Source organism: Sandarakinorhabdus sp. (assembly GCF_987265915.1).
The window spans coordinates 863,301-920,971 of the sequence record NZ_OZ503948.1 but is presented as its reverse complement, the minus strand read 5'-3'; the positions used below and the strand labels follow the sequence as shown (position 1 = coordinate 920,971).

The following is a 57,671-nucleotide window of genomic DNA, read 5'->3' as shown; positions in this document are numbered from 1 at the left end:
GGCGGCACGCCCAGCGCCAGCGCGATATCGCGCGCTGCCGCCTCGCGCATGCCGGCAAAATCCATTTCGGCCGGCGACAGGCTGAGCGCCTGCCAGTTGAGCCCACCTTCCAGCAGCATCGGCCGGCCAGCATTGGCTGCGCCGCTGAACGCGGCCTCCATTTCGCTGCGCAGCCGCTCATATTGCGCCGGGCTTAGCGTCGATCCATCACCAGGCTGGTACACGAGAGCGCCCGATGGCCGCGCCGCATTATCAAGCAGCGCCTGATTCCAGCGGTTGGCCGCATTGTGCACCGCCACCGCGCCCGCTGCGGGCGCCAGGCAACCGGCACCATGATGATCATCCAGAGGATGGAAGCTGCGGATATGCAGCAGGCCACCACCTGACCCTGCCGGATAGCGCCGCAGCGCCCCGCCGGCGCGGTAGACATGCGCCGCTGGCCAGCCGTTGGCGTCCACCTCTACGCTCACCCGTTCCGGGCGCAGCGCGTACAACGCGCCCGGCAGGCCATCATCGCCAACCGCCACATCGACATAGGCATTGCCGTGCAGCAGCAGATGCCCGGCCAGCGTTTCGATCAACCCCGGCCCGGACGCACCAAAGCCGCAGCTGGCCAGCAGCGCCAGCGCCGGATGGCCCGGCGGATTGCTGGTGATCGGCGCGCCGCCGGCCCCTTCGGCCACCAATCGAATGGCGCGCGACGCCACCGGATTGGCAAGAAATGCTGCACGCACCTGAGCAGCATAACCGCCGCCCGTGTCGCCAAGCGGTGTCGCCCACGCCGGGATTCGCGCTGCGGGCGGGCCACTCCCACGCGCATCGGCCTTGGTCCGCAAGAACGGCAATCGCATCCCACTAACCTTTCTGGTTCATAGTTGCCGCACACCGGGCACAATGACGCGTGGCCCCAGCATCAGCGCCGAAAGCGCCCAGACCGCCGCATCGGCGCGATCCGGGGACGGACCCGGCCCGGCGTAGCGGCCATCGTTCAGCAAACCGCACAGCTCGTCTTCCAGCGCCGGAAACACCCCGACATGCCACACCCGGCCTTCGCCATAGAGCGCAGCCACCGGCTCGGCCCGCGCCACCTTGCCCCGCGCAGCCCGCACCGCGAGCACCGGCAGGGTCGATTCCACCGATTTCAGCATCGCTGTCACCATGGTGCCGCCCTGGTTCACTTCCGCCACCACCTTGTCGGCCTGCCAGCGATCGGCCGCGGCCACCACGGCGCGGGCCCATTGGCCCGGCGCAACGGCCGAAACGCTCCGATCATCCAGCACATAGGCGTTGCCATCACTGCCCAGCGCCGCCACCACGATCCCGCAGGTGCCACCACCGGCGGGCGGATCGACACCAACCACCACCCGAACCAGTGCCGGCGGCGCCAGCACGCGGGCCCGATCGATCAGCGCCCGCGTCCACAGCGCGCCGTCCATATCCTCGACAATCTCGCCGGCCAGTTCTTGCCGCCCGGTCACCGTGCCACCAAAGCGCCGCTCCAGCCGCGCCAGAAACCCGCGCGGCAGGTTCGCCGCATTGTCTGCCGTCGCCCCGCGCGTTGTCACCACGCCGGGTTCCGCCAGCAGATTCTTCAGCCAGCCCAGCGGCAAGGGCGTTGTTGTCAGCAACATTTGCGGCGCTGCGCCCAACCGGGTCGCCATCCGCAAATTCATCACCGCATCCTCGCCGTGCAACCAGTGCGCGAATTCATCGCCCCAGGCATAATCGAACTGGCCGCCGCGCAAGGCATCCGGCTCCGCGCCGGAATAGAGCCGCGCCTCGCTGCCATTGCCCCAGATCAGCCGCTTGGTGCTCGGCTGCCAGATCAGATCCGCATCGAGCGGTACGCGAGCCAGAAGCCCGGATTCCCCCTCCACCATAACCGCGCGCGCCACATCCAGGCTGGGCGCCACCAGCGCAAAGCGCCGTGGCGCCGCCACCGCAAGCCCATGAATCCATTCGGCCCCCGCCATGGTCTTGCCGAACCCGCGCCCGGCCAGGATCACCCAGATCCCCCAATCGCCGGGCGGCGCCACTTGGGCGGGCCGCAACATCCCGGCGCCAGTCAATCCGGCTAGCAACGCAGCCTGGCCGTGCCGCGCCAGCAGGCGCCGGCGCTGCGCCAGAGTCTGCGCCCGAAATTGCTCCAGCAGCGATTCCGCTGCCGGGGTGGGTTCAACCATGACGCTGCGTGTCCCGTTTCGGTCGCCAGGCAGCCGCCAAGGCCCGCGCGCGGCACCGCACCCGGCACCCGCAGCGATCAATCACCCTTCATGTGCGCTGCTCCCTTGTCGGGAGGCTTGGCGACTATTGGCGCTTCACCGCACCCGGCCCCGCCAGCGCCCGCAATTCGGCGCGCACACGGGCCACACTGGCACTGTCAACGCTGGGTCTCTGCACCCGGGGATTGCCGGCATCGCGCCGCGCCATGATGGCCAGCGCCAGCTTGATGTCCACGCTGCCGTCCTGCGCCAGCAACCCGGCCAGCACCCGATGTTCCACCCGTTCCCAGGCAAAGCCGATCGCCGCCTGCCAATCCGCTGCGAAATCCGCGTCGGTGGCGCGCAGCTTGAACAATTGCAACAGGCCCAGCCCCGTCTCCGCCGCTGCCAGCGCCGGATCGCCGCTGCGCATCAGATGATCCAGAAACGCCTGCCGGGCCTTGCGGCTGTTCCGCCGCAAGCGCGGCGCGGCGACCACGGCCGGCGCCAACGCCGCAAGCCGCGCCACGGCGCTGCCGTTTCGGTCACAGGCATGCCCGCCCCGCCGCTCCGGCTGCCCGGCGCGCATCACGATATCCATTGCCATGTTGAGGCTCCCCGATCTGGCGCCGCCGCTTACAGGGCGATTCCGCAGGCATGCCGTTTCTCTAACCCAAAGCGTGACGCTAGTCAAGCACAATGTGCCTATTTGGTTATTTCTGGCTGTACGGCCGGAGCCAGCCTTATTGTCCCACCTTGCCGGCCGGCGGGGTCTTTGCAGGGGTCATGTGGGTCGAAAGATAATCCAGGATCGTCTGGAACTGCTCGTCAGTCATCTTCGCGCCTTGCCCGACCATCTGGCTGACGATCTGCGACCAGTCGTCGGCTGAACGGCGCTGCGCGAGCAGGTCGATACTGTGGCACTGGCTGCACGATGTGATGACCTGTTGCCGGCCCGGCGCGTCGGGCAGCTCCGTGCCATGGGCCCGCCCCAACGTGGCAAGGCCAAGGCTGGCGGCCATCACAAGCGGTCGAATCATGGGCATGGTCATTCTGAGGCAAAGCATCCGGGGATCAGTCGGTCGGCGGCGCGGCCGCCGAAGCTCGCGGCTCAAGGCGCAGCAGCAGGCCGTCGGTATCCTTGGGCCCGCGCAGGCGGCCCTCGGTCAGCACATAGAGATAACCGTCCGGCCCCTGCCGAATGTCCCGGAAGCGCACGTTCAATTCGCGCAGCATCACATCGCCCTGCCGCACAACGTCACCGCGGATCACCATCTGGGCGATCTTCTTCGATCCCGCGCCGGCAACCAGCAAGCTCCCTTTCAACCGCGGGAACTTGTCGCCGGTGTAGAACAGCATGTTTTCCGGGTTGAAGGTGGGGTTCCAGAAGAACAGGGGATTGTCCATGCCCTCGCGCACCCAAGGCTGATCCGAAACCAGGCTGCCGGAATAGTGGCGGCCAAGCGAGACCAGCGGCCAGCCATAATTGTGGCCAGGCAGGATGCGGTTGATCTCGTCGCCGCCGGACGGGCCAAATTCGCTGGCCCACATCTCGCCAGTGCGGGGATCCCAGGCAATGCCATAGACGTTGCGGTGGCCATAACTGTAGATTTCCGGCCTGGCCTTCGCATTGCCCACGAAGGGATTGTCGGGCGGGACGGAGCCATCATCGCGCACCCGCAGGATCTTGCCGATATGGCTCATCAGATTCTGCGCCTGCGGGCGGGCGCTCGATATGTCATTCGCGGTGGTACCATCGCGATCACCCACGCTGATGTACAGCATGCCATCCGGCCCGAAGACCATCCGCCCGCCATAGGTGCCGAGCGGGCTTTCCCAGGCATCGGTGACGATGATGTCCTTCACCGCCGTCAGCTTGCCGTTTTCATAGCGTCCGCGGGCGATGGCCAGCGTGGTGCCCCGCATCGGCTCCCGCGCCTTGGTATAGGCGATGTAGAGCAGCTTGTTCTTCGCAAAGTCGGGATGCAGCAACAGATCATGCAGGCCGCCAATCCCGACATTGTCGAATTCCGGCAGGCCAGACACCGGCACAGGATCGAGCACGCCGTTGGTGACCACCCGCAGCCGCCCGGTCCGTTCGGTGATCAGCATGGTCTTGCCATCGGGCAGGAACACCAGGCCATCGGGATGCGACAGCCCCTCGGCCAGCTTGACGACATGGATGCCCATGCCGCCCTCGCTGGTCAGATCGACCGGCTTGTCGACCGCAGCCCCGGTCAGCGCATTGGGCGGATAATTGCGCAGGATCTGCGCCGGGGTGAGCGGTGCAGTGACGCCGGGCGTTTCCACCGGTTGCGCCGAGGCAGCGATGGCAAATGTGGCCGCCGTCACGGCCAGCAGGGTCTTGATGTTCATATGCGCTTCCGACCTTCTCTGCCGCCTAATCGACCGCCAACGCCACGATCTCGGCGGGGTGATCCTTGCCGCCCACGCCCACGGCAATATACTGCTTGCCCTTGTGCATGTAGGTGATCGGCGGCGATGTCGTGCCGGCGCCCAGATCGATCTCGCGGACGATCTTGCCGGTTTTCTTGTCCAACGCGCGGAACATATTGCCGCCGCTGAACTTCGGCATGCTCAGCCCGACCATGTCGCCTTCGCCGATGAACAGGAACGACTTGGTGAGCAACGGTGCCGGCCGCCCCGCCTGGCCAAGTGGCGGCAGCTTGAGGCCCTTCAGCGCCGGATGATCGCGCGGGCCATTGCCGTTGGGCACCATCCACAGATGATCGCCGCTGTTCATGTCGATGGCGGTGATCCGGCCATAGGGCGGCTTGACCAGCGGCAGGCCCTGCGGCCCTTCCAGATAGAGACTGTCTTCGGGCGGGCGGCGATAATTGTCCCGGCCGATCCACGGCACGCTGACAGAAGGGACATAGATGATCCCGGTTTCCGGATCGAGCGCGGCCCCGTTCCAGTTGGCCCCGCCAACCCAGCCGGGCAGGTACAGCGTGCCCAGCTTGCCATCCGGCCCGCCGGCCACCGAAGGCGGCGTGTAAATGCGGCCATGGACGTAGCGATTGAGGATGGCCAGACCCTGCGCGTGCAGTTCCGGCGTGAAATCGATGATTGCCGTTTCGTCCATCCCATGCCGATCGAACGGCGCCGGCTTGACCGGAATGGGCTGGGTGGCGGCGGCCTTTTCGCCGGGCATGGTGGAGGCCGGCACCGGCGTTTCCACGATCGGGAACAGCGGCTCGCCGGTCGCCCGGTCAAAGGCGAAGACATAGGCCATCTTGGTCACCTGGATCGCCGCCTTGCGCAGCCGTCCATTCACCTTGATGTCGGCCAGCATCGGCGGGGTCGGCAGGTCATAATCCCACAGATCGTGATGTACGGTCTGATAATGCCAGACCTTGCGGCCGGTCTTCACATCAAGCGCGACCAGCGAATCGCCATAGAGATTGTCGCCCGGCCGCGCACCGCCATAATAGTCGTTCGTCGGCGCGCTCAGCGGCACATAGACGATGCCCAGCGTCTCGTCGGCCGAGAAAGCGGACCAGACCTTGGTCTTGCCGCCTTGTTTCCAGCTGTCATTCTCCCAGGTCTCCACGCCCGGCTCGCCGGCACGCGGGATGGTGTGGAACGTCCACAGCAATTTGCCGGTGCGCACGTCATAGCCGCGCACATCGCCGGGCAGCGACGCCTTGTTGATATCCGCCGTGCCGGTGGCCAGCGGCTGGCCGCCGACCACGATCACGTCACCCACCACGATCGGCGACGGCGCCGTCCAGGAAAAGGCGGTCTTGGGATCGGCACGCAGATCGACCCGGCCCTTGTCGCCAAATTCCGGCACAAAGGCGCCGTTCTTCGCGTCGACGATGTAGAGATAGGCGCCGCGCACGGTGACGATGCGGGCGACCCCGCCCTTGTTCCAGTAGGACAGCGCGCGGCTGGCGTTGGCGCGCGACGGGGTTTCGCCTTCGAAATTGCCCTGCCGCCACAGCAACTTGCCCGAAGCCGGGTCGCGCGCCTCCACCTGCCCCAGCTGGTTGCTGATATACATCACCCCATCGATCACCAGCGGGGCGTGGCGGAAATTGTTCGACAGCTGCAGGCCAGGCGTTTGCGCAACCACCGCCGGATCGATCGCCGGCGCGCGCCACACCACCTTCAGCCTGCCGATATTGCCGGCGTTGATCTGGCTGAGCGCCGAATATTTCGTGTCACCGATATCGCCGCCGAAATGCGGCCAATCGCCCGGCTGCGCGGCTTGCGCCACACTTGCCAGCCCAGCAATCGCCAGGGCCAGGGCCGATTTTCCGATCATCCACATGCGCGCCATATCCTGCCTCAATAGCCCACCGCATAGCCCATGCGGCGCGGATCGGAGCCGGCGATCCGCGTGCCCTCGGCCGATTTCAACACCGCCTGGATGCTGCCGATCGCATAGGGGCCAACCACTGCCACCTTGTGACCCATGGCCCGCAGACCGGCCACGCTCGCTTCGGGAAAGCGCGATTCAAGCTGCACGGTGATGGCAGCGCCGGGCGTGTAGAAGCCCGGATCGGGATCAAGCGCCAGCCGCGGCGCCTCGATGGCGGCCTGCACCGGCATGCCACGATCGACGATGTTGATCAGATGCTGAAACTGGGTCTGCCCAATCGTCTCACCGCCGGGCGTGCCAAACAGCATCTTGAACTGGCCGCGCTCCAGCACCACCGTCGGGCAATTGCCGAGCAATGGAATGCGCCCACCCTTCACGAAATTCGGATGATCGGGATAGGGCGCCGTCGAACCTTCACGCAGGCCATTGTTGCACAACATGCCGGTGTCGCCCATCACCACGCAGGCGCCAAAGCCGCCGCCCAATGTGGTGGTGACGCCCACGGCATTGCCTTCGCTGTCGGTGATCGAGATGTTGGTGGTATCGCCGTCGGCGTGGCTCGGCCCGGCCGGCGGGCGATTGGGCAGTTTTGCACCGCCGATGTCCGCACCCGCAGGAAATGGAATCGCCCGCGCTGGATCGATCAGCCGGCGGCGCTGGTTGGCAAATTCCTTGGAAATCAGCGTCGCCACCGGGGCGGGGGCCGAAGCCGGATCGCAGGCATAGCGATACACGTCTGCCTTGGTGATCTTGATGCATTCGGCGATCAGGTGCAGCGCCTGCGGGCTGTCCGGCGGCAGCGCGCCAATATCGAAGCCTTCCAGCAGATTGAGCTGTTCGCAGGTTTCGAGGCCGGTGCGCGAGGTGAGCGGCGAGGCGATGACATCGAGGCCGCGATAGCTGGTCGCAATCGGGTCCACCCATTTCGGCGCAAAGCTCTGCATGTCCGCCATGCGCAGCCAGCCGCCATTGGCTTCGGAAAAGCGCGACATTTCCTGTGCGATCGGCCCGCTGTAGAAATGGTCATAGGCCGCCATCAGCGCCTTGTCGCGGCTGGCGCCACCCTTCAGCGCCGCAGTTTCCGCATCGGCCAGCGCCTGAAAGCTGCGCGCCAGCGGTTCGTTCTTGAACATCATGTAGGGCGTGGGCGGATTGCCGCCGGAAAAGAAGATGGCCGCCGTGGTGGGAAAACGCTTCAGCACGGCCTGCTGGCGGATGATGGTGCGGGCAATTGACGGATCGAGCGGATGGCCGTCGCGGGCATAGCCGATGGCCGGTTCCAGCAGAGTGGCCAGCGGCAACCGGCCATAGCGCCGGGCCAAGGCGATCATGCCGCCAAAGGCCCCCGGCGTCACCACTGCCTTGGCGCCCGCGGTCAGGTCGGCCACGCTGGCCTTGTCATCCAGCAGGCGCGGCGCGGCGCCGGTGAAGGCCAGCGCCGTCACCTTGCCGCTCTTGCCTTCCAGGCAGGTGGCAAAGCCATTGCCGGCGATGCTCGATGCCCATGGCTCCACGACATTCAGTACCGCCATCACCGCGACGGCCGCATCGGCGGCGGTGCCACCCTGCATCAGCATGCGCAAGCCGGCCATGGACGCGAGCGGATGCCCGGCGGCCACCAGACCATGCGGGCCAGGCACTTCGACACGGTGCTGCGCCACCGTGGCAGCGCCGGTGCGCGGCGCATCCGGCGCCTGCCGGCCAACGCCCGCCTGGCCTGCCGGCGGCGTCTGCGCCATGGCTGGCGATGTCGTGGCGGCCATGCCCGCTGCAGCAAGACCGCCGATCAGCAGTTCGCGGCGGCCGAGGGTTGCCGGCTGGGCCTTTTCATCCTTGGGCTGGTTCGTCACGTGCAGGCTCCCGCTGGTTTGCGCCGTGCCCCTGGCCGCAGGACATGCACGGCCCCAAGGCACAAGGTCATCGCGATGCCGATTTCACTGCGGCATCGGGATCGTCGGCTTGCCGTCCTTCTTGTAAACAACGCCGTTCTTGATCACGACCTGCACACCGAACAAATTGTTCAGATTGCTGTAGAATGGGTCGCCCGGCACGGCGATGATGTCGGCCAGCTTGCCCGGTTCGATGGTGCCGAGATCGGGCTTGCCCATGATCCGCGCGTTGACTCGCGTGGTGCTGGAAATCACTTCGCGCACCGGCATGCCTTCATCCACCAGCACCTTCATTTCGCGGATCAGGCCGTCGCTGTTGAAGTTCATCGGCGTGCCGCTGTCCGTGCCGACGCCCATCACCGCCGCGGATTCGATCCATTGCTTCACCTGCGGGCTGCGGAACTTCATCTGCCGGTCGATGCCGGCGAAATAGCTTTCGGCCGGCCATTCCTTGAACGAGGCCTGCACGGCGGCCCAGATGTCGGCGGGAAACAGCGCCTTGGTCGCCGGGTCTTGCAGGCGGCCGGGGAAGGCCACCGTATCAGGGAAAATCCAGCTGCGATGCGCCGCCGTCAACACCACCGGGCGGCCGGCTTCCGAAATCGCCCGCACCAGCCCCGCCGAATAGGTCGGGAAGCCAGCCGAGCCGACATGCTGCAACACATCGACGCCGGTTTCGAAGGCGTTGCGCACCGCTTCCTCGTCATAGACGTGGGCGTGCACCTTGATCTTGTGGGCATGTGCGGCGCCCACGATGGCGGCATAATCCTCACGCGTCAGGCCGGCGTGCGCCTTGATGACGTCCACACCCTGCGCAAACAACTTGTCCACCACCGCCGCGGCGTCCGTGGGGCTGGCAATCACCGCCGACGCTTCGGCCGGGAAGCCGCCAAAAGCGCGGCGCGTAACCAGCGGCCCGGCCACCAGCAGGCGCGGCCCGGCCACCTCGCCCTTGTTGATGCGGTTGCGCAGGGCGATGCTGTCGCCCGCCGTGCCGCCCAGATCGATGGCGGAGGTGACGCCCGACATCAGCAACTGCCAGCCGGACAGTTCCATGATCTTTTCGATCGAATATTTCTTGCCCGGGCCGGCCAGCCATTTGAACCAGGCAGCCTCGTCGCCATAGCCCAGCATGAACAGGTGGGCGTGCGCGTCGATCAGGCCGGGCATCATCGTCTGGCCACTGGTGTCGATCACCGTGGCCCCGGCGGGAATGGCGATCTCGGATGCGGGGCCGACCGCCACGATCCGGTCACCCTTGATGACCACGCGGGCATCATGCAGCGGCGGCACGCTGAGGCCACTGATCAGCATGCCGCCGGTCAGCACCGTTGTCTTCGGCTGCTGGGCAAGGGCCGGGGCCGTCACCAGGGCCAAGGCCAGCGAAATGGCCGCGGTCGCCAGGGTGCGCAGCGTTGTGAACAGCCCCCGGCCTTTCGCGTCCCGCCGGTTGGCGGCGTTGCTGTTCAACTTCATGTGTCCCTCCATGCCCTCACCCCTTCAGGCCCGGCGCGATGCCCCCTCGGACTGGGCCGCGCGCCATCATTCCCCACCAGCCTGCCGTGCGCCAGCCTTGCCTCACAGCTTGAAGCGGAAACCGGCCAGGAACAAGCGGCCCAACGTGTCATATTGCCCGGCCGAAACCGGGTTGTTGTTCCATGCCCCGAACCCGGTCGGGCCAGCGGCGACAATCGCCGGATCCTTGTTGGTCAGGTTGCGGACGTTGAAGAACAGCTGATATTGCCGCTCCGAGCCAAAGCGCCAGGTGGCCGACAGGTCGATATAGGCAGCAGCCGGCACGCTCTGGTTGTCGTAGGTCGGCCGGTCCGCGGTGGAGGTCGGGCAGCCGGTGGTGCACTGGATGAACAACTTGTTGATCACGCCGCCGGAAATGCCGCGCACGATGCCGGTGAGCGACAGCGGGCCATTGTCCCAGTTGATCTGGACGCTGTAGCGCCAGTTTGGCAGGTTCACCGTGCCGTCACGCTCGACGATCGGCGAATTGGGCAGGCCGGAATCCACATCATATTTCAGGAATCGCGTGGCCAGCGCCCGGAATGACATCGTGCCGTCCAGCCCGGGGATCACGTCGGCAGTGTTGAAGCGGTAGCTGGTCTCGATATCGATGCCCTGGGTGGTTTCCTTGGCCAGGTTCAGCGGCGTATTGGCGATATCGAACTGGTTGACCGCGCCCGGCGTCGCGATGATGCGGCTGCACGCATCCTGGTTGCCGGCAAAGCACAGGTTGACGATCTGCTGGATGGTGAGCGACCCGATCGCCTGGCTGATGTCCACCTTGTACCAGTCGACCGAGGCGTTGAAGCCGGGCAGGAAGCCGGGCTGCAGCACGATGCCGGCGCTGGTGGTGCGGCCGATTTCCGGTTCCAGATTGGGGTTGCCCGATGCCAGCGAGCGCGCGGTGGTGTTGGCCAGGTTGCGGTTCGGATCCTGGAACGAGGCCTGGCTCTGGAACACGCCGGCGAAGCGGTCGGCCAGATTGGCTTCGCGCACGTCGCGGGAGACGACACCGCGCAGGCGGATGCCGTCCACCGGCTTGTACTCCAGGCCCAGCTTCCAGGTGGCATAAGTGCCGACCTCGTATTTCACCGCGCGCACCGCGGCGTTGAGGTTCAGCGAGCGCGCCCAGCTTTCATCCTTGGCCAGCGGCACCACGGTTTCGAAATAGACGTCGGAAACCTTGTAGCTGCCGATGGTGGGCAGGCCGCCGGTGGTGTCCCAGTTGCCGGGGCTCTGGGTGGTGATGGCGTCGGCAAAGCCAGTGGCCTTTTCGGTGCGGTGCTCGACCCCGAAGGCCACCGAAACCGGGCCGGCCCAGATTTCCAGCGGCTCGGCCGCCAGGTTGAGGCTGGCGACATTCTGCGTGTAGACATCGCTGCGGAACGGATTGCCGATCACGTAATTGATCTGCGCCTGGCTGTTCACGCCGGTGCCGAACACATTGTAGGGCACGCAGCCGTTGGTGGGATCGGTCAGCGTCGACCGGCAGACGATGCTGCCATTCAGCGCCCGCACCGCATCGATGGCGCGGTTGAAATTGGGGATGTTGGTCGCCCGGGTGGCGGTGTTCACCAACGTGGCGCGGCCATGCTGGAAATAGGCATTGAGCGTCCATTCGCTGCCGAACGCATCGAACTTGCCATCCACGCCGCCGACAAAGCGGGTGAATTCGCGCTTGGCGTTGGCCCCCGATGCGCCATTGTCCCCCTTCAGCGTGCCGAACGGCACTGAAGTGAGGCCGAGCCCGGTGATGCGCGCGGCAATGGCGGCCGGCATATAGGGATTGTCGGCGCGCACCGTCAGGTTGTTGGGGAAGTTGCCGTAATAATAACGTGTGTCGGCCTCGGAATAGGCGGCCATGCCCTCGGCATAGACATTCCAGCCATCCGCCACGTCAAAGCTGACGCGGCCGAAGATGTTGCGGCGGTCCTGACGGGGCAGCAGGCTGTTGTCCACCCCGTTGCGCACATTGTTGTCGGCCAGTGTGCCGCCAGCCATCAGCGGATCGGAGACGACAGGGCCGAACACCAGATTGTAGGGCGAACCGCCGGGACCGAAGGCGATGCCGCGCAGCGAGGAACAGGCTGCGGTGGCCGAACAGGCGATGGCGCCGCCCAGCGTGGCGGTCGACAGGCCGACGCCCGGGCGCAGCAGCACGCGCGGCTGGCCGTTGGTGGCGGTGTAGGCCGAATTGTTGATGAACGCCCAGCCCGCCTTGGTCCAGTCGCGGTTGCTGGGGTTGTAGATGCCGTCTTCATGGGCGATTTCGCCGCTGAGCAGGATGTGGCCGCGGCCGCCGGCAAATCCGGTGCCCCAGGCCAGCGCCACGCGATAGGTACGGTTGTCGCCATAGGTGGTGACGCCGCCGTTCACTTCGCCCTTGATGCCGGTGAACTTGGTGTCGAGCACGAAGTTGATGACGCCCGACAGCGCGTCCGAGCCATAGGAAGCCGACGCACCGCCGGTGACGACATCGACCCGGTTGACAAGCAGCTGCGGCAGCTGGCCGACATCGACGGTGCCATCATTGGCCATGCCGGCAACGCGGCGGCCATCGAGCAGCGTCAGCGTGCGGACCACGCCGATGCCGCGCAGGTTGATGGCGTTGATGCCCTGGCGGCCGGCGCCAACCTGGGTGACCGTGGTGCGCGGCGTCGAGCTGCCCGACACCGCCGGCAGCGTGTTGACGAAATCGGCGATGTTGGGCGTGGCCGATTTCTGCAGTTCATCGACTGTCACCACCGACACCGGGGTCGGCGCCTGATAACCGTCACGCACGACGCGCGTGCCAGTGACCTCGATCAACTCGTCTTCTGCCGCTGGCCCGGCGGCAGCGGCAGGGTTTGGGGCTGCGGCGGTCTGGGCACTTGCTGCCGTACCGATGGCAACCGCGGCCATGCAGGCCGAAGCCCGAAGCCAGAGTTGCAGATGTGCATGTAGCGTGACCATGGCCGTTCCCCCCGATTGTGCCAGACGTCCCCTTAAGGTGACGAACTAGGGGGTGACATTCAAAGGGGCGCAAGGAAGAAAAAGTTCCATTGACAAAAGCGGATCGGCACTAGCTACAATTTTTTGCATTTGGGCAAGTGGCGTGCCGGGCTCGATGAAAGGCGACGATCGGCGCTGGATGTGGGCAAGATGGCCAGCACGGTGATGCCCGTGCTGGCCAGTCTGATACCCTATCACGCGATGTAAATCGCACCAGAACCCCGTCACGCCGCACGGCAGCGTCTCTTCCGTTCCGAGGCCAGCAACTTTACGCGACAAGGCCAGTGCGATGGTCAGAACCGCACATTGGCTTCCACGCCATAGGTGCGGAAATCGTTGAAGAAGCCGCTGATGCCGGCTTGCGGGCTGCCAAGCTTGTAGAAGAGGAACTGGTTGTTGAGCAGGTTGCGAGCCCAGGCTGCCACGGTGAGCTTGGCATCGCCGCTGCCCAGCGGGATATCGGCCAAGGCCAGCCGGCCGTTGACGATGAAGCCCGCCTCGCCCTTCGGCTGGGCATAACGCACGGCACGGGTGACCGGATCATAGGTCACATCGGTATAGTTGGCGTAGAAGCCCGAGTCATAATTGCCATCGACGTGGGCGTGCAGCTTGAAGTCCTTGATCGGCAGATCATAGTCGATCGAGGCACTGGCGGTGTTTTCCGGCGTATAGACTTGGTAGATCGGCACCGGCACGGGGATCAGCACCCCGCCCGTCTGCGGGAACGGATTCAGCGTCGACGGGATGGTGACGATATTCTTGGCATAGCTCGCCGACAGGGTCAGGCCCTTGGCGGGGTTGACCAGAAATTCTAGCTCGAAGCCCTTCACCCGGCCAGTGCCCGGGGCGTTGATGATATCGGTGGTGGTGCGGGTGGTGGTGACGCGCACGCCGTTGATCACGTCTTCATACAGGCCACTGAAATCGAGCTGGATATCCTTGTACGTGCCGGTGAACGCCGCGAAGTTGAAGCGCACCCGGTTGTCGAAGAACTGGGCCTTGCCGCCGATTTCGAAGATCGAGACGGATTCCGGATTGAACGCGCGGTAGGTCAACGAGCGTGAGCTGGCGCCGCCCGAACGATAGCCCGTGCTCCACTTGCCATAGACCAGGACATCGTCCGTCACTTCGGCCGCCAGGGTGACCATCGGATCGAAGCGGCTCCACGCCTGATCAAGCGGAATCTTGGCAGAGACGTTGACGCCATTGACCGGCACCACCGGCAGCGCACCGTTGATGGTGAACAGATTGCCCTTCTTCTCGTCGCGGGTCCAACGGCCACCCAGGGTCAGGTGGAGCTTGTCGTCGGCAATCGGCGGCGTGTAGGTGCCCTGGCCGAACACGCCAACGCTGGTGACCTTCACATAGCTGGCGCGCTGGATGACCTGGGTGTTGAAATCGATTTGACGCTGGACAAAGGTGGTGCCGGCAGCGTCGGTCACCTGCATGGTGTTGAACGCCTGGGCGTTGTCCTGCACCTTTTCCTGATAGAACAAGGCACCGACAGCGAACTTCACGCGGCCGACTTCACCCACCGCTTCGACTTCCTGGCTGAACTGGTTCTGGCGGAACGGCGCGACGCTCATACGACCGAATTGATAAGGCCCGCCGCCGGTGGCAATCAGGAAGTTGCCGTTCGGATTGGCCGCAGTCGGCGCGATCGACAGCGTCGAATCCGCCGAGCCATTGTCCCATTGGGTCTGGCTCATCACGCGATAGGCGGTGATCGACTTGAATTTCAGGTTCGAAGCCGCGTCCCATTCGACGCCGAGGCGATAGCCTTCGGTCTTGCCGATGCTGAGCGGCTGCGGCACGCCGACCTTGGCGGCGCTGAGCCGGGTTGCCGACACCGGGTTGATCCCGGCCACGAAGTTGGGCGGGATCGCAGGCCCAGTGGCCGTGGCCGGAAGGCCCAACGGGCGGGTCACCTGCTGCAGATACAGGGTGCTGGTGGCATCATAGCTGTTGTCCACGGCGACATCGACACTGAAATTGTCTGTCGGACGCCACAACGCTTCAAGGCGGATTCCCCGCTTGTCGAAGCTGTTGAAATCGTTCTGGCCTTGCAAGGGGTTGTCCACCATGCCGTCGCGACGCGACAGGATGCCGTCGATCTTGAAGCTGATGTTGGCGACTTCCGGCAGATCGATGTGGGTGACCGCATTGTAGCTGTTGTAGTTGCCGATGCCCATGGTGGTATTGAACTTGAACTGGCCGCTGGGCTTCTTGGTGACGATGCTCACTGCGCCGCCCATGGTGTTGCGGCCGAACAGCGTGCCCTGCGGGCCTTTGAGCACTTCGATATTCTCGACATCATAAAGCGCAGCGCCCAGGCCCTGCGCCCGGCCGAGATAGACGCCATCGACATAGACGCCCACGCCCTGATCACGCGCCGGCTGGTTGCTGTCGGCCATCACGCCGACGCCGCGGATGTTGATGACGAGCACGCCGGGACGCGAGAAGAACGGTGCAATCTTCAACGACGGGATGGCCCCATCGCCCAGATCGAGCAGCGAGACCACGTGGCGATCGGTCAGCTGGGCACTGCCCAGCACGGCAATGGCAATCGGCGTCTTCTGCAGATTTTCGCTGCGCTTTTGCGCGGTGACGACGATTTCGGCGAGGCCTTCAGGATCCTCGGCAACGGCAGCGGCCGCGACCTCGGCGGCATTTTCAGCCGCCTGGGCGGGCATTGCGGCTGCCACGGCCATCGCCAGAACTGACGCGGTGAACCCATGTGCCTGAACGTTGCGAATCATGTTTGCCCCCTGATCAACGTGCACGGGCCGCCTTCGGCACCGCTCTGGGGGCGCTCCTGCACCGCTTTTGCTACGAAACGCTGGCAGTCTTTTTGCAAATTCGTGACGTACTGAAAATTACGGAAAATACATGATTTGGCTGCAACATTGCGGCCGGGGATGAAATTTTTCGGTAACAGGAACCGGTTACCGCGTGGCTGATAAGTCTGGGAGCAATGCCATGCGACATTATGAAGTGCGCCGTCTGCATCTTGCAGCGGCGATTGCACTGGCATTTGCGGCCGCGCAATTTTCGGCCGCCCCAGTGGCCGCACGGCAACCGCAGGCTGCCCCCAATGCGGCCGAACATTTGCGCCTGCTACCGCTGCAAGGCGGCAATAATTTTCGCGATCTGGGCGGCTATCGCACCAAGGATGGCCGCACCACGCGCTGGGGCCTGCTCTATCGTTCCGGCGCCATGAACAATCTGACGCCGGCGGATTTCGCCATGCTGGCCCGCATGGGCATCCGCACCGTTTGCGATTTGCGCGACAAGAATGAGCGCGCGGCGCAGGCCGTGGTGTGGCCGGCGGCTTCGGCGCCGCGCGTGCTGGCCGATGATTACACGCTCGACATGCGGGCGCTGGCTGTGGTGTTTGGCGGCCCGGCCCCAACCGGGGAAAGCGCGCGGGCGGCGATGGCCAGCAGCTATCCCGCAATGCTCGGCCAGTTCAACGGCCAGTATCGGCGGATGTTTGCCGAGCTGCTGGCCGGCGAAGCGCCGCTCGCCTTCAATTGTTCGGCCGGCAAGGATCGCACCGGGATCGCCGCCGCGTTGCTGCTGACGGCGCTTGGCGTCCCGCGTGACACGGTGATCGAGGATTATCTCCTGTCCAACCGCTATTTCGACCCTGCCAAGATGGGCAACGGCACGGCTGGCGCCGCAGCGTATCAGCGCCTGCCGCCCGAAGTGCTGAAGGCGATCATGGGCGTTGATCGCAGCTACATCGATGCGGTGTTTGCCGTGATGGATGCTCATAAGGGCGGCGTCGACGCTTATCTGGCTGAGGCGTTGGGCCTTGGCCCGGCCGAGCGGCGCGAACTGGTGCGGCTCTACACCGAACGTTGAGTACCCCATGATCGATGCTGCTCTCGATCAGTTGCTGGCCCCGTTCCGCCGCGCCGGCCAGCAGCATTATGGCGAGGACGTGACGCAATATGCCCATGCCGCGCAATGCGCGGCGCTGGCACAGGCGGCAGGCGCGGCCCCTGCCCTGGTTGCAGCCGCGCTGTTGCATGACATTGGCCAGCTGCTCGATGATGCTGGTTCGGCGGCGGAGGAGGCCGGCATCGATGCCCGCCACGAAGTTCGGGGTGCGGCGCTGCTGGCCCGCTGGTTCGGGCCCGAGGTCACCGAACCCGTTCGCCTGCATGTTGCAGCCAAGCGTTATCTGTGCGGTGTTGATCCGGTCTATCAGGCTGGTCTAAGCGCTGCCTCCATCCTCAGCCTTGGCTTGCAGGGCGGGCCAATGGACACCGAAGCACGGGCTTGCTTCGGCACGCACCCACATGCCGCCGATGCCATCGCGCTGCGCCGCTGGGATGATGCCGCCAAGGATCCGCAATACGCGGTGCCGCCGCTTGAAAGCTGGCGCTCCCTGCTCGCCAGCTTGCTGCGCGTTCCCGTTCAGCCGTAAGCAAAGCCGGCCAACACCGCGGGCAGATCGGCCACCGTATCGATCACCACATGGGCGCCGGCCTTCAACAGTTCGGCCCGCGCAGCAGCGATGCGTTCGGCCCGATCCTGCGCCGGCAGCGCGGCCAGCGCCTCGGCCGACAGGCCCACACTGTTGCCGCTGGCGGCCACGCCCACCGTCCAGGTGCCGGCGCTGCGTCCTTCCGATATGCCCACCGCGGCATCGTCCACCTTCACCACAGCGATGGCTGGCCACACGCCTAGTTCGACCAGATTCTTCCACAACATCAGCGGCGAGGGCCGACCAAAAGCCGTGTCGCCGGCGCACACCAGGCAATCGGGTGCATAGCCCTGCGCAGCGGCGGCGGGCAGGATGGCGTCCATCATCTCGCGCGTATAGCCGGTGCACGATCCGATCTTCACACCCTGCGCGCGCAAGTGGCGCACCACATCGGCGGCGCCGGGGATCAGGATGGCGGTTTCGCCTGCGGCCGCCTGCATCAGCGGGGTGATGCGGGCAAACAGCCGATCACCGTCGGCCACGTCGGGCGCCCTGCCATGGCGATCGGCCCAGGCTGCGGCCACGCGCGGCTGGGCCAGGATGGCGGCGATATGATCACGCTTGGCTAGCCCCATGTCGGCGCGGGCTTCGGCCTCGCTGATCGGCACGTCAAAGGCTTCAAACAGCTTGAGCAGCGCAACCACCGGCGCGCGGCTGCCGAAATCGATCATCGTGCCCGCCCAATCGAACACCACGGCCTGCAGATTTGCGTGCATCAGATTGACTCCCCCTTGCCAAACACCCCGTTCACCACGTCTTGCGCCAGCGCGAAGCCGGTGGACGCACCGGTTCCGCTGGTCACCACCACCAGATGCACGCCGGGCATGGGTGAGCGCACGATGCTGTGGCCGGCGGCTGAGGCATAGGTGCCCGTCCAGCGCTCGGTCACGGCCGGGGCCGCGCCCAGCACGGCCTCGTATTGGCGCCGTATTTCAGCATCGATGTCGGAACGGCCGAAGGGATCGGGCGTCGAGCCATATTCATGGCTGTCACCCACCACCAGGCTGCCATCGGCACTCTGCACCACGATCAGATGGATACCCCAACCCAAGGCATCGGCCGCCTCCGTGGCGAGCCGGGCCTTGAGTGCGGCTGCTTCGGGCAGCGCGGCATAGCCGAGATAGCGCACCAGGCTGAGGTCGCTCATCAGCGGGGCCGGCAGCCGCCAGCCGGGCGCGGCGAGGCGCAGCATCTGCAGCTTGCAGCGGGTGATCGCTTCGGCGGCATAGATGTCCGGGAACAACGAAGCCCAGTCATCGCCGGGGCAGACGAAAATGGCATCGGCGGCCAGCGTTTCGCCGTTGGCCAAGGCGACGCGGCCGGTTTCCACCCCGACCACGGCGTTGCCGAAACGGAAGCGCACGCCGTGCGCCGCGGCCAGCCAACTGGCCAGCCGAGGCAGCGCCTCACGCGATTCAACACGCAGATCGTGCGGGCTGAAGATGGCACCAGCGAGGGCGTGGGCCTGCGGGCACAGATCGCCAGCCGCCGAAGCCGTCAGGCGCCGGCAGCCTTCGCCCATTTCGGTGGCCATGAAGGCATCGAGGACCGGCGCGGCCTCTGGCCGCTGCCCCACCACCAACAAGCCTTGCTGTTCGATGCGGATGCCGGCGGCGGGCGCAACGTCACGCCAGATGCCGGCGCTGCGCATGGCCAGGTTCCAAACCCGGCCGCGTTCCTGCCCGGTGACGGTGATGAAGCCGAAGTTGCGGATGGAAGCGCCATTGGCGCGCGCGTCCCGGTCCACCACTGTCACCCGCGCGCCGGCCCGCACCGCGGCCAGCGCATGGGCCAGGCCGACAATACCGGCGCCCACCACGATCACCTCAGACAATCACCATCTCCCGTTGTTGGCCGGCAAGCCGCCAGAAATACAGCGCAGAAATGCCCGTAAGCACGATGATCAGCACGGCCGCAACATGGGCACAGGCGATGAACAAAGGCACCCAGTCCACTGCAGGGGCAAACAGGCTGCGCCACAGCAAAAGGGCAATGCTGCCAGCATAGCCGGCGGTATCGGCGATATAGATCAGGAACCCGGCATTGGCCGTCCGGCCCAGCACGGCGATCATGCGATCGAACAGCATGGCGTTGAACGGCAGATAGGCGAGATACAGCCCGGCACCGGCCAAGATCATCCACGGCATCGGGCCGACAAGCCCGGCCTGAAAGGCCAATGTACCCAGACCCAGCAGCACGCCGCCCAGCATGATCACCCCATGCATCGCCAGCATCGCCTTCACATTGTCGCGCACCAGAATCAGCCCGGCAAGCGCGCCCAGCGCGATGACCGCCACCGGCAACTCGCTGGCGGAAAACACCGCGGCAGACCCGCCCATGCCCAATGCCGTCCAAAGTTCGGCCGCGAAATTGTCCCGGAAATCGCGCATGGCGGTGAGTACGACATAGCTGGCCGACAACAGTGCCATCGGCAAGCCATGCGCCCGCAGGAAGGCCGCCCGCTCGGCCTTGTCCATGGGGCGGCGCGGCGTTCGCTCCGCCTCGTCGGCGGCCGAAGGCGGCGGCATCCGCTCCAACAGCCATAACGAGAGGATCAGCACCGGGAAAAACGGCAGCCCGGTGGCGGCAGGCATCCAATGTTCCGCCACGCCGGCCTGCAACAACAACGCACCGGCCGATTTGACCACACCAGAGGCCAGGATGAACGCCCCGCACAGCATCGCCCCCAGCAGCTCGGTGGTGCGCCGCCCTTCCAGATAGCTGAACACCAGCCCCCAGATCATCCCGAGTGCAAAGCCGTTGATCAGAATGCAGGCCAGACCCAGCACCGGCGGCAACACGGCAAAGGCCACCAGGCAGAGCCATGAAATGCTGATCAACCCAAAGATGGCGCTGGCGCGGCCCGTGCGGCCAAAGCCGGCCATCACCCGGATGCCGATCAGCTTGGAGGCGGCATAACCCACCACCTGCACGATCACGAGCGCTGTCTTGTAATCAAGGCCGAAGGGATGAAACCCGACATCGGTCCAGCCCGCCACGGCCAGCGGCTTGCGGAAGGCATACATCGCAAAATAGGCCGCGAAGGCCGCCAACCCGCCCAGCAGCAGCCGCGGCATGGCGCCGGCCATGCCCAGCGCCTGCCCACGCGAATCCTGTTCCTGCCTGCCCATAAAGGGGCTTGGTAAACACCAAGTGCGGCAACGCGGTTACAGTCCGGAATGAGCCGGGCCGATCATGCGCTCACCATCCCTTCAGGCTGGCGCCGAGATGAACCCTCATCCGTCAAATGCCGAACCAAGATTGGCATGGGCAACGCCGCCGTCCACCGTGATGGTGTCGCCAACCACATAATCGCCGGCGCGACTCGCCAGATAGATGGCGGCCCCGGCCATATCCTCGTCCACGCCGATGCGCCGGGCCGGAATGACCTTTGCAACCCGCTCCCCCTGATCGCGCGCCACCCGGTTCATCTCGCTGGCAAAGGCGCCGGGCGCGATCGAGGTGACGTGAATGGCATCGTTCACCAGCCGTGCCGCCATGCGCTTTGTCAGATAGATCAGCGCCGATTTGGAAGCGTGGTAGCTGTAGGTCTCCTGCGGATTGAGCCTCATGCCGTCGATCGATGTGATGTTGATCACCTTGGCGGGCTGCTCGCGGCAGCCAGACGCTTTGAGCAAGCCGTGCAGGGCCTGGGTGAGGAAGAACGGCGATTTGACGTTCAGGTCCATCACCTTGTCCCAGCCACTTTCCGGAAACACATCAAAGGCGGCCCCCCAGGCGGCCCCGGCGTTGTTGACCAATATATCCAGCCGGGTTTCGTGCTGCGCCAATTGTGCCGCCAGCGCCTGGCAGCCGGCGACCGTGGAAACATCCTGTGGCAGCGCGATGCAATTGGGCCCCAGTTCGGCGGCCGCCTCAAAGCAGACTGCTGCCTTGCGCGACGAGATATAGACTTTGGCGCCCTGGGCGATGAAGCCGGCGGCGATCATCTTGCCGATGCCGCGACTGCCGCCAGTGACCAGGGCGACACGGCCATCGAGCCGAAACAAGTTGCTGGTGTCCATATCAGGTGCCTTTCAAGCTGACGTACCGGCTTGTGTCGCCGGGATGGGGCGCGAAGTGAACTGCCAATTCTGCGCCAACGGCGTTCACGCGGCGGCGTGCAGCGTTGTTGTCCCGCGCATCGAGCGTGCCGCCATCAGGTGCGCGAAGATCGTCAACAGGATCACCGGAAACAGCGCCACATAACCGACGACCAGCGACTGCTCCGCGCCTTGCGCCGTCGCCAAATCGCTGATGAAGCCGATGTAGAGCGGCCCGCCGCCAAGCCCGATCAGATTGAGGATGAACAGCAAGGTGGCCCCGGCAAGGCTGCGCTGCGACGGCGGAGCGGCATTCTGCACGACCGTCAGCGCCGGAGCCAGATACATGTTGTTGAGCAGCGCCGGCACCGCCAGGCAGGCCAGCGCGATCTGCCAGGTCGGCGCCAGGATCATCCCCGCCAGCGCCGGCAAGGTGAGCGCAAAGGCGATGGCCGGCACCCAGGCATACCAGCGGCGGTCGCGCCGCCCCAACCGGTCCACCAGCCAGCCGGCGGCGAACGTCCCGATGAAGCCGGTCACACCCAGCACCAGGCTGTAATAAGCCGCGACCTCGGTGAGGCTCATGCCCTTGACGCGTTCGAGGAACGGCGGGTTCCAGCTCAACATCGCATAGCCGACAAACGCCGACAGACCCGACGACAGCGCCGTCAGCCGCATCGTGCGGTTCCCCAGAAAAGTCGCGAGCCCGGCGCCAATGCCTTGTGGGGCATCATGCACCACGGCGCCCGACGGCAACGGATCGAGCCCGCCGCGTTTCGGTTCGCGGATCACCAGCAGCAACAGCCCGGCCAGCACGATCCCCGGCAGGCCGACCGCGACAAAGGCCGTGCGCCAGCCATAATGCGCTGCCACCCAGCCCCCGACCGCCACGCCAAGCGCCGAACCGACCGGCACGCCCAAGGAATAGATCGCCAGCCCGGTGCCGCGTTCCTCGGGCGGGAAATAATCGGAAATCAGGCTGTACGAGGGCGGCGACCCACCAGCTTCGCCGGCGCCGACCATCACCCGTGACAACGCAAGCTGGGTGAAATTCGTCGCCAGGCCGCAAACCACGGTGAACAGGCTCCAGATGCCACAGGCCGCCGCCATGATCGACACCCGGCGATAGCGATCCGACAACCAGGCCACGGGCAGGCCGCAGGTCGTGTAGAACAGCGCGAAGGTCAGCCCGGTCAACATGCCGAGCTGGGTATCGGACAGCCCCATCTCGATGCGGATCGGTTCCTGCAGGATCGACATGATCTGCCGGTCCATGAAATTGAACGTGTAGACCACCGCGAGGAACGACACGACGGTGTAGCGATAGCGGGAGCGTCCTTGTGTGGTCTGCATGCCCTCGGACGCCCTTTTTCCCTGCCCCGCGTTGCCAAGGCCGTGTATTCTATGCTGCCAAGCCGATTTGACGGGCAAGCGGTTTCTGTTCGCGTGGCGCGCGGCACGCTCTGTCGTGGCGGATGATCAGCGCCTTGCACGCAGTCCGGCGTTCGGCTGAGGCCGACGTTGGAACGGGTTGGTAATTGCACTGGCTGAAGGCCCATGCGGGCCACAGGCACGAAAAAGGGCGGCAAGCTTTCGACTGCCGCCCCTTTGGCAAAGCCCTGCCGCAGGCGTCAGGCGATGGCGGCAACAATGCGGCGGCGGCGGAGCGCTGCGCCAGTCATCCCGAAGCCGGCGATCAGCATGACCCAACTGGCCGGTTCCGGTACCGCTCCTATCTTGAACACCGCGCCGGTGAAGCCGGCGATCTGGGTGGTGGTGAATTTGACCGCGCCGCTGTCGCGGGCGCCCGTGGCGATGTTCCAACCGATGGCATCGAAGGCGGCGAGATCGAGCGCGGTGACGGCGAGCATCTCGCACTTGCCGGTGGTCGGGTCCAGGATGCCACGCGCCGTGGTGGGGGTTTGGCAACTGCCCACGGTGGTGTAACTGTTATCGACCCAGTGCGAGGCTTGGCGGGCATTGCCATTATAGGCGCCGGTCGAGAACAAGCCGGTGCCGGTGCCCAGCGTAATTTGAGTCACGCCCTTGTCGACCGAGAAATAGGGCGTGCCTGCCACCGACCAATCGAGCACCGGCGTGGTGCCGGGCACGAGGTTGGTCGGATCCTTGGAAAATCGGAACAGATCAAGCGTCGAGCCGATGCTGTAATTGTTGAGGTTGAGCGTGGTACCGGCCCCCGGCCCCCGGCCGCCGTAATAATCATAGGTGTCGACACCGCTGATGAAGCCGAGCGCATGACCGATTTCATGGGTGGCGATGCCGACAAAATCATATTTGCCGCTGGTGATGCCATCGCCCGGCGAGAAATCGAACGCGAAATTGCTGGAAAAGGTGATTCTGGCATCGGCGCCGGTAAAGCCGGCGAAGCCCAGCGCCTTGGCATTGGCGGTGGTCAGCGCCAACGCCGTGTTGTTGGCGCTGTTATCGGTGTCGTAGATTTTCGTCGCGACATTGACGCCGGTCTTGGTGGACGTATTCTTATAACCGTTGGTGATCATCGACAGGCCGCCCGCCTGTGACAGGGACGGCAGATTGGCGATGGCGGTGGCATCAAGCGTGGAGGTGCCATCAGCGCGCAGTCTTGCCAGCACGGCAGTCGCAGACTGGCTGGTCATCGTGCTGCTGGTCGAACCGAGAATGCCAGCGCCCAGCGATGCATAGCTGACATTGAGGTTGATAGTGACATTGTCGGTCAGCACCGAAGCCCAGAAGGATGCCGCCGCGTTGAAGCCGTTGTAGACATCGCTGCCAACCGTGACGCCGCCGGCATTGCTCAACACGATCGTCGCTGCGTTGGCCGGAATGGCCAACAGCGCCGTCGCCAGCATCAAGATCCCGCCCTTGTTCATTGTCCGCATCGCCTGCCCCCGTGTTAGCGCCGCTTCTGAGTCGCGAAGGCTAGCCCATCACCGCTGCCCTGTCGATTGCGCGGCCCTGCGCGCGCCGATGACCGGCCGGAATCTCCGCTTCATGATGACCAGGGCATGGTAATGCCGGGCGACCGGCATTATGGATTTCATCCTGCTGGCCGGGAGCGTGTCGCATGAAAAATGTCTCCATGATCGGTGCGGCCGCGGGCGTGCTGGCAATGTCTTTGGCAATGGCGTTGGCAGATCCGGCCGTGGCAATGAACCCGCCGGGATACCCGGCGTCGTTCGCGGAGTCATTGGAAACGCTTAATTTTCCGCTGTTTGCGATGATCAGGCTGGCGCCGGGTTGGGCGCCGGCGCTGCGTGCCGATCCCGCCTTGCAGGCCTTGGCGGCGGCGCGGGCGCAGCGGGTGGCCGCTGCCTGCACGCAGCGGCCCGATTGCCTGGCAGACGCCTGGATGTGGACTCCGGCCGACATTGCCGCCGTCACCGCCGCACTGCGTGACGTGGCGGCGCGGCCGGGCATGGCCGACGCGCTGATGCGCCGCCATATGCGCGCCTCCGGCCGCTTTGCGCGCCACGCGGCGCTGGCAGATGCCGATCTGCTGGCCGCGGCGTGGGCCGATACGGCCGCCGGCCTCAATCATCTGGTTGCGGTCTATGGTGCCGGCAGGCCGCCGCGCTATCCGGCGATCGATGCCATCATCTTCGATGTGAAGCGGCCGGAATTTGCCGCCATGCTGGATGCCCATGCAAAGGTAACCCAAGCAGCGGCGCGCCCCGATGATCTGGTGTTCGATCCGTCGCTGCGCTTTGGCACCGGGCTGCTGCGCCTGAACGAACGCACGGACGCTGCCGCCTTTCGCCCGTTGCTGGCCGGCGAGAATGCGGCGGCGGTGGCACAAATTCGCCGCACGCGCTGGCGCGATTATCGCTATCCCGCGCTGCTGTTGTTCGGCCATGGCCCCGAAGATGCGCAATCGCGCACCGGCGTACTCGGCCATATCCGCATGGCGCGGGCCGCCGATCTGTTCGCCAGGCGCCTGGCCCCGTTCGTGATCGTCAGCGGCGGCAATGTTCACCCCAATCGCACGCCGTTCAACGAAGCCATCGAGATGAAGCGACTGTTGATCGCGCAATATGCCATCCCGGCCGATCGCATCCTGATCGAACCGCATGCACGGCACACCACCACCAATTTGCGCAACAGCGCACGCCTGCTGTTTGCCGCCGGCTTCCCCACGGATCAGCCGTCGCTGATCGTTACCGATCCGACGACAGCGCCCTATATCGGCAGCAGTTTGCTGCAGGAACGGACGCGGGCGGAAACCGGTGTGCTGCCGGGCGTGGTGACGACGGCAGCCGCGCCATTCACTTTTGAATTCCGCCCCGACCGCGCGGCCTTTCATGTCGAACCGTTGGATCCGCTCGACCCCTGAACACGCGGAATCAGCAATGGGGGTCACGCCAGAGCGGTGCTATTGCCTGAATGACACATCGAACGGGGGATGGCGGCGATGCGCAAGGGCTGGTGGTTGTTTCTGTTCGGGTTGGCGCTGATCCTGGGCGGGTCCTGGCAAGCGGGCCGCATCCAGACCGCAGGCGGCATCGCGGTACAGGATGTCCGCTTTCGTTCGGCTGCCGGCACCGAGATGAGCGGATTGCTGTACGTGCCGGCCACCGCCACGCCCACAACGCCGGCGCCGGGCATCCTCGCCGTCCACGGCTATATCAACAGCCGCGAGACACAGGATGGGTTCGCCATCGAATTCGCCCGTCGCGGTTATGTCGTGCTGGCGCTCGACCAGACCGGCCATGGCTATTCCGGCGGCGCGGCGTTTTCCGAAGGCTTTGGCGGCCCGGCCGGGCTGGCCTGGCTGCGCGCACTGCCGATGGTGGACAAGGCCAACATCGGCCTGGAAGGCCATAGCATGGGCGGCTGGACCGTGCTTGCGGCCGCCGCCGCCATGCCCGATGCCTACCGCGCGATGGTGCTGGAAGGGTCATCCACCGGCAAGCCCTTCGCAGCCGATGGCACGCCGGCCTGGCCGCGCAACCTGGCGCTGGTGTTCAGCCGCTACGACGAATTTTCCAAGCTGATGTGGGATGTTATCCGCGCGCAGGATGTGGCGCGCAGCGCCAAATTGCAGGCGGTGTTCGGCACTGCAGCCATCGAGCCGGGCCGCATTTACGGCAATATCGCCGCCGGCACGGCACGGCGGCTGACGCAGCCCACCACCACCCACCCAGGCGATCACATCAGTCATGCCGCGATCGGCGATGCGATCGACTGGTTCGGCCGCACGCTTGAGGGCGGCCGGCCCCTGCCCGCCGATGACCAGATCTGGTTCGGCAAGGAAGTCGCGACGGGAATCGCGCTCGTCGGCTTTGTCGCCCTTCTGGTCGGCAGTTTCGATCTGTTGCTGACGCTGCCGATTTTTGCAGCACTGCGCCGCGCGCCGCCGCAACCGCAACTGGGGCTGCCACGCCGCGACCGCCGCTGGTGGCAGCAGTTCGCGCTGACGGCGCTGCTGCCGGCCATCACCTTCTTCCCGGCGTTCATTGCGGTAAACTTGCTGCTGCCGCCATCGGCGTTGCTGCCCCAGACGGTCTCGACGCAGGTGACAATCTGGGCCTTGCTCAACGCCGGGCTGTCGCTGCTCCTGTCCCGCTTCGGCCCCCCGGCTGCGCCACGCGCGGCGCCACACTGGCTGCGATCGGCATTGCTGGCGCTGGCGACCGCCGCCATCGCCTATCTGGCGCTGATCGCGATGGCGGCATGGTTCACCATCGATTTCCGCTTCTGGGTGGTGGCGCTGAAGCCGCTCAGCCATGATCAGTTGCGGATTGCGCTGGTCTATCTGGTGCCCATCAGCTTCGCGCAGATCGTGACACATGGCGGGCTGGCACGGCTGGCGGTGCCCACCGACGGCTGGATCATGCGCTATGGCGCAGCCATGCTGGCGCTGGCGGCCGGCTTCCTGCTGTTGCTCGTTGTTGATTATGGCCTGTTCTTCGCCACCGGCCGGCTGCCGACGGCGTTCGATCCGCTGACCAGCGTCATCGCCATCCAATTCGTCCCATTGCTCGCCACCGTTGCGGCCATCGGCACCTTCACGCAGGCCCGGACCGGCAATGCCGTGGCCGGCGGCTTGCTGTGCGGACTTCTGGTGACCTGGTATGTCGTGGCAGGGACCGCCACACAGGTCGTCTGATGCGGCTGAACGGGATTGCCACGGCGTCGCGGTTCTGATGGAAATGCTTCAATTTGGGCGAGGGAAGATCCGGCCGATTTGACGGCATTCTTGTGGGTCAATTTGGGGGCTTCAGATGACAACGCGATCCACGTTTCGGGAACCGGCAATCCGCATCACCGCCATGCCGGCAAATGCCAATCCGGCAGGCGACATTTTTGGCGGATGACTGATGGCGCATATGGACATGGCGGCCAGCATTGTCGCAACCCGGCGCTGCAAAGGGCGCGCCGCCACCGCGGCTGTGGAAGCCATGAAGTTTCTGCAGCCGGAGCGTGTTGGCGACGAAGTGTCCGTCTATGCTGATCTGGTCCAGACGAGGCGCACGTCCATGATCATCGACGTCGAGGCCTGGCGTCGCGATCGCACAGGCTCTGAACCGACACGGGTCACCCAGGCGCGTTTCATCTTCGTGGCAATAGACGCGGAACGCCGGCAGCGGGCCATACCGCCATTGGAAGACGAAGAGGGATCAAGCCAGAGCCAGTGAAGCCCAGCCGGCAGCACGGCGTTGACGATGTGTGCCGCGCCGCGCGGGTCAGACCGGCCGACCGTTTGACCGAGATCGGATTTCGAACATCGGCAGGAAGATCTGGAGGAGCGGTCCATTGGACAGCGCATAGGCCACGGTGCCGACCCCGATGGCGCCGCCGAGCGCCCAGCCGAGCCCGAGGACGAGACCTTCGACGCCCATCCGCACCCATTTGACTTCCCAACCGGTCACACGAACCCCGCCAGTCGTCAGCCCGTCACGTGGCCCTGGCCCCAAGCCCGCGCCGATATAGGCGCCGGTCGCCACGCCGTTCAGCAAGATCGCGCCGCCCATTAGCGCGATCTGCAGAGGCAGTCCCGCAATCGGCGGCAGCACGGCCAGGATCGCATCTGCCGCCGTCCCGATGACCAGGACATTGCTGATCGTGCCGATGCCCGGCTTTTGACGGAGCGGTATCCAGATCAACAGGACAAGAGCGCCGACGATGTTGACGATGCTTCCCAGGCTCAGCCCCGTCACGTGCGACAAACCCTGATGAAATACGCTCCAGGGATTCAGCCCAAGGTTTGCGCGAACCATCAGGGCCAAAGAGGCACCATAAAGGACCAGGCCGATCTGGAGCTGGATGAAGCGACGAATGAACATGGGCTTGCTCTACCTTGACCGGCCTTTTGATCGATAGCCACTTTGGCGGTGATGGCCGCATGGCCGTCATCGTCAACCTGAAGCGATTGACCCAGCCTTGAATCTGTTTCGCAAACGCATAGGGATGGCGTCATGTCGTCAGAACCAGCAACTGTTGCCCGTATCGTGGACCAGGCGGGCGGAGCCGTCAGCGGGATAACGGCCCGCGCCATGTTTGGCGAAACCGGCCTGTATCTGGACGGCAAGCTCGTCGCGCTCGTTTGCGACGACCAGCTGTTCGTGAAGCCCACCCCCAGCGGCCGAGCTTATGCCCCCGAGGCGGGCGAGGCCCCGCCTTACCCAGGCGCCAAGCCCTGCCTGTTGATCGACGCCAATCGCTGGGACGATCAGTTCTGGTTGGCAGAATTGTTCCGCCGCACCGCAGCCGAATTGCCCTTGCCCAAGCCGCGAAGCAAGCGGGCGCCTTGACCGGGCAGCAATGGCTGAACCTGAACGCGTGACCGGTTCAGAGACCTGACAGCCACCGCAGGCACGGCCAAGGTCGCTGATTGGACGGCAACGCGCTCGAAGCGGCCATTCGGGCCTCAATCGCCAAGGGCGGGAAAGGCAGAAAGGTCGGGAACGCCCGCTTGTGTCCGGCCCTGTCCACAGATTTGCAGAAAACCGGCCGCCATGAACGCCGCCATGCGCAGCTTGACCGATGCAAAATCATCCGACCGGCACAGGCCACCGGACAATTTGTCGATCCGCCCGGTCCGGGCCAGCGTCATCATCAGCGCACCGCTGACGAAGTGATAGGCCCAGAAGATATCCTCATCCGGGCAACCGGGCTGCGCCTTCTTCAACAGGCCGATCAGTCGCAGAACCACCGGATCGAAATGCGTGTCCATCAGCGCCGCGCCCCATTCCGGCGTGTTGGCGACCTGCGCGCCCAGAGCGCCATAGTTTTTCCAGGCCTCGCCGCCCTCGATATACAGATCGAGATCGGTATCGAGAAACGCCCGCAAGGCGCCTTCGACCGTGGGCTTCCCTGCCGTGGCCACGTCATAATCATCCAGCGCGCGCATCCGCCGTTCGCTGGTCACCACCGCGCGGCGCGCAAACACCGCATCGAACAGCTTTGTCTTGTCCGCGTAATAATAATTCAGCAGCGTGTGATGGACACCAACCCGCTTGGCCACATCCTTCAAGGTGACGCCGTGAAGGCCGTGCCTTGAAAAAAGATACTCCGCCTCGTCCAGGATCTGTTCAATGGTTCCTGCCCGCTGCTCGGCCTTGGTGCCACGCCGCCGGGTTGGTGCTGCTTCGGACACGCTGCTGTCGTTCCCTTGGTCACTGAATTCTGCAAGGCGATGAGCCAGCAGATCGCGCTGACTCTCAAGCGTTTCCATACTGTGTTCGCAAGCGAATCTTGTCGACTTTGCCGGTTGGTGCCAGCGGCATGGTTTCCAGCCGCACCACGTCATCGGGGATCCACCACGGGGCGACACGGCCATGCAGCGGCGCGAGCAGCTGTGCGTCGGTCAAGCTGTCGTCACGCATTTCGACCAGCAGCACCGGCCGTTCACCCCATTTGGGATCATTGCGCCCGATCACCGCGGCCAGCGAGACCTGCGGCAGTGCGCCGATCACCGCTTCGATTTCCGCCGGGTTGATCCACTCACCGCCTGATTTGATCAGATCCTTGGCGCGCCCGGTGATGACCAGATTGCCGTCATGATCGATCATCGCCAGATCGCCGGTGCCGAACCAGCCTTCGGCATCGGTTGCCGGCGCATCCTGACCAAAATAGCGCTGGATCACCGCTGCGCCGCGCACTCGCAGATGCCCTTCCGTTCCCCGCTGGTCAGGCAGGGCCCTGCCCTCGCTGTCGGTGATCAGCAGATCGACACCAATCGCCGGTTTGCCGGACAAGGCGGCACGCCGAGCCGGATCGCCCGGCCGCGCCACGGTTCCGGATGGCGACAATTCCGTCATGCCCCAACTGGTCTGCACCGTTGCGCCCAGCCGGCGTTCAATACGTTCCATCAACGCGGGTGCCAACGGGCTGCCGCCAACGATGATCCGGCGCAGGCTGGGCAGCGTCTCGCCGCTCGCTTCCAGATGCTCGATCAGGCCAAGCCACACAGTTGGCACACCAACCCCCACGGTGACCAGTTCCGAACCGATCAGCCGCGCCAGGCTGGCACCATCATTGTGCCGGCCGGGCAACACCAGATTGCCGCCGGCCGCCGCCACGGCAAATGGCAGCCCCCAGGCATTGGCATGGAACATCGGAACCGCCACCAGCACATTGTCGGCCGCCGTGATCGCCATGCCATCAGCCTGCAGCAGCCGCAGCGCGTGCAGAAAGCTGGAGCGGTGGGTATAGGTGACACCCTTGGGCGCGCCGGTGGTGCCTGACGTGAAGCACAGGCCGCACGGCGTGGTTTCCGGAAAATCGCCCCAGATCATGTCGGTTGCGGCGGCCGCCAGCAGGGGTTCCAGCGCCGCCAAGCGCAACCCGGTTTCGGGCGGATCGGCGGGCAGATCGCCATCAATCACCAGCACCTCGACAAGCCCGCTGGCCATATCGGCGATGCGCAATGCCAGCGGCATCAGATCGGCGCTGGTGATCAACAACCGCGCCGCCGACTGGATGGCCATGTTTGCCAGTTGGCCGGCAGTGAGCCGGGGATTGAGCGTGTGGCACACGCAGCCCATGCCCATGATGGCATACCAGGCCTCCACATGCGCCTGGCTGTTCCAGGCCAGAGTCGCCACCCGGTCGCCCGGTCGCACCCCACGCGCCGTCAGCACGGCCGAAACACGCCGGGCGCGGCTGGCCAGTTCGGCATAGAAAACCCGTGCTGGCCCGCGCTCCTGCGCGGTAACCACCTGGCGGCGCGGATGCCATTTCGCGGCATGACTCAGGAACTTGTCCAGCGTCAGCGGATAATCCTGCATGGCGCCATCGATCATCGGCAGTCTGCCGCAGGTTCGAGAACCGGGGAGATCACGCCGGTATTCCAGTTCCACGGCTGGTTGCCCGCTGCGCGGCGGCGGCACACGGCGGCTTCATGCAGGGCAAACATGCCGGGCATCAGCCGCAGGGCCGGCTTTGGCGATTGATCAATGGCAAGATAATGGCCCGCCCGGCCATAGGCCTGCCATGGCGGCTGCCCGGCGGCGGCGGGGGCGCCGTTGCGGGCAAAACTGGCCCAATAATCCAGCATGGCCGCAGACAATCTGCGTTCCGCCGCGCTGTCGGGCACCTTGGGCCAATAGGGCGGGATGGCGGCGATGGTGCCGAACACATAGGGGATTTCAGCCGCATGAAAGGCGTGCAGGCCCGCGCCGCTGGCCGCCGGCCAGCCATGGTTGAAATAATAGAGATAGGCGTTCTGGCCCAGCGCCGTTTGCCCGATCGCCAGCCGTTGCGCGGTCCAGCCATAGAGCGCGTCGCGCGTTGTGGCCCGCATCGCCTCGGCGATATTGGCTGCCGGATAGAGCCGCAGGAACGGATCAGCCAGATCGCGGTAACGGGCGCGGATGGCCGCTTCATAGGCCGCGGCATCGGCAGGGGCCGGCGGCAGCAGCACCGGCAAGGAACGGATTTCCCCGGCATTGAATCCGGCCAGGATGGGCACTTGCGCCTGTTCGCCCAGATCCCAGCTTTCCACCAGTTGGCGGGTCAACAGCTTGCCATCCACCGTGCCAAACGGGGCAAATCCCTTGGCCGTGGCGGCTTGTGCCAACGCGTCGGCCGGCATCGCGCGCAGGGCGGCCAGACCGGGCGCGCCCACGGCCTTCATGATCAGCGCGCCGGCGGCTTCGGCGGCGGGCAGGCCGAACCGCGCCTTCTTCAGTTCGGGTGTGGTGATCATGTAGGCACTTTGGGCAATCGCCTTGTGGAACAGGCCGCGCGCTGGCGGCGATGCCATCAGATACATCACGCTCAGGGCGCCAGCCGATTCACCGGCAAGGGTGACATTGCCCGGATCACCGCCAAAGGCCGCAATGTTGCGCTTCACCCAGCGCAGCGCGGCGATCTGATCGTGCAGGCCATAATTGCCCGATATTCCGTCCGCCGATTCCGCACTGAGATCCGCGAGCGCGAGATAGCCCAATATGCCCAGCCGATAGTTGATCGACACGACGATGATGCCGGCCCGCCGGGCCATGCGCGCGCCTTCATACATGGCTTCATGGCCGTACCCGCCAAGCAGAGCCCCGCCGTGGATCCAGACCAGCACCGGCGCGCCCTGCGCCCTGGCCGGCGCAAAGATGCTGAGCGTCAGGCAATCCTCGCTCATGCGCTGCGGCGGGTTGTGATAGATGCTCACCGGCGGGCCGATGGGTTGCACGCAGGCCGGGCCGAAACTTGTCGCCTTGCGAACGCCGGCCCACGTCGGCAGATCGGCCGGCGGTTGCCAGCGCTTTGCCCCAACCGGCGGCACCGCATAGGGAATGCTGCGGAAGATGTTCACGCCGTCCTGTTCCAGGCCTTCAACGGTGCCGGCGGGCGCCGCGACGGACGGCGGTTGCGCCATGGCGGGCGCCCCAAAGGTCAACCAACCAACCACGGCGGCCCACGCCAGCCTGTTCATCCTGAAGCTCCCTCGCTGCCTTCCGCGCGCCGCAGCTGGCGTGCCAGCCCCAGGAACAGCGCAATGGCGATCAGATAAACTGGCGTCAGCGTGTCCAACGCCGATTGCAGGCCATGGGCATCGCCGGCGGCCTTGAACATGTCGCTGGCAAAGCCGACCCAGGTGGGGCCAAGGCCAAGCCCGATGAAGTTCATCACCAACAGCAGCAGCGCGCCCGAAAGCACCCGTTGATTGGGCTGCACCTCGGCCTGGACCAGCGCCACCGTTGCCGACAGATAGACATAGTTGAAGATCATCACGACCGTCAGCAGGAGGAGCGCCAGGGGCCAGCCCGGCGCGTGCACAAACGCCAGATAGAAGGGCATGGCGATGCCCAGCGACAGCGCCGGCGCGGTGGCATAGCCAACACGCGACCGCTGCACCATCCGATCGATGACCCGACCGGACAGGATCATGCCACCGCCCATTCCGATCGCCAGCACCAGCGCATACCAGATGGCGACATCGGCCAGGGCCATGGCCTTTTCGCGCATCAGGAACAGCACGGCGAAATTGCCCAGGCCATAGGTGACGAATTGCGTCGCTCCGCCGCCCAGCGCCGCCAGCATCAGTACGGGATTTGAGGCGAACATCCTGACGGTGGTCCAGAATGCGGCCTGCCCCACGGCGCGGTGCGGCGCCGGATCGGTGGCGCCGCGTTCGGGATCACGCAGCAACAGCTTCACGAACAACGCGGTAACAAGGCCGATGGCCCCGACCACGACAAACGGCGTCCGCCAGCCAAATTGTTCGGCTGCCGCCGCGCCAAACGCCACGCCCAGCGCCGCACCAATGGCCGGCCCCAGGTTGAAAATGCCAAGCGCCGCCGCGCGTCGGCCGGGTGGATAGGTGTCGGTGATGATGGCATAGGATGGCGGCACACCGCCGGCTTCACCGATGCCGACCAGCATGCGGGCGGCCACCAGTTGTGGATAGCTGGCCGCGAGGCCGCAGGCCACGGTGGCCCCGCTCCAAAGCGCGCAGGCCAGGGACAGCACGTTGACGCGGTTGGACCGGTCCGCCAGCCAGCCGACCGGGATGGCGATGAAGCAATAGAACATCGCGAAATACAGGCCGCCGATCAGCCCCAACTGGCTGTCGCTGATGCCAAGCCCATCCTGGATCGGCTGGGCAAGAATGCCGATCAGCTGCCGATCGAGAAAGTTCAGGACATAAACGAAGGTGAGCGCTGCCAGCATGAGCCTGGGCCGGCCCGTCGCCGGCGTTGCGGCGACGGGCGAAAGGACGGTTGCGGCTGGTGGGCCTGCGGCAGCCACCGGTCAGATCCCATGGCTCAACCGGATCCCGAACGTGCGCGGACGCAGCGTGCCAAAGCGGCTGACAAGGAAGGCTTCAGGGTGGATGTAGGTGATCGACTGGTTGTTGAACAGATTTTCAACATACAGTTGGGCAGCCCAATCCCGGCGCTTGATGCCAAAGCTGGCATTGACGTTCACGAACTCATCCGTCTGGCCAAAAGTCGTCAGTCGTTGGGTGGGCCGGCCGGGCGTGTTGGGAAATGAACTGTTGTAAGCGCCGACATATTGGGCGTTGATCGCCACCGTACCGCGCGTCGTGGTGCCCAGATCAAATCCATAGGACACATAGGTTGATCCCTGCAGCCGCGGGGCCGACAGCCTGTGGCCCAGAACCGCACCGGAAATCGCCGCCTCCGTTGCAGTCAGCCGGGTGATCTTTGAATCATTGTAAGAGCCGTTGAAGCCGATCAGCACATCCTTCGCCGGCACCAGCGCCACTTCCAGTTCAAGCCCCTGGCTGCGCGCGCCGCCGATGTTGGTGGCAAACTGCACCGAGTCCGACACGCGGTTGGCCTGCGCCTGGATGTTGCTCCAGTCGATGTGATAGGCGGCCACGTTCATCGTCACCCGGCCATCCAGCCACCGCGCCTTCAGGCCGAGCTCATAACTTTTGAGATCGTCCGATGAAGCGCCATCGGGAATGATGATGTCGTTCGGATCGACCAGGCTTGCCCGCCCGGCAAAGGCATTGACAATCGGCGCCCGGAAGCCGGTGGCAAAGGTGGCATAGGTCGTGATTGCGGTGCTGGGCTTCCAGCTTGCGCTCAACTTCCATTGCGGGCCTGAACCGGTGGCTTCGGCACCGGTGACAGCCGCATAAGGCGTGAAGGTGTTGAAGTTCACCGGAATCCGCAGCAGCGCGTAGGTGAAATAATTAAGGCCGCCCGCAGTGGCGAGATAGCCACCGGCTTCGGTAAAGCCTTGCGCTGATGTGCGGCCGTACCGCAGGCCACCGGTCAGCCAGAGCTTCTCGGAAAACCGGTAGGTGAGCTCACCAAATCCGGCGAGTTCCTCGCTGATCGTATGGGTGAGCTGTTTTTGATAATATTGGTCGGGCAAGCCGGTCAGGCCGCGCGCGGCCAGGAACTGCGGGCTGGACCGGTAGAAAAAGTCCACATCGCGCCGGCGCTTCAGATAGAAGCTGCCCATCACAAGCTGCAGCGGGCCGTCCCATGACGAGACAAAGCGGTTTTCGTTGGTGAAGACCTGGTCATAGCCATTCGCGTCCAGACCAAAGGCGATTGGCGCCCCGACAAAGGAACCCGGCGCGAACGTGCCGGCAAGATCGACCCAGAAACGCTGGTCAAAGTCCGAATAGGTTGAGGAGCTGGTCAACTTGCCGAAATCAAATTCATAATCGGCGGTCGCATTCAAGATGGTCTGTTTCCCGGTGAAGCGGTCAGCCTGGTCCGAGATCCGCTTCTGCGGCCCCAGAGACGGGCTGGTAAGCGAGGAATCCTTTGGATCGCTGTTTTCATAGGAGCCGAGCAGCCGGATCGACAGACGGTCGGTCGGCCGCCAGAGCAGGATGGCACGGCCACCCCAGTTGATCAGCTTGTTCGAATTGCGCACGCCGGTGCCGACGTTGTCGAGATAGCCATCTTCGTTGCGATAGAAACCGACCACGCGCAGGGCCAGCTTGTCGGTCACCAGCGGCACATTGACCATGGCATTGTAGCGCTGCCGGAAGGAATCCGAACCGGTCAGGCCGAAATCAACCAGCGCCGACGCATCGAACTGCGTCAGGTCCGGGCTCTTGTTCAGAATCCGCATCGCACCGGACAATGAGCCCGACCCGAACAATGTACCCTGCGGCCCGCGCAGAAATTCCACCCGCTCCACGTCGAACAACGTGGGATCGACCACAGTCGTGTTGCCAATCGTGGAAACCGGAAGTTCATCGATATAGACGGCGACGCTGCTTTGCAGATTGGCATTATACCCGTTGGTGGCGATGCCGCGAGCCGTGAAGTTGTTGAAATTCTGGGTCGGCCGGTTGAGCACGACACCGGGGGTTTCGCGGGCGATGCCCTCGAAGCCGACGATGCCTTTCTCCGTCAGTTCTTCCTGGCGGAAGGCGGTGATGCTGATCGGCACATCCTGCAGCCGTTCGCGGCGGCGCGTCGCGGTCACCACGATATCCGGCGCGGCATCCGAAGGCGTTTCGGCGGCGCTGCTTGATGCCAGGCTTTGGCTCTGCGCCGCTGCTGATGTGCTGGTGAGACCCGCGACCGCGCAGGCGGACGCCAGAAGCCATGCCTTCATTTACCCCTCCCCATCTTCTCGCCGGTCATGCGCCAGCGCAGGGGCCGTGATGCTGGAATTGGGCGTCCTTGTCAATATTCACTCTCTCGTGTGTGAAGATTATTCCCCGCACACATGAACGCGCGTTCAGGCAACCATTACTCCGCGCCCAAACAGACATTGCCGCGATGTGGCTGTTCGCATTCTCGCCTGCGGATGGCCTCAAGCCGCTACCAGTGATTTGTGCCCGGCGCGCCCTTGATCCGGCCGACGAGATTGGGAGTGACCCAGCCGCCGTAAAAATCGCCCGGTTGCGGGATCACGCGCGTGTCACCCACCCAGGCTTCGTCGATCAGCCCGGCATAAAGGGCGATATGGCCCGCCAGCCCGGCAAAGCGCGGCGTGGGCCGCTCATAGCGCCACGCGGCGCGGCGGGCGATGGCATCGCCTGCGATCACATCGAAATAGCGGGCATGGCCCTTCCATTCGCAGAAGCTGCTGCCCGCCACTGCGCGCAGATCAGCCAGCACGGCACTGCGCGGCAGATAATAGCTTGGCGCATGATGGGTTTCCAGCACGCGCAGCGCCGCGCTTGTATCGGCCACCAGCACGCCCGCGTGACGGACGATGATCCGCTGCGGCACCGGCTCCAGGGCCGGCGGCCGCGGATAGGATTGCACATCTTCACGCACCAGCGCTGTCACGTCAGCCTCCGCTCATTCAGGCATGGCCCGTGATGGCAACCAGCGGATCACCGGTGCGGCCATCTGCCAGCAGATCAACCCGCACCTCGCCAAATCCGGCGCGTTCCAGATACAGCTTCACCAGCGCGGCATGGCCGCTGATATCGAGCGCCCGCCAGATCGCGACGGCCTTGGTGGGAAAGCACCGGTTCGAAAAGCTGACGATGAACGGCGCGCCCGGCACCAGCAGCCGGCGGACGTCGGCAAACACTGCGCCGGGCCGCTGCAGATATTGCACGCCCACGCAGCACAAAGCCGCATCGAACGATCCGGCCTCAAGCGGCAACGCCGGCGTCTGGTTCAGATCCTGCACGAACCACTGCGTCAGTTGCGGATTGGCCGCGAGCTCCTGTGCATTCATGCCATGGCCGACAACGCCGGCAAGGCGGCAATCGGCTGGCAGGTGACTGACCCAGCTCGACATCAGATCGAGCACATGGCCGCCATCCGGCAGCATGTGCCGATAGAAATTGGTCAGCGCCGCCGTCGCCGCATCGTCGATGTGGGTCACCAGCCGCGGCGGGGCGTAGAAATCCAGATCATCGCCAGGGTCCTGCTTCGCAAACGCGCCAGCCGGCAGTTCAGGAAACAACGCCTGCTCTGGCGCGGATGCTGCTGCGTGTGTCATCAACCGAACCTTGCATCTTCTGTCGTGATGGTCTGTCCATCGATCGACGGCCGGTGATGGGACTTCACGATCCTGTGGATGGCGCTGCGAAACAGTTGCATGTCATTTCGCCTCGCAACCCTGCAAGTCATAGTCAATGCGCCATGATGGCCTTGTGCTGGATCGCACCAATGCCAGCATTGCTACGATCGGCGTTCACCCCAGGTCCCCGATCAGGTCGACCATTCCGCGACATCATCGCGCCCGCCGATCAGCGCCAGGCCATGCGCGATCGACGTCAGCTCGCCGCCAACAGCCACGCGATCGGCACCGAAGCGTCTGGAGAAAATATTGTGCACAGCGGGAATGAGGGAAGAACCGCCCGTCATGAAAACGCGGTCGATATCGGCGCTGCCGACACCGGATGCCGATAGAGCGGAATCGACGGTGGCTTCGATACGGGCAAGGTCGTCTGCTATCCAGCTTTCGAACATTGCCCGCGTCACCCCGGCCTCGATTTCGATCCCGGCGCCGGAAAACCGGAAGGTCGCCCGGTCATGATCCGACAAGCGGCGTTTGACCCGTCCGATGGCGTCGTAAAGCGGGTAGCCAAGTTCATTGTCGATCACCGCCATCAGCCGGGCGATGGCGGCCGGGTCATCTGCCTGGCGCTCCAGATGGCGCAGTTCCTCCATGGTACGGCGATTGCGCATCAACGCGAGCCGGGACCAGTTGCTGAAATCGGCGAAATAACGCCCCGGGATGACCAGGGACTTGTCGAATGACCGGTACGCAGACCCTTTGCCGAGCTGGGGCAAGACGAGGTGATCAAGCAGCCGGAAATCAAAATCATCGCCGGCAATGCCGATGCCGGCATGCCCCAGCGCGGTAAAGCGCTGTGCGGCGCCAGGCGCCTTCATATGGACAACCGAGAAATCGCTGGTGCCGCCGCCAAAATCGGCAACCAGCACGGTCGCTGCGTCGGTCAGTCTGGCCGCATAGCTGAAGGCCGCCGCGAGCGGTTCAAAAACATAAAAGACCTCAGCGCCGAAGCCTTCGAACATGAGATCATAGCGTTGCCGGGCGAGCGCCGGATCAGGGTTACTGCCGGCATAAGCCACCGGGCGGCCGACGACGATGCGGCTGTTCCGGTCGTTCAGTTCCCCGCCGGACCGCTTTGCCATCCCAGCCAAAAATGCCTTGCCCAGCGCTTCGAACGTGTAACGCCGTTCAAAGATCGTCGCCCGCTCGAAATTGCTGCTGGCGGCCACGGATTTGAAGGACTGGATGAAGCGGCAGCCGTGGGGCGAGGCGAGATATTCGGCAATCGCCCACGGCCCCGCCTCGACCGCAACGCCTTTGAAGGCGCTGGCATCCTCCCAGAAGCACAGAGCCGACCGGAAGACGTTGACGGTTGCTGTCGGCCCGGAAAAGTCAATCAGCCGAGCGGCGTCGCCGGATTGGGAAACGGCAGCAACGGTGTTTGTGGTCCCGAAATCCAGGCCAATGGTTCGCGATGAAGCTGTTCGCATATAAATCCCGATGCGCCTGTCGGGCGGGACCGGGCCTATGCCTGCAAAGTGGGTCGAATGCCAAGCCTGTCGCACTTCGGCACCAGCCCAAGGCGCGAACGAAGTCATTTTTCGCGCGGCTGCAGATAATGGCGGGCGCGCGGTCAGATTACGGTGTAGGTCGGCAGCGCAAATCTTGGAAATTCAGGCAGACACATGGCCCGCAGAAGTTCGAGACATGATCCATATGGCGACCTTGATCGCCAGGCGGAGGCTGCGGCGCCGCCGGTGATCTGCTGGCTTTGCGGGCGGCCGACGGGCACGACGACCATCTTGCACCATCCAGTCCCCAAAAGCAGGGGCGGTCGCGATACGGTGCCGATGCACCCGATTTGCCAGCAGATGCTGATCACCAATTTCACCAATTCCGAACTGCAACGTCATGGCATGAATGTGGAAGGCTTGCTGGCTGACCCAGGCGTTCGCAAATTCGTCGATTGGGTTGCGAACAAGGACCCTGATTTCACCGCGACCATGACCAGGAAACAGCGGTAATCGATTCGGCGACGAGATCCGTTCTTAGGACGATGACTGCCATGAACGGGCAAGTGGTGTGTCAGGGCCCTTCAGGGCTTGAAGGCTGACGGCCGCGCAAACTGCAGAAACATCTGACGCAGCATTGCCAGCGTGGCAGCATGGGCTTGCGGATTGTCTTGCAGCAGATGATCGAGCGCGACGCCGCGCAAGCACGCCACCAGCAGGCGCCGAAAGGCGATCAGTTCGTCCCGCGGCCATTTCAGCAGCGCCATGTAATCGCACCACCAATCATCGCTGATGGTTTCGCTGGCCAGGAAATGCGGGCGAATGGCGTCCGCAAGACCCGGCACGTTGCGCGCCGCCAGCAGCAATTCCATCGCTGCGAAATGATGCACGCCCAGATACTCTTCCAGTGCGATGTCGATGATGGTGGCCAGTCGCTGCTCAATGCCGCTGGCCGCCATCAAGCGCCGCATCAGTTCGCGCGACACACCGATCGGCAAAGCTTCGGCAATGGCCGCCATCAGGGCATTGTGATCGGCGAAATGATAGTGCAACGGCCCGCGCGAGATGCCGGCCTGCTGGGCGATCAGCAACATGGTCGTATTGGCATAGCCGCGCTCGGCGAGGCAGCGGATGCCGGTTTGGACAATCAGTGCGCGGGTGCGCTGGCTTTGCGCGGCCTTGGTCACGCGGGTCCGCGGCGCGGCATCGGCCATGGTCATGCGGCTTCCTCGTTCAAACGGGCAATCTGACGGCGCAAATCGTTCTGCATGGTTTCGGTGAGCGGGTAAAACCAGAAAAACGGCGTTGCCAGGCCCATGATCACCATTGGCACCCAGGCATAGGTTGCCATCAAGGCCATTTCGGCCGCCGTGCTGTTGGCGGCACCGCTGGTGGCAAAGCCGAACAGCGGCGGCAAGGTGGTACCGGCCAGAACCCCGAACGCCAGACCAACTTTTGACAAGGTACCCACCAAAGCAAAATACAGCCCATTGCGCGCCCTGCCGGTGCGCAATGTGTCCAGATCGACCACGTCGGCAATCATCGAAGCCACCAATATCCCCAGCGCGCCGCCGGCAAAGCCGCGAATGATGATGCACGCACCATAGAGATCGGCGCGATCATGCGGGATCAACGGGATGGGCGCGCTGAGCAGCGCCATGCCCAGCGTGCCGATGGCCAGCGCCTTGTGCTTGCCGATGCGTCTGGACAGGCGCAGCCACACAGGCAGCGACAGCAGGCCCGCGATATTCTCGCCGGCCAGCACGATCGGGAAGATGTGCCGCGCGTGAAACACATGCTCCATCACGATCATGTGCAGCGAAGCGCCGATCACGGCGCCGGCCATCAGCACCGCCAGCCCGCCGAGCAGGCGCATGAATGGCTTGTTTTCCACCAACACGGCCACCGCTTCACGCAGCGACACCGGCGGCATCGCCAGATGCTCGACGGCCGGTTCCGGCACCAGTTTCAGGCCCACGGCAAACAGCAGCGGCATCAGCGCCACGAAGCTGGTGCCCAGCCAGAACATCAGATCGGTGGTGCTGCCCATCCCCGATCGCTGCAAGACAAAGATCAGCGCCAGCGCAGACATGCTCGACACGATGCCAAAGCCTTCGCGCCAGCCCGCCACCCGGGTTCGGCCCGAATAGCTTTTCGACAATTCGGCGCCCCACGCCTTGTAGGGCGTATCGACCATGTTGAAGGCGATATAGGTGAAGGTGATCCAGAAGCCGGCATAAAGCGCTGTCACCTTGATCGGCGGCGCAAACACCATCCAGATGCCCAGCATCAACAGCGGCAGCCCGGCAACGATCCACGGCTTGCGCCGGCCAAAGCGCGACCGTGTACGGTCGCTGAGAATGCCGACCAACGGCTCCGACACCACATCGGTCATCCGCGCGGCAAACAGCAAGGTGCCGACCAGCGCCAACTGCAAACCATGTTCAGTGGCATAGAAGGACGGGATGAAGGTGACGAGCGGCGTCATCGCCAGCGCGTGGGTGAGATAGGGCACGCCATAAAGCATGGCGGTGCGATCTTCGGGCGACAGGCGCATGGTCATGGCGTGTGATCCTGATGAAGGCCGAACCGTTCACGGATGCGGCCCATCCAACCGCGGGGCAGTGGCGGCGCAGGATCTACAGCATGCCCGACGTCGACGACCGTGCTGGTGTCGATGCTGTTCTGAATCGCCTCCAACACCGCCAGCTGGTGCAAGGCAGAGTCGGCGCTGCACCGCGGAGGCACGCCATCTTCGATCGCGGCGACCATATCCAGCAGCCCGATGATCCACAGATCATCGGCCCAGGCGTCGGTATCGGCCGGTACGGCGTCCCACGCTCCCATCCGGGTCGAAATCGCCAGATCACCTTCGAACCGGCTGCTGTGGCCCACGCGCAGGCACGCTTGCGTGCCGATCAGCTGCAGCCCGGGTGCGGCGCTGCCCAGACCATCGAAGCTGCAAGTAAGGCTGATCAGCGGGCCGGCGACAAACGCCAGCAGCGCCGTCACATGGGTGGGTGCCGATACTGCAAAACGGGTGCCCGCCGCTGGGCCTTGTTGCACTACCCGCTGCGCCTGCAACTGGCGTCCAAACCCCGTCACGCGCTGCACCGGCCCCAGCAGATCGATCAGCGCGGCAACATCATAGACGCCCATGTCGTACAGCGGCCCTGCCGCCGCGCCGAACAGCGCCGCCGGATTGTGATGCCACAGATCGGGCCCGCGATAGACCATAGTCGCACTGCCGCCGGCGATGGCGCCCAGCTGCCCGGTTGCCAATATGCGCCGTCCCTGCTGGTGTCGTGGTCCCAATATGGTTGCCGGCGCTGCCGCCAGCACGCGGCCGTGGTGGCGGGCCAACGCGATCAACGCTTGGGCTTGCACCACCGAAGCGGCCAGTGGCTTTTCGGAATAGACATGTTTGCCAGCTGCCAGCGCCGCGTGTGTGATCGCGGCATGTTCCAGCGGCGCGCTCAGGTTGACGATGATATCCACAGCCGGATCGGCGATCAACGCCTCCCGGCTGGTTGCATGTGTGCCGAACCGCGCTGCAAGTGGTGCCGCCCTGGCCGGATCGCGCGACGCGATGCCGACCAGCTGCATTGCCCGGCAGCCAGCGATGCCCGCCAGATAGCGCGACGCGATATCGCCGCTGCCAATGACGCCAATGCCGCTGACCCCGATACCAGGCATCCGCGATCAGAAACGCGCGCGGGCGGTGGCGCCGAAGGTGCGCGGATCGCCCACAAAGCGAATCCGCGATCCGGCGGTGATCAGCGCCGGCGGCACGGCGCCACGGTAGAGGATGATCTCGTTGGTCAAGTTGCGTGCCCACAGTTCGAAGCCGATCTTGCCAAGTTCCACGCCGGCGCGGGCATTTACCAGCACATAATCGGGTTGCACCAGCAGCGGATCAAGGCTCTGCGCCGTCTGGACGTCCGACCGCAGCGACATTTCCCCGTGCAGGAACCCGGAAACCTTGTCGCTGAAGCGATGATCATAATGGCTGACCAGGCTCAAGCTGTGGGTCGGCGCATCCTGCAAGGGCGCGCCCGAAAGATCCTGCACGGTCGGCCCGCCCGGCTGGCCAGGCCCGGTCTTGAAGTCATCGAACTTCGCATCAAGGTAGGTGTAGTTCAGATTGAACATCAGGCCCTTTGCGGGACGCACCGTGGCCTCCACCTCAATGCCTTTGGTCGTCAACTGCGCTGCGTTCTGCAGCAGAAACGTGTTGCCGGGCGCAAAGGACGATGCCTGGAAATTGTCGAACACCGTCCAGAAGCCGGTCAGGCCCAGCTGGAACCCGGCCCAGCTGCGCCGGAAGCCGAGTTCGCCGCCCGTGGACAGTTCTGCATCAAAGAACCGGTTCTGCCCGATCGCCGTGTTGACCGCGCTGTCGTTGAACCCGAAGCTTTTGTAGCCGCGGGTGAGCGAAGCATAGATCATCGTATCGTCATCCGGGCGCCAGCGGGCGTTGATCACGCCGGAAAACTGGCCATCATCGGCTGCCGCCCGTTCGTTGCGCGGGGTCGCCAGGATCGGCACCGCCTCGGTGGTGGTCTGGAAGGTGAAAATGCTCTTTTCGTCGTAGGTGTAGCGAATGCCAAAGCTCATGTCGAAACGGTCGCTGAACTGCACCTTGGCCTGGGTAAAGGCTGCATAGGACCGGTTGACGATATCGCTGCCCGACGCGCTGGAACGGATGGTTGTATAGGTCGGCGCTAGGCTGGCCAGTGCGCCGCCGAGCCGCGCGAACAACAGCGGCGTATCAGCCCCATAAGTGGCGCCGCCCCGCTCGTTCTGACGCTTGTAGAAATAGAACAAGCCAGCCACGAACGATACCGGCTTGTCGGCCGGCGAGGCCAGCCGCAATTCCTGGCTGAACTGGCGATGGTCGCGATCACCGCTGATCACCCGGAAGAAATCGAGCTGGCTGAAATCGCCGTCGATGAACGATCGCTGCTTGTAGTCGCGCAGCGAGCTGATCGAGGTCAGCACAAAATCGCCGATATCCAGATTGGCCTCGATGGTACCGGCGTTGATCTTGTGGCGATAGCTGAAGCCGCCATCGAAGGCGACGCGCAGATCGGCGGGATCATTGATGGCCGGGAACGGCTTGCCGAGCGCGGCCGACAGCGCAAGCTGGGTGGCGCCAACCGGCCCGAATTCCGCCGCGCAGCAATTCTGCCTGCTGCTGTGATGCTCATAGCTGGCCAGCACTTCCAGCCCATCGGTGACATTCCACAACAACCGGCCGCGCACGCCATAGGCTTCCAGGTCGTTGGTGTCTTCGTTCTTGGTCTGGTTGAACAAGAACCCATCGCGAGCACGGTAAAATCCGCTCACGCGCAGGGCCAGCTTGTCGCCAGCCAACGGCCCGGTGACCGACGCCGTCACGCCATGAAAGCCATAATTGCCGATCATCGCACTGGCATCACCGCCAGCCGTGAATTCCGGGCGTTTGGTGATGAAATTGATCAAGCCCGCCGGGGTGTTCTTGCCAAACAGTGTGCCCTGCGGCCCGCGCAGCACTTCCACCCGCTCGATATCGTTGAAATCGGCAACCCCGATCGAGGTGCGATCGAGATAGACGCCATCGACATAGATGCCGACGCTGGGCTCAAGCCCGGCAACGCCGCCCGATGATCCAACGCCGCGGATGGAGACATTGGATTGCACCGGCCCCTGGCTTTGCGAGAAATACAGGCTGGGCACCAACGTCACGATATCGCGCAAGGCCAGCGCGCCGGATTGCTCCAGCGCCTCGCCGGTGATGGCCGTGATGGCCAGCGGCACATCGCGCAGGCGTTCTTCGCGCTTCTGCGCGGTCACGATGATCTCGACATCATCGGCCACGCGATCGCTTGTTTGTTGCGCCCATGTCGGGGCGCCCATCACCAACGAAGCCGATACCGCCGACAACAGCAATGTGTGCTTGACCATCTTGCCCCTCCCCAGGTTTGCCGCTTTGGCCGACATGGTGTCGGCAGCGCTTGACCTGTTTATCTTATGGCTCGATATTGATGTCAACATACATGTATGTATCTATAAATCGATTGATCATGTGGGGGCCCGATGCATCGCCTGAAGGAAAATGAAACCAGCCTTTGCCTTGATGGTGACGGCGCTGCCGCGGGTGACCGCGATGGCCTGTATCGGCGCGACACACGGTATCTGGCGCGTTATCAATGGCATTTCGGCACCACCAGGCCGTTGCTGTGCACTACAAGGGAAAATCGACTGCATCAGCATCTGGCGATGGTTGGGCCGGATCGTGCCCAGCAGGTGGCGTTGATCCGCACCCTCACCATGCATCCCGATGGGCTGCACGATCACTGGGAACTGCACAATTGCAGCACCGAACCCCAGGCCATTTCGGTGACACTCGATGTCGCCGGCGATTTCCGCGATCTGTTTGCCGCCCTCTTGCGCTCAGGCGCGTCGGTCATGGCGGTCACGCGCACCGTCGCCCCGTCGGGCCTGATGCTGGCCGCAACTGCCAGCGACGGCGTCGCCATGGCGGTTGAACTCAGCTTCAGCGAACCGGCGACCGCCGGCCATGAAGCGCCCGCGTGGCAATGGTCGCTGGGCCCTGGCGAACGCCGGGAACTGGCGGTGCGTCTTGTCACCCGCGCCGACGATGATCCGCCCGCGCAGCTGCCGTTGCCCGGCTATGCCGATTGGCGATCGGGATTCCGCCATCGTTTGCAGCGCCCGGATCACCAGCGCGCGCTCGATCGCGCCATCGATGATGTGCGCCTGCTGTTGTTCACCACCGCCAGTGGCCTCTATCCGGCCGCGGGCATGCCCTGGTTCGTTACGGTGTTTGGCCGCGACGCGCTGATCACCGGCATGATGCTGGCCCGCCAGCAACCGGCGTTGCTGCATGGTGTGCTGCGCCATCTGGCGGCCCGCCAGGGCACGCGTGTCGATCCATTCCGCGAGGAAGAACCCGGCAAGATCCTGCATGAAATGCGCGCCGGCGAACTCAGCCGCACGGGGCGCATTCCGTTCGGTCGCTATTTTGGTTCGGTGGATGCCACGCCGCTGTTCGTCATGGCGCTGGCGCAACTGGTTGCCGCCACCGGCGATCCTGCGCCGATCACCGAACTGCGCGGTGCGTGGGAAGCTGCGCTGGCGTGGATCGAACAGCGCAATGATGATGGCGAGGGCCTGCTCAGCTTTGCCCCGTCAGGATCGGGGCTGACCGTGCAGTCGTGGAAGGATTCGGCTGACAGCATGAACCACGCCGATGGCCGCCCTGCCCCGGCCCCGCTTTCGGTGGCCGAGGTGCAGGGTTATGCGTTTGCCGCGTTCAGGGCCGCAGCGGGCTTTTGCCGGCATCTGGATGATCACCCGCGTGCCGCAGCCCTCGATGCCCGCGCTGACCGTCTCGCTGCGGCCTTCCACCGCCGGTTCTGGCTGGACGATCTGGGCAGCTATGCCATGGCGATCGATGCCGAAGGCATGCCGCTGCGTGTGCTGTCATCCGATCCGGGACATTTGTTGTGGACCGGGATCGTGCCTGCCGATATCGCCCCGCGACTGGTCGCAACGTTGATGGGGCCGGAACTCTGGAGCGGCTGGGGGCTGCGCACGCTGGGCGCTGGGGAAGCCCGCTACAATCCGGTTTCCTATCACAATGGCAGCGTGTGGCCGCACGATACGGCGCTGCTGGCCTGGGGCCTCCACCGTTATGGGTTTGCTGCCGAATTGCGCCGCGTGGGAACGGCGCTGTTCGATCTGGCGGCGGCGCGACCAGATCACCGCCTGCCCGAACTGGTGGCCGGCACCGTGCGGATCGACGGCTTGCCGCCAACCGAATACACACATGCTTGCCAGCCGCAGGCCTGGGCAGCAGCGTCACTGCCCTTGCTGGCGGCACTGATGGCCGATCTGCAGCGGCCGGCCTGAACCGAACCGGACTTTGCCGCTGACATCAGGACAAGACACGCATGACGATTTCGACTCCCCTGTTGCTGATGCTGGCATCCGCCATCACCGCGGCATCGCCGGTTGTGCCAACACGCGAAGGCCCGGTGCGCGGCGCGATCGAGGAAGAGATCGAGGTGTTTCGCGGCATTCCCTATGCGGCGCCGCCTGTCGGGCCGAATCGGTGGCGTGCGCCGCAACCCGCTGTTCGCCGCGCTATGCCGCTCGACGCCACCCGGCCGGCGGTGGCGTGTCCCCAGGCGGGGGCCGGGCCCATCCTCGGCTTGCCGCGCGCCGCGCCGTCGGAAGACTGCCTGCACGTCAGCATCTGGCGCCCGCGCAATGCCGCCCGCGCACCGGTGGTGGTCTGGATTCACGGTGGCAGCCTTGTGTCGGGGGTTGGCGATTTCCCGCTGACGGATGGTACGGCATTTGCCCGTCGTGGCATCGTGTTTGTCGGCATCAACTACCGGCTGGGCTTTCTCGGCTTCTTCGCGCATCCGGCGCTTGGAGGCGGCGCGCGGACGTTGGCCAACTTCGGCTTTGCTGATCAGCAGGCGGCGCTGCGCTGGGTGCGGGCCAACATCGCGCGCTTCGGCGGCGATCCGGCGAAGGTCACGCTGATGGGGGAGAGCGCCGGCGGGCGATCCGTACTGGCGCATCTTGCCGCGCCAGGCTCGCGCGGGCTGTTCAGGCAAGCGATCGTCGAAAGCGCTTTCCACATGGCGGCCTTGCCCTCGCTGTCAGCGGCGCGCGACACCGGGCAAGAGGCGGCGCGGCGGATGCTCGGCGAGCGTGAGCCCGCCAGCGCTGCCAGCCTGCGCGCCCTGCCTGTCGAGCGCATCGTCGCGGCGCAGCCGGAACATCTGCTCGATGCACCCGGCTTTGGGCTTGTGCGCGACGGCGTGACGCTGTCGAGCGCGCCCTTCGAGGCGATTGTCCGCGGCAGCGCGGCGCAGGTGCCGCTGCTGATCGGGTTCAACAGCAACGAAGCCACGCTGATGCCGTCGCTTGGCCTCGATCCGGCCCAGCTCGCGGCAAGCATGACCGCGCGCCATCCCCAGCTGATGGCGAGGTTGAACCCGGAGCCTGTGGCAGCGGGCAATGCCGCGTTCCAGCTCGGGTGGTTCGAGGCGCCGTCGCGCATGATCGCTGCGGCTCAGGCAAAGGTCGCGCCGACGTGGCTCTACCGCTTCAGCTATCGTTACGAGCGGTTGGCGGCAACGCGCGCCGGTGTCGGGCACGGGGAGGAGTTGCCGCTGGTGTTTGCCTCGCTCGATCGCATACCGCCGCTGCGCGCGATCGCGACGCCGCGCGACCGGGCGATGGCCGATGTCGCGATCACCTGTTGGCGCAACTTCATCACATCGGGCGACCCGGCCGGCGGGGCCTGCCCGCAATGGCCGCGCTATGCGCCAGCCGACGACACGCTGATGGACTTCGACGTTGCGCCGAACGTGCGCCCGACTCCGGGCGCAGCGGTGCTGGATGGCTTTGTGCGCGAAGGCGCCCTGGGCCAGCGATGATGGCTGGCGCATCCTTGATCCTTCAGAGCGCTTTGGTGGCAATCTCGCCAGATTTTCCGGGCGTTTGCGGCCGCTCACCCGCTTGGTTCACGGCGTTTGACGCAGTTCGCATGAGGATGCTTGCGCAGATGGGATGGCGACAAACGTCACGCTGGCGGGCGGCAGGCTGATCATGCGCGTGACCGGGCGGGCGAGCAGCGGCGGCAGCCTGCCATCACGATCCAGTGCCAGCGGCTGACCATTGAGAGCCGCGCCTCTGCCGGAATCGCTGCCGGCAAGTGTGTAAGACAAGCCCTCGCCGACAAACTGGAGCGGCTCGGCCTCTGCCGACAGGTTGATCGCGACCAACGCGACGCCGCCAGCTTTGCCCTTCAGGCAATGAGCATACAGGCGCAGCGACGGATTTGATGACTCCATCTTCAACACCGTCGGCGACATCAGACGTGACCAGAGCAACGCCGCCCAATAGTTGGGCCGGGGCATGAAATCATCCTCGTCGAGCAGGCCATAATCGCTCGCCGCCAAGGTGTTGTGCATCACGATCTGCACATTCTGGCGGGCCAGCCGGCCAAGCTGGTCAACATAGCGCGGCACGTCGGCAAAGGTCGCTGCCCAGGGGCTGCCGCCACATGCGGCCTGGGCCGTTTCCGTCAGCCAGATCGGCGCGCCTGGCGCAAAACGATCGCGCAGGCCTTGATAGACCGAAAGCGTCGTATCGGTGCGCGCCAGCCACGCCGGATCGAGCGCTGCTGCCGGTGTGACCGACAGCGGGCCACTGGTCGCGCACCGCTGCGAAAGCGCGCCATAATGATGGTAGGACAAGACGTCCACCGGGGTTGGCGCGGCCGCGAGCAGCGCCGCTGACGGCAACAACCGCAGGCCGGCAACCTTGGCCAATTCTTCCACAAAGCCGCCATCGCCGGCGCCGCCTGTGCCAAGGATGCGTGCACCCGGCGCCGCGACCCGGAACGCCGCCGCGAACCGGCCGAAATCGCGGCCATAATCCGCTGCCGAATAATCGGCAGGTGCGCCGGTCAGCGTGACCAGATTGGGTTCATTGAGGAATTCGGCGCCGGCAAGCTTCATGCCCAGTGCCTTGGAATAGCGCAGCAGGGCGTGCATCTGGTCTGGCTGCCAGACGCCATCCGTATCGCGCACGCCGGCGCTGCCGGCAAAGGACAGCACGAGTTCACCATCCACCGCCGCCAGGAACGCGGCGACGCCGCGCCACTGCGCGCGCGTCAGAGTGGTGTTGAAGCCGGCCGGCGGTGTCGCGGGCGGCGAATCGTCCGGCGCAAGCCATGTGGCATTCGCCCATGTGCCGCTGATCCGCACATAGGCCGGGCCCAACGTCGCCGCGAGCATCCGCAACCGCGGATTGGCAAGGTCGATGGGCGGGCGCATCGCATAGCGATCGGCAGGTGATGTCGGCGGGCCCAGCCGGTACGGCTTCCAGAAGCGGCCGCCGGTCACTTCGACCATTTCGATATTGTAGGACTGGAAATGCCGATCCACCGTGCCGGCGACGGCAAGCTGCTGCGGATCAACCGGGGCCGCAGCGGCCGCACCGGCGAGCAGCAGTGCCGCGGTGCAAGCCCGCGCGATCATGCCGCTGGCGCCGATTGCGGCACCGGCTGCCAGTGCAGGATGCGGCGTTGCATCACCTGGGTCGCCGCATCGGCAAGGTTGCGGGTGCCGCGCCTGCCGTAGTGATAGACCATCGCCAAACGCCGCCGGTTCGACCCATTGTCCACCGATTTGTGCATCAGATAGCTGTGAAACACGAGCAGATCGCCCGGAGCCATCGTGACTGGCACCGCGGCGGATACGTCGACATCATGAATTTCGGTATAACCGTGGTTGGCCCCGGGGCGACGATCAGGGTGATGGGCGTGCAATGGATGACGATGCGAGCCCGGCAGGACCATCAGACCGCCATTTTCGAGCGTGGCGTCGGAGATCGCCAGCCACAGCCCAACCTGGGGTTGCTGGTCGAACCGGAAATAATGGCTGTCCTGGTGCCAGGGCTGGCCCCAGGCGCCCGGGTTCTTGAGAATGAACATCGACTGGAAAACATCGACATCACCGCCGATCAGGCCACCGACGATATCGCCGCAGCGCACATCCATCGCGAAATCACGCGCTGGCCCCGCGAAATGCGTGTTGAAAACCTTGGCGACATGATCCTCGGGCATGATCGCGCCCGCGACCGGCTTGGCCTCGGGCTGGACCAGCAGGCCCTCAGGCGTCTGCCACGCCGGCTCGCCGGGGTGATCAGCGGGCGGATCGGCACGCAACGCGGCGATGGTAGCAGTGGCCATGGCATCGCCGGTTGCCGCATCAACAAAGCCCCGCCGGATGAAATAGCCATCCCGATCCCAGGCCAGACGTTCGGCGGCGGTGATCATGGGCGGATGTCCGGGGTCGGCAGGATTGCCGGCTTTTTGGCAAACGGATCGGTATGTTGCTGCGCAATGGCGCCATACTCGGCGCGCGCGGCATCGGCGATCGCGGTCAGGCGCTTGACGACATCGGGGTGGCGGTCGGCGAGGCTGTAATGCTCGCCGGCATCGTTGTTGGCATCGAACAGCAGGTTGTAACCATATCGGTAAAGCGGTGCGTAGATGGTGAGGTAGTAGGCCGATTGCAGCAGCCGCCAATCCTGGGTGCGCACCGCTGCAACCTGATCATTGGCAAAAAACAGCAGATGATCGTGTGGCGATGTCTTGGCGCCCTGCAAGATCGGCAGGATATCGCGGCCATCGAGCGGTTGGCCGGCCGGCAGGGTCGCGCCGGCAATCGCGCACAAGGTCGGCATCAGATCGATGTTCATCGCGATCGCTGGCGAATGCGTCCCGGGTCTGATGTGCCCCGGCCAGCGCGCCAGCATCGGCACGGCATAGCCCCCTTCAAAGGTGCCACCCTTGCCGCCACGGCGACCCGCGGCGCTGCCTTCCCACCAGGGGCCGTTGTCGCTGGTGAAGATGATGATCGTGTCACGGTCCTTGCCGGCGGCCTTCACCGCCTTCAGGATTTCACCCACCGTCCAATCCACTTCCTCGACCGCATCGCCATAAACGCCGGCCCTGGATTTGCCGCGAAAGGCGGGGCCCGGGCGCAGCGGCACATGCGGCGCGATCTGGGCAACATAAAGGAAGAAGGGCTGATCCGATTTTTCGGCGATGACAGCGCGCGCCTCGTCCATCATCCGGGCGGCGAATGTCTCCTGGGTCAGGACCGGTTCGATGACGGCCTTGCCGCGATAGAGCGGCAGCGGGTTCATGTCGTTGGAATAGGGGACACCCCAGAAGCGATCGAAGCCATGATTGGTTGGCCAGGCGGCATCGCTGGCGCCAAGGTGCCATTTGCCCAGCATGGCGGTGCGATAGCCGGCCCCCTTCAGCGCCTGGGGGAGCGTGGTCATGCCGGCCGGCAGGCCATAATCGGAATGTGGGAAGATCACGCCATCGGCCAAGCCGGCGCGGGCCGGGTAACGGCCGGTCAACAGCCCGGCCCGCGACGGTGTGCAAACGTTGGCGCTGGCGAAGAACTGATCGAGCCGGGCGCCCTCCCGGCCGATGCGGTCGATATTGGGTGTGCGGATCTGCCGGTTTCCATAGGCGCCGACATCGCCAAGCCCCAGATCATCGGCCAGGATCACGATGATGTTGGGGCCGGCAGCCTGGGCCGCTGAGCCAAGCAACAGCATCAGGCTGGCGAACAACCATCCTGCCAGCGCCCGGATTTTGGTCATATCAGCGACCTCCGATCTTCAGGTCCAGCGAAACCCCGATGATACGCCGGGCATCGGCGCTGGGAAACTGCGCATAGGAACCCAGTGGCGCCGTCGCCGGCGAATTGAGCACAGGCTGGCTGATCACCCGGCTGACGAAATCCTTATCCAGCAGGTTGCGCGCGAACACCGAGACCCGCCAGCGATTATTCTCGCTGCGCACACTGATATTGGCGCCGAGCAAGCCATAGCCATCCTGCACCAGCCCCGGATCGCCGTTGCTGGAATAGGTCACGCTGCTGCGGTGGAACCAGTTCGCGCCAAGGTTGACCACCATTTTGCCGACCGGCACGTCATAGGCAGCCGCCAGCGTATAGGTGAATTTCGGCGCATCAGTCAGCGGCAGGCCGGTGCCTTCGGTGACGCCGGCACCCGCGGCGCTGGTACGGATGCACTGGCGCGGGTCGGTGCGCACCGTTCCAAAGGCCAGCAATGGCTGGCCGATATAGCAGGCGATATTGCGGAAATCCGTGTATTCGGTGTCGAGATAGGTGGCTTGCGCATTCAGGCTGAGCCCGCGGATGGGCCGCAGATTGAGTTCGGCTTCGATGCCCTGGCTGGTCAGTCCGCCGGCGTTGACGGTGGTAAACCGCGCCGGAAAGACATTCTGATCAAAAGCCTGCGCCTGGAAGTTGCGGAAATCGGTCTTGAAGGCGGTCAGGTTGATCGTCGCCTTGCGATCGAGAAACTGTGATCGCAGCCCGATTTCATAGCTGGTCGGGATTTCCGGTTCGACGAACACCGGCGTCGCCGACACCAGCTGTTGATCATAGGCGGCGCCCTTGAAGCCGCGTGCCACCGATCCGAAGACCGAGATGTCATCGCTGAAGCCATATTGGCCGATGACGCGCCACGAGAAATTGCGATTGAAGCGTCGCGCGCCGCTGGTGCTGCCACTGAAGCGGCCCGGAAAGGCGCCGATGGTGCCATCGGCCTGGAATTGCCGCCAATCGAATTGCAGCGTGTCCCAGGTATAGCGGCCCGATGCGCTGATCTTCAGGCGGTCAAACAGGGTGTAACCGATCTGCCCATAGACAGCGACGTTGGTGTTGTATGTCTCGCTGCGCCGCGTGCTGCCCAAGGTGGCACCCGGCGGCAGCGCGACGCCCAAGGTGCCAGCCTGGGTATTGCCACCTTTGTTATCAACATCGAAGTAGAAAAAGCCCAGCGTCCATTCCAGGGGACGTTCGGCGGGCGAGGTCAGGCGCAGTTCCTGGCTGGTCTGCTGCACCTTGGTATCGCCGCTGTTTATATCGAGCACGTTGATTGGCAGGATATCGGGATCATTGTTGTCACGCGCGATCCACTCGCGATAGGCCGAGATCGAAGTGAGCGTTGCGAAGCTGAACTCATAATCGATCTGCAGCGAGCCGCCCCACTGATCGAGATTCTGGAAAAACGCGGCGCCGGCGGCATTGCGGCGGTTTTCCGGGCCCGGAATGATCCCGGCCGCCGCGTTCAGCACGGCAAATGTCTGCCCGGGCGCCGCTGATCGCGCCGTCCAGGCGCAACAGCGCGCATTGCTTTGCGACCAGTCACCGATGATCCGCACGCTCAGCCCATCAGCCGGCTCGACCAGCAGCGAGCCCCGGACGATCTGTTCCTTGCGGTTGTTCAGCGTTTCGTTGCGCAGGATATTGTCGATGATGCCATCGCGATCCGTCCGCGAATAGGCCAGGCGGAAGGCGCCCTTGTCGCCGATGGCAATATTGCCAACTGCATTGATCCGCAAATCGTTCAAGGTGGCATAGGACGCACCCGCCTGGATGGAATTTTCGCCGAGCACCGGCTTGTGGGTGACAATCGAGATCAGACCGGCGCTGGCGTTCTTGCCGAACAACATGCCCTGCGGCCCGCGCAGCACCTCGACACGATCGACATCGATCATGCTCATCGTGCCCATGCCATTGCGCGCCATGGCAATGCCATCGACAACGACGCCAACGCTTTGTTCGACACCGTCGCCAAAGATGTTGGTCCCAACCCCGCGGATTGAAAGTCCCTCGCCGCGCGTGTTGGCACTGTTCGCAAAGTTGAGGCTGGGGGAGACGAAACGCAAATCGGTCGGGTTGTTGATGCCCCTGGCCAACAGCATGTCACCTGAAACGGCGCTGATGGCCAGCGGCACATTCTGCAGGCTTTCACTGCGCAGTTGGGCGGTCACGACAATCATGTCGGATTCGACCGGCGCGTTGTCCTCTGCCGCTGCGACCGCGCGCGCCGCTGGTTGGGATTGAGCCAGCGCCGGCGCCGTGGTTGCCAGCAACAAGGGCAAAAATGCGCGCAGGACCTTTGTCGACATCTGGTTGAGCTCCCCGTTGGCACCGCGATCCTTCGAAAGGCCGCGATTTCGCCAGCTGCAATCTCCGGCCTTTTGAACAAAACAGTCAATCCTGTTTCTTTCTGCAGTTTCCGATTGCCGATTGCCGACGGCACTTGCAAATTGGTGCAGGCACATGTTGTCTGGCTCACGGGGGAACGGGATGCCATTGCAACAACCGGCGTTTGGGACGGAGCTGGCGGCGGCACCTTCTGCCGCGGCGCCGGCACCGCGACCACGCCGAACGCAAGCGGAACGATCTGCCACAACGCGTGACCGGTTGGTGGCTGCGGCCATCGATGCCCTCAACCGGGTTGGCTATCCCGCCGCCTCAACCGTTCTGGTGGCTGATCTGGCCCGCGTTTCGCGCGGTGCCATGCTGCACCAGTTTCCCAACAAGGCAGCGCTGATGGCGGCCGTCGTGGAGGCCAGCTATGCCGCCGACATTGCCGCCTACCGCCAAGCCGTCGCGGGTATTTCAGACCCTGTGGCGCAAATGATGGCCATCGCCGAAACGGCCTGGGTGCAGTTTCGCGCCGCCGGCGGCATCGCCCAGACCGAAATCAGGCTGGCAACCCGATCCGATCCCGAATTGGCGGCGGCCGTACTGCCGATTTTTGCAGCGATTTCGGAAAATTCGAAAATCGCCCAGGCCGCGCGGTTTGCCGCCGCTGGCATCACCGACAGGGCGGTTTCGGATGCCGTGCTGACCCACAATGTCGCCATGCTGCGCGGGCTGGCCCTCGAATTCGTGCTTGGCACGCCCGAAGCCGCCTTGCGCCCCTCGATCACATTGATGAAGCGATCGCTGCTGATGGCGCTTTCGCAAGCCGAAAAGGCCCCGACATGACTGATCTTGCGCCCGTCAAAGATATGTCCGAACCCGAAATTGCCGCCCGGATCGACGCGATCCTGGCTGAAGCAAGTCTGGCCGAAAAGGTCGGCATGATGTCCGGCAAGGGCTTTTTCGCCGCCATCAAGGCCGATGCCGGGCTGTGGGGTGCACGCCCCTATCGGGCCGGTGGCGGCATTGAACGATTGGGTGTGCCGGCCTTTTATTTCACCGACGGTCCGCGCGGTGTCGCACGCGGGCAATCGACCTGCTTTCCGTGCACCATGGCACGCGGGGCTGCCTTTGATGTCGATCTGGAGCGCCGCATCGGCGAGGCGATGGGCATCGAAATCCGGGCGCAGGATTGCAATCTCAACGGCGCGATCTGTGTCAATCTGTTGCGCCACCCGGCCTGGGGTCGCGCGCAGGAAACCTATGGCGAGGATCCGTGCCACCTGGGCGCGATGGGGGCGGCGCTGGGTTTGGGCATCCAGGCCCATAATGTGTGCGCGACGGTGAAGCATTATGCGCTGAATTCGATGGAGAACACCCGTTTCAAGGTCGATGTCAGCATCGACGAGCGGTCGCTGCACGAAATCTATCTGCCGCATTTCAAGACCATCATCGATGCTGGCGTCGCCTCGGTGATGTCGTCCTACAACAAGGTCAACGGTGAATATGCCGGGCAGAACCGCCATCTTCTGACCGATATCCTGCGCGGCGAATGGGGTTTTTCGGGCTTTGTCCATTCCGATTGGGTAATGGGCGTCTACAAGACCTATGGTGCAGCGGCCGGGCTGGATGTCGAAAACCCGGAACCGCTGGTGTTCGGCAGCAAGCTTGTCGCCGCGGTCGAAGCCGGCAGCATCGAACCCCAAGTGATCGACACCGCCTGCCGGCGCATCCTGGCCACCTTGTATCGCTTTGCCTGCGCCGAAGATCCGTTGCCCGATTATCCGCTGTCGCTGGTGGCCAACCCGGCGCATGTCGCACTGGCGCGCGAAGCGGCCGAAAAATCGGCAGTCCTGCTTAGCAACAACGGCGTGCTGCCGCTCGATCGGTCGCGGATTCGCTGCCTGGCCGTGCTGGGGCGGCTCGCGGCCATTGAAAACACCGGCGACAATGGCTCCAGCCGGGTGCGGCCGCCGCACATCGTCACGGCGCTCGCCGGCCTGCAGGCAGCGCTCGGCGCCGATCGCATCGTGACCGGCGATGAAAGCGATCTCGCCGCCGCAGCGGCCGCGGCCGCCAGCGCTGATGCCGTGGTCATCTTCGCCGGCTACACAGCGGCGGAGGAAGGCGAATTTATTCCAGGCGACATCACCCTGGGTCAGGATACCAGCACCGAACCGGAAGAATCCGAAGTTGCAGCCGCGATCCGGGAAAATCGCAAGCGGCGCAATTTC

General features: G+C 64.6%; 43 protein-coding genes and 1 pseudogene (2 of these 44 cut by a window edge). 11 read left to right on the top strand and 33 right to left on the bottom strand.

The features are described from left to right. The 10 genes from AC6UUM_RS04290 to AC6UUM_RS04245 form a co-directional block, all read right to left on the bottom strand. Window positions 1-845 carry the 5' portion of a phage portal protein gene (locus tag AC6UUM_RS04290; RefSeq protein ID WP_500804907.1) on the bottom strand. It extends 283 nt beyond the left edge of the window, so only the first 845 of its 1,128 coding nucleotides appear in the window; its start codon is at window positions 843-845; its stop codon lies off the left edge, out of view. Between the two features lie 24 nt (window positions 846-869). Beyond that, the gene (locus AC6UUM_RS04285; protein ID WP_500804104.1) at window positions 870-2,183 is read right to left on the bottom strand and encodes a DNA-packaging protein; all 1,314 of its coding nucleotides are present in this window, start codon (window positions 2,181-2,183) and stop codon (window positions 870-872) included. A 124-nt stretch (window positions 2,184-2,307) separates the two neighbouring features. Beyond that, window positions 2,308-2,808 (bottom strand): hypothetical protein, encoded by a 501-nt coding sequence (locus AC6UUM_RS04280; protein WP_500804103.1) that lies wholly within the window; start codon window positions 2,806-2,808, stop codon window positions 2,308-2,310. 136 nt (window positions 2,809-2,944) lie between these two features. Further along, a complete protein-coding gene (locus AC6UUM_RS04275; RefSeq protein ID WP_500804102.1) occupies window positions 2,945-3,241 on the bottom strand; it encodes a hypothetical protein in 297 nt (98 codons plus the stop codon). Between the two features lie 34 nt (window positions 3,242-3,275). Beyond that, window positions 3,276-4,577 (bottom strand): PQQ-dependent sugar dehydrogenase, encoded by a 1,302-nt coding sequence (locus AC6UUM_RS04270; protein ID WP_500804101.1) that lies wholly within the window; start codon window positions 4,575-4,577, stop codon window positions 3,276-3,278. A 25-nt stretch (window positions 4,578-4,602) separates the two neighbouring features. Continuing rightward, window positions 4,603-6,498 carry an outer membrane protein assembly factor BamB family protein gene (locus tag AC6UUM_RS04265; RefSeq protein ID WP_500804100.1) on the bottom strand — a complete coding sequence of 632 codons (1,896 nt, stop codon included), beginning with the start codon at window positions 6,496-6,498 and terminating at the stop codon, window positions 4,603-4,605. Window positions 6,499-6,515: 17 nt separating this feature from the next. Continuing rightward, on the bottom strand, window positions 6,516-8,399 hold the full coding sequence (locus AC6UUM_RS04260) for a gamma-glutamyltransferase family protein (RefSeq protein WP_500804099.1): 1,884 nt from the start codon (window positions 8,397-8,399) through the stop codon (window positions 6,516-6,518). A gap of 84 nt (window positions 8,400-8,483) precedes the next feature. Next, entirely contained in the window at window positions 8,484-9,914 is a 1,431-nt protein-coding gene (locus AC6UUM_RS04255; RefSeq protein WP_500804098.1) for an amidohydrolase family protein, read from the bottom strand. 102 nt (window positions 9,915-10,016) lie between these two features. Next, window positions 10,017-12,854, bottom strand: coding sequence for a TonB-dependent receptor plug domain-containing protein (locus AC6UUM_RS04250; protein WP_500804097.1), 2,838 nt, complete (start codon window positions 12,852-12,854; stop codon window positions 10,017-10,019). Between the two features lie 383 nt (window positions 12,855-13,237). Next, complete coding sequence (locus AC6UUM_RS04245; protein ID WP_500804096.1) at window positions 13,238-15,703, bottom strand: TonB-dependent receptor; 2,466 nt, start codon at window positions 15,701-15,703, stop codon at window positions 13,238-13,240. 220 nt (window positions 15,704-15,923) lie between these two features. Between AC6UUM_RS04245 and AC6UUM_RS04240 the strand changes: the two genes are divergently transcribed. Together AC6UUM_RS04240 and AC6UUM_RS04235 are read left to right on the top strand one after the other, a co-directional pair. Further along, the gene (locus AC6UUM_RS04240; RefSeq protein ID WP_500804095.1) at window positions 15,924-16,811 is read left to right on the top strand and encodes a tyrosine-protein phosphatase; all 888 of its coding nucleotides are present in this window, start codon (window positions 15,924-15,926) and stop codon (window positions 16,809-16,811) included. Between the two features lie 7 nt (window positions 16,812-16,818). Next, window positions 16,819-17,379, top strand: coding sequence for a phosphonate degradation HD-domain oxygenase (locus tag AC6UUM_RS04235; RefSeq protein ID WP_500804094.1), 561 nt, complete (start codon window positions 16,819-16,821; stop codon window positions 17,377-17,379). Here AC6UUM_RS04235 and phnX read toward each other — a convergent pair. The 6 genes from phnX to AC6UUM_RS04205 all read right to left on the bottom strand — a co-directional run bounded on the left by phnX (window position 17,370) and on the right by AC6UUM_RS04205 (window position 24,361). Continuing rightward, the gene (gene phnX / locus AC6UUM_RS04230) at window positions 17,370-18,155 is read right to left on the bottom strand and encodes a phosphonoacetaldehyde hydrolase (protein ID WP_500804093.1); all 786 of its coding nucleotides are present in this window, start codon (window positions 18,153-18,155) and stop codon (window positions 17,370-17,372) included. The genes AC6UUM_RS04235 and phnX overlap by 10 nt on opposite strands. After that, the gene (locus AC6UUM_RS04225) at window positions 18,155-19,264 is read right to left on the bottom strand and encodes a TIGR03364 family FAD-dependent oxidoreductase (RefSeq protein ID WP_500804906.1); all 1,110 of its coding nucleotides are present in this window, start codon (window positions 19,262-19,264) and stop codon (window positions 18,155-18,157) included. Before AC6UUM_RS04225 ends, phnX begins: the two co-directional genes overlap by 1 nt. A 1-nt stretch (window position 19,265) precedes the next feature. Beyond that, window positions 19,266-20,528, bottom strand: coding sequence for a DUF5690 family protein (locus tag AC6UUM_RS04220; RefSeq protein ID WP_500804092.1), 1,263 nt, complete (start codon window positions 20,526-20,528; stop codon window positions 19,266-19,268). 147 nt (window positions 20,529-20,675) lie between these two features. Then, window positions 20,676-21,464, bottom strand: coding sequence for an SDR family oxidoreductase (locus AC6UUM_RS04215; RefSeq protein ID WP_500804091.1), 789 nt, complete (start codon window positions 21,462-21,464; stop codon window positions 20,676-20,678). A gap of 84 nt (window positions 21,465-21,548) precedes the next feature. Continuing rightward, window positions 21,549-22,835: a spinster family MFS transporter gene (locus tag AC6UUM_RS04210; protein WP_500804090.1), complete on the bottom strand. Its 1,287-nt coding sequence runs from the start codon at window positions 22,833-22,835 to the stop codon at window positions 21,549-21,551. 278 nt (window positions 22,836-23,113) lie between these two features. Beyond that, a complete protein-coding gene (locus AC6UUM_RS04205; protein ID WP_500804089.1) occupies window positions 23,114-24,361 on the bottom strand; it encodes an NF038122 family metalloprotease in 1,248 nt (415 codons plus the stop codon). Between the two features lie 185 nt (window positions 24,362-24,546). On the opposite strand from AC6UUM_RS04205, the gene AC6UUM_RS04200 reads away from it, so the two are divergent. The 3 genes and pseudogenes from AC6UUM_RS04200 (at window position 24,547) to AC6UUM_RS04190 (ending at window position 28,117) form a co-directional block, all read left to right on the top strand. After that, window positions 24,547-25,812, top strand: coding sequence for a YdcF family protein (locus tag AC6UUM_RS04200; protein ID WP_500804088.1), 1,266 nt, complete (start codon window positions 24,547-24,549; stop codon window positions 25,810-25,812). A gap of 78 nt (window positions 25,813-25,890) precedes the next feature. After that, entirely contained in the window at window positions 25,891-27,588 is a 1,698-nt protein-coding gene (locus tag AC6UUM_RS04195; protein WP_500804087.1) for an alpha/beta hydrolase family protein, read from the top strand. Window positions 27,589-27,703: 115 nt separating this feature from the next. After that, window positions 27,704-28,117, top strand: a pseudogene (locus AC6UUM_RS04190) (acyl-CoA thioesterase). A 48-nt stretch (window positions 28,118-28,165) separates the two neighbouring features. On the opposite strand, the gene yczE reads toward AC6UUM_RS04190, so the two are convergent. Further along, window positions 28,166-28,765: a membrane protein YczE gene (gene yczE, locus AC6UUM_RS04185; protein WP_500804086.1), complete on the bottom strand. Its 600-nt coding sequence runs from the start codon at window positions 28,763-28,765 to the stop codon at window positions 28,166-28,168. Window positions 28,766-28,930: 165 nt separating this feature from the next. Between yczE and AC6UUM_RS04180 the strand changes: the two genes are divergently transcribed. Next, window positions 28,931-29,233, top strand: a complete 303-nt coding sequence (locus tag AC6UUM_RS04180; RefSeq protein ID WP_500804085.1) for a TfoX/Sxy family protein — start codon at window positions 28,931-28,933, stop codon at window positions 29,231-29,233. A 116-nt stretch (window positions 29,234-29,349) separates the two neighbouring features. Here AC6UUM_RS04180 and AC6UUM_RS04175 read toward each other — a convergent pair whose 3' ends face one another. The 8 genes from AC6UUM_RS04175 to AC6UUM_RS04140 all read right to left on the bottom strand — a co-directional run bounded on the left by AC6UUM_RS04175 (window position 29,350) and on the right by AC6UUM_RS04140 (window position 39,838). Next, window positions 29,350-30,078: a TetR/AcrR family transcriptional regulator gene (locus tag AC6UUM_RS04175; RefSeq protein WP_500804084.1), complete on the bottom strand. Its 729-nt coding sequence runs from the start codon at window positions 30,076-30,078 to the stop codon at window positions 29,350-29,352. Window positions 30,079-30,142: 64 nt separating this feature from the next. After that, on the bottom strand, window positions 30,143-31,726 hold the full coding sequence (locus AC6UUM_RS04170; protein WP_500804083.1) for an AMP-binding protein: 1,584 nt from the start codon (window positions 31,724-31,726) through the stop codon (window positions 30,143-30,145). Beyond that, complete coding sequence (locus AC6UUM_RS04165) at window positions 31,723-33,354, bottom strand: carboxylesterase/lipase family protein (protein ID WP_500804082.1); 1,632 nt, start codon at window positions 33,352-33,354, stop codon at window positions 31,723-31,725. Before AC6UUM_RS04165 ends, AC6UUM_RS04170 begins: the two co-directional genes overlap by 4 nt. Next, window positions 33,351-34,592, bottom strand: coding sequence for a spinster family MFS transporter (locus AC6UUM_RS04160; protein WP_500804081.1), 1,242 nt, complete (start codon window positions 34,590-34,592; stop codon window positions 33,351-33,353). Before AC6UUM_RS04160 ends, AC6UUM_RS04165 begins: the two co-directional genes overlap by 4 nt. 81 nt (window positions 34,593-34,673) lie before the next feature. Continuing rightward, window positions 34,674-36,977 carry a TonB-dependent receptor gene (locus AC6UUM_RS04155; protein WP_500804080.1) on the bottom strand — a complete coding sequence of 768 codons (2,304 nt, stop codon included), beginning with the start codon at window positions 36,975-36,977 and terminating at the stop codon, window positions 34,674-34,676. Window positions 36,978-37,186: 209 nt separating this feature from the next. Next, window positions 37,187-37,660 (bottom strand): DUF427 domain-containing protein, encoded by a 474-nt coding sequence (locus tag AC6UUM_RS04150; protein ID WP_500804079.1) that lies wholly within the window; start codon window positions 37,658-37,660, stop codon window positions 37,187-37,189. 16 nt (window positions 37,661-37,676) lie between these two features. Beyond that, entirely contained in the window at window positions 37,677-38,327 is a 651-nt protein-coding gene (locus AC6UUM_RS04145; RefSeq protein ID WP_500804078.1) for a class I SAM-dependent methyltransferase, read from the bottom strand. Window positions 38,328-38,539: 212 nt separating this feature from the next. Beyond that, entirely contained in the window at window positions 38,540-39,838 is a 1,299-nt protein-coding gene (locus AC6UUM_RS04140; RefSeq protein ID WP_500804905.1) for an Hsp70 family protein, read from the bottom strand. 195 nt (window positions 39,839-40,033) lie between these two features. Between AC6UUM_RS04140 and AC6UUM_RS04135 the strand changes: the two genes are divergently transcribed. Next, window positions 40,034-40,372 (top strand): HNH endonuclease, encoded by a 339-nt coding sequence (locus AC6UUM_RS04135; protein ID WP_500804077.1) that lies wholly within the window; start codon window positions 40,034-40,036, stop codon window positions 40,370-40,372. Between the two features lie 71 nt (window positions 40,373-40,443). Here the strand turns inward: AC6UUM_RS04135 and AC6UUM_RS04130 are convergent, their stop codons facing one another. The 4 genes from AC6UUM_RS04130 to AC6UUM_RS04115 are packed head-to-tail and all read right to left on the bottom strand — an operon-like array spanning window position 40,444 to window position 45,805. Continuing rightward, entirely contained in the window at window positions 40,444-41,079 is a 636-nt protein-coding gene (locus AC6UUM_RS04130; RefSeq protein ID WP_500804076.1) for a TetR/AcrR family transcriptional regulator, read from the bottom strand. Further along, entirely contained in the window at window positions 41,076-42,422 is a 1,347-nt protein-coding gene (locus AC6UUM_RS04125; RefSeq protein WP_500804075.1) for an MFS transporter, read from the bottom strand. Before AC6UUM_RS04125 ends, AC6UUM_RS04130 begins: the two co-directional genes overlap by 4 nt. Beyond that, on the bottom strand, window positions 42,419-43,555 hold the full coding sequence (locus tag AC6UUM_RS04120) for a Gfo/Idh/MocA family protein (RefSeq protein ID WP_500804074.1): 1,137 nt from the start codon (window positions 43,553-43,555) through the stop codon (window positions 42,419-42,421). The genes AC6UUM_RS04125 and AC6UUM_RS04120 overlap by 4 nt, the downstream gene beginning before the upstream one ends. A gap of 6 nt (window positions 43,556-43,561) precedes the next feature. Beyond that, entirely contained in the window at window positions 43,562-45,805 is a 2,244-nt protein-coding gene (locus AC6UUM_RS04115) for a TonB-dependent receptor (protein WP_500804073.1), read from the bottom strand. A gap of 132 nt (window positions 45,806-45,937) precedes the next feature. Between AC6UUM_RS04115 and AC6UUM_RS04110 the strand changes: the two genes are divergently transcribed. Beyond that, window positions 45,938-47,776 (top strand): glycogen debranching N-terminal domain-containing protein, encoded by a 1,839-nt coding sequence (locus AC6UUM_RS04110; RefSeq protein ID WP_500804072.1) that lies wholly within the window; start codon window positions 45,938-45,940, stop codon window positions 47,774-47,776. Window positions 47,777-47,817: 41 nt separating this feature from the next. Then, window positions 47,818-49,320 (top strand): carboxylesterase/lipase family protein, encoded by a 1,503-nt coding sequence (locus AC6UUM_RS04105; RefSeq protein ID WP_500804071.1) that lies wholly within the window; start codon window positions 47,818-47,820, stop codon window positions 49,318-49,320. 87 nt (window positions 49,321-49,407) lie between these two features. Here the strand turns inward: AC6UUM_RS04105 and AC6UUM_RS04100 are convergent, their stop codons facing one another. The 4 genes from AC6UUM_RS04100 to AC6UUM_RS04085 are packed head-to-tail and all read right to left on the bottom strand — an operon-like array spanning window position 49,408 to window position 55,571. Then, window positions 49,408-50,928, bottom strand: a complete 1,521-nt coding sequence (locus tag AC6UUM_RS04100) for a hypothetical protein (protein WP_500804070.1) — start codon at window positions 50,926-50,928, stop codon at window positions 49,408-49,410. Beyond that, window positions 50,925-51,728, bottom strand: a complete 804-nt coding sequence (locus AC6UUM_RS04095) for a phytanoyl-CoA dioxygenase family protein (protein WP_500804069.1) — start codon at window positions 51,726-51,728, stop codon at window positions 50,925-50,927. The genes AC6UUM_RS04100 and AC6UUM_RS04095 overlap by 4 nt, the downstream gene beginning before the upstream one ends. After that, window positions 51,725-53,074: a sulfatase-like hydrolase/transferase gene (locus AC6UUM_RS04090; protein WP_500804068.1), complete on the bottom strand. Its 1,350-nt coding sequence runs from the start codon at window positions 53,072-53,074 to the stop codon at window positions 51,725-51,727. The genes AC6UUM_RS04095 and AC6UUM_RS04090 overlap by 4 nt, the downstream gene beginning before the upstream one ends. A 1-nt stretch (window position 53,075) precedes the next feature. After that, the gene (locus AC6UUM_RS04085; protein WP_500804067.1) at window positions 53,076-55,571 is read right to left on the bottom strand and encodes a TonB-dependent receptor; all 2,496 of its coding nucleotides are present in this window, start codon (window positions 55,569-55,571) and stop codon (window positions 53,076-53,078) included. Window positions 55,572-55,716: 145 nt separating this feature from the next. Between AC6UUM_RS04085 and AC6UUM_RS04080 the strand changes: the two genes are divergently transcribed. Both AC6UUM_RS04080 and AC6UUM_RS04075 read left to right on the top strand, forming a co-directional pair. Continuing rightward, complete coding sequence (locus AC6UUM_RS04080) at window positions 55,717-56,283, top strand: TetR/AcrR family transcriptional regulator (RefSeq protein ID WP_500804066.1); 567 nt, start codon at window positions 55,717-55,719, stop codon at window positions 56,281-56,283. Window positions 56,284-56,306: 23 nt separating this feature from the next. Next, window positions 56,307-57,671, top strand: partial view of a beta-glucosidase family protein gene (locus AC6UUM_RS04075; RefSeq protein ID WP_500804065.1) — the 5' portion only. Its footprint extends 732 nt past the window's final position; 1,365 of the gene's 2,097 nt are visible here — the first part of the coding sequence; the start codon lies at window positions 56,307-56,309; the stop codon falls past the right edge of the window.

Bases quoted from the DNA above. Each gene is read 5' to 3' on its own strand.
- AC6UUM_RS04285 (WP_500804104.1), bottom strand. From the start codon at position 2,183: ATGGTTGAACCCACCCCGGCAGCGGAATCGCTGCTGGAGCAATTTCGG.
- AC6UUM_RS04280 (WP_500804103.1), bottom strand. From the start codon at position 2,808: ATGGCAATGGATATCGTGATGCGCGCCGGGCAGCCGGAGCGGCGGGGC.
- AC6UUM_RS04275 (WP_500804102.1), bottom strand. From the start codon at position 3,241: ATGATTCGACCGCTTGTGATGGCCGCCAGCCTTGGCCTTGCCACGTTG.
- AC6UUM_RS04270 (WP_500804101.1), bottom strand. From the start codon at position 4,577: ATGAACATCAAGACCCTGCTGGCCGTGACGGCGGCCACATTTGCCATC.
- AC6UUM_RS04265 (WP_500804100.1), bottom strand. From the start codon at position 6,498: ATGTGGATGATCGGAAAATCGGCCCTGGCCCTGGCGATTGCTGGGCTG.
- AC6UUM_RS04255 (WP_500804098.1), bottom strand. From the start codon at position 9,914: ATGAAGTTGAACAGCAACGCCGCCAACCGGCGGGACGCGAAAGGCCGG.
- AC6UUM_RS04250 (WP_500804097.1), bottom strand. From the start codon at position 12,854: ATGGCCGCGGTTGCCATCGGTACGGCAGCAAGTGCCCAGACCGCCGCA.
- AC6UUM_RS04245 (WP_500804096.1), bottom strand. From the start codon at position 15,703: ATGATTCGCAACGTTCAGGCACATGGGTTCACCGCGTCAGTTCTGGCG.
- AC6UUM_RS04240 (WP_500804095.1), top strand. From the start codon at position 15,924: ATGCGACATTATGAAGTGCGCCGTCTGCATCTTGCAGCGGCGATTGCA.
- AC6UUM_RS04235 (WP_500804094.1), top strand. From the start codon at position 16,819: ATGATCGATGCTGCTCTCGATCAGTTGCTGGCCCCGTTCCGCCGCGCC.
- phnX (WP_500804093.1), bottom strand. From the start codon at position 18,155: ATGCACGCAAATCTGCAGGCCGTGGTGTTCGATTGGGCGGGCACGATG.
- AC6UUM_RS04220 (WP_500804092.1), bottom strand. From the start codon at position 20,528: ATGGCCGGCGCCATGCCGCGGCTGCTGCTGGGCGGGTTGGCGGCCTTC.
- AC6UUM_RS04215 (WP_500804091.1), bottom strand. From the start codon at position 21,464: ATGGACACCAGCAACTTGTTTCGGCTCGATGGCCGTGTCGCCCTGGTC.
- AC6UUM_RS04210 (WP_500804090.1), bottom strand. From the start codon at position 22,835: ATGCAGACCACACAAGGACGCTCCCGCTATCGCTACACCGTCGTGTCG.
- AC6UUM_RS04205 (WP_500804089.1), bottom strand. From the start codon at position 24,361: ATGCGGACAATGAACAAGGGCGGGATCTTGATGCTGGCGACGGCGCTG.
- AC6UUM_RS04200 (WP_500804088.1), top strand. From the start codon at position 24,547: ATGAAAAATGTCTCCATGATCGGTGCGGCCGCGGGCGTGCTGGCAATG.
- AC6UUM_RS04195 (WP_500804087.1), top strand. From the start codon at position 25,891: ATGCGCAAGGGCTGGTGGTTGTTTCTGTTCGGGTTGGCGCTGATCCTG.
- yczE (WP_500804086.1), bottom strand. From the start codon at position 28,765: ATGTTCATTCGTCGCTTCATCCAGCTCCAGATCGGCCTGGTCCTTTAT.
- AC6UUM_RS04170 (WP_500804083.1), bottom strand. From the start codon at position 31,726: ATGATCGATGGCGCCATGCAGGATTATCCGCTGACGCTGGACAAGTTC.
- AC6UUM_RS04165 (WP_500804082.1), bottom strand. From the start codon at position 33,354: ATGAACAGGCTGGCGTGGGCCGCCGTGGTTGGTTGGTTGACCTTTGGG.
- AC6UUM_RS04160 (WP_500804081.1), bottom strand. From the start codon at position 34,592: ATGCTGGCAGCGCTCACCTTCGTTTATGTCCTGAACTTTCTCGATCGG.
- AC6UUM_RS04155 (WP_500804080.1), bottom strand. From the start codon at position 36,977: ATGAAGGCATGGCTTCTGGCGTCCGCCTGCGCGGTCGCGGGTCTCACC.
- AC6UUM_RS04145 (WP_500804078.1), bottom strand. From the start codon at position 38,327: ATGACACACGCAGCAGCATCCGCGCCAGAGCAGGCGTTGTTTCCTGAA.
- AC6UUM_RS04140 (WP_500804905.1), bottom strand. From the start codon at position 39,838: ATGCGAACAGCTTCATCGCGAACCATTGGCCTGGATTTCGGGACCACA.
- AC6UUM_RS04135 (WP_500804077.1), top strand. From the start codon at position 40,034: ATGGCCCGCAGAAGTTCGAGACATGATCCATATGGCGACCTTGATCGC.
- AC6UUM_RS04130 (WP_500804076.1), bottom strand. From the start codon at position 41,079: ATGACCATGGCCGATGCCGCGCCGCGGACCCGCGTGACCAAGGCCGCG.
- AC6UUM_RS04125 (WP_500804075.1), bottom strand. From the start codon at position 42,422: ATGACCATGCGCCTGTCGCCCGAAGATCGCACCGCCATGCTTTATGGC.
- AC6UUM_RS04120 (WP_500804074.1), bottom strand. From the start codon at position 43,555: ATGCCTGGTATCGGGGTCAGCGGCATTGGCGTCATTGGCAGCGGCGAT.
- AC6UUM_RS04115 (WP_500804073.1), bottom strand. From the start codon at position 45,805: ATGGTCAAGCACACATTGCTGTTGTCGGCGGTATCGGCTTCGTTGGTG.
- AC6UUM_RS04110 (WP_500804072.1), top strand. From the start codon at position 45,938: ATGCATCGCCTGAAGGAAAATGAAACCAGCCTTTGCCTTGATGGTGAC.
- AC6UUM_RS04105 (WP_500804071.1), top strand. From the start codon at position 47,818: ATGACGATTTCGACTCCCCTGTTGCTGATGCTGGCATCCGCCATCACC.
- AC6UUM_RS04100 (WP_500804070.1), bottom strand. From the start codon at position 50,928: ATGATCGCGCGGGCTTGCACCGCGGCACTGCTGCTCGCCGGTGCGGCC.
- AC6UUM_RS04095 (WP_500804069.1), bottom strand. From the start codon at position 51,728: ATGATCACCGCCGCCGAACGTCTGGCCTGGGATCGGGATGGCTATTTC.
- AC6UUM_RS04090 (WP_500804068.1), bottom strand. From the start codon at position 53,074: ATGACCAAAATCCGGGCGCTGGCAGGATGGTTGTTCGCCAGCCTGATG.
- AC6UUM_RS04085 (WP_500804067.1), bottom strand. From the start codon at position 55,571: ATGTGCCTGCACCAATTTGCAAGTGCCGTCGGCAATCGGCAATCGGAA.